This is a genomic window from Nocardioides sp. SRI_004 (genome assembly GCF_057586415.1).
Map to the genome: position 1 here is coordinate 54,685 of NZ_JBYCZV010000012.1, position 57,671 is coordinate 112,355.

Annotated in this window: 44 protein-coding genes and 1 tRNA gene (2 of these 45 only partly in view); 19 read left to right on the forward strand and 26 right to left on the reverse strand. The window is 72.3% G+C overall.

What is annotated here, in order from left to right; all coding sequences use genetic code 11:
• The 4 genes from AC2YHB_RS17025 to AC2YHB_RS17040 form a co-directional block, all read right to left on the reverse strand.
• Positions 1 to 615, reverse strand: the 5' portion of a protein-coding gene (locus tag AC2YHB_RS17025; RefSeq protein ID WP_179650505.1) for a type II secretion system F family protein. The gene continues 591 nt to the left of window position 1, outside the view; 615 of the gene's 1,206 nt are visible here — the first part of the coding sequence; it begins with the start codon at positions 613 to 615; its stop codon lies beyond the left edge, outside the window.
• A gap of 2 nt (positions 616 to 617) precedes the next feature.
• Positions 618 to 2,351, reverse strand: coding sequence for a GspE/PulE family protein (locus AC2YHB_RS17030; protein WP_487354331.1), 1,734 nt, complete (start codon positions 2,349 to 2,351; stop codon positions 618 to 620).
• Between the two features lie 13 nt (positions 2,352 to 2,364).
• On the reverse strand, positions 2,365 to 3,477 hold the full coding sequence (locus AC2YHB_RS17035) for a type IV pilus twitching motility protein PilT (protein ID WP_487354332.1): 1,113 nt from the start codon (positions 3,475 to 3,477) through the stop codon (positions 2,365 to 2,367).
• Positions 3,478 to 3,567: 90 nt separating this feature from the next.
• A complete protein-coding gene (locus tag AC2YHB_RS17040) occupies positions 3,568 to 3,921 on the reverse strand; it encodes a prepilin-type N-terminal cleavage/methylation domain-containing protein (RefSeq protein WP_179650502.1) in 354 nt (117 codons plus the stop codon).
• A gap of 406 nt (positions 3,922 to 4,327) precedes the next feature.
• Between AC2YHB_RS17040 and AC2YHB_RS17045 the strand changes: the two genes are divergently transcribed.
• Positions 4,328 to 5,404, forward strand: a complete 1,077-nt coding sequence (locus AC2YHB_RS17045; protein WP_487354333.1) for an alpha/beta fold hydrolase — start codon at positions 4,328 to 4,330, stop codon at positions 5,402 to 5,404.
• A 3-nt stretch (positions 5,405 to 5,407) separates the two neighbouring features.
• Here AC2YHB_RS17045 and AC2YHB_RS17050 read toward each other — a convergent pair whose 3' ends face one another.
• The 3 genes from AC2YHB_RS17050 to AC2YHB_RS17060 form a co-directional block, all read right to left on the reverse strand.
• Entirely contained in the window at positions 5,408 to 6,187 is a 780-nt protein-coding gene (locus AC2YHB_RS17050) for an SDR family oxidoreductase (RefSeq protein WP_179650499.1), read from the reverse strand.
• A 5-nt stretch (positions 6,188 to 6,192) separates the two neighbouring features.
• Positions 6,193 to 7,005, reverse strand: a complete 813-nt coding sequence (locus tag AC2YHB_RS17055; RefSeq protein WP_179650497.1) for an SDR family NAD(P)-dependent oxidoreductase — start codon at positions 7,003 to 7,005, stop codon at positions 6,193 to 6,195.
• 134 nt (positions 7,006 to 7,139) lie between these two features.
• The gene (locus tag AC2YHB_RS17060; protein ID WP_487354334.1) at positions 7,140 to 7,571 is read right to left on the reverse strand and encodes an Lrp/AsnC family transcriptional regulator; all 432 of its coding nucleotides are present in this window, start codon (positions 7,569 to 7,571) and stop codon (positions 7,140 to 7,142) included.
• A gap of 89 nt (positions 7,572 to 7,660) precedes the next feature.
• On the opposite strand from AC2YHB_RS17060, the gene AC2YHB_RS17065 reads away from it, so the two are divergent.
• On the forward strand, positions 7,661 to 8,557 hold the full coding sequence (locus tag AC2YHB_RS17065) for a phenylalanine 4-monooxygenase (RefSeq protein WP_487354335.1): 897 nt from the start codon (positions 7,661 to 7,663) through the stop codon (positions 8,555 to 8,557).
• A 111-nt stretch (positions 8,558 to 8,668) separates the two neighbouring features.
• A complete protein-coding gene (locus AC2YHB_RS17070) occupies positions 8,669 to 11,779 on the forward strand; it encodes a M14 family metallopeptidase (protein WP_487354336.1) in 3,111 nt (1,036 codons plus the stop codon).
• 133 nt (positions 11,780 to 11,912) lie between these two features.
• On the opposite strand, the gene AC2YHB_RS17075 is transcribed toward AC2YHB_RS17070, so the two are convergent.
• On the reverse strand, positions 11,913 to 12,830 hold the full coding sequence (locus tag AC2YHB_RS17075) for a LysR family transcriptional regulator (protein WP_036542933.1): 918 nt from the start codon (positions 12,828 to 12,830) through the stop codon (positions 11,913 to 11,915).
• 76 nt (positions 12,831 to 12,906) lie between these two features.
• Here AC2YHB_RS17075 and AC2YHB_RS17080 point away from each other — a divergent pair, with 76 nt between their 5' ends.
• Positions 12,907 to 14,241 carry an FAD-dependent oxidoreductase gene (locus AC2YHB_RS17080; protein WP_179650495.1) on the forward strand — a complete coding sequence of 445 codons (1,335 nt, stop codon included), beginning with the start codon at positions 12,907 to 12,909 and terminating at the stop codon, positions 14,239 to 14,241.
• Positions 14,242 to 14,387: 146 nt separating this feature from the next.
• Entirely contained in the window at positions 14,388 to 15,350 is a 963-nt protein-coding gene (locus AC2YHB_RS17085) for a 2-hydroxyacid dehydrogenase (RefSeq protein ID WP_487354337.1), read from the forward strand.
• On the opposite strand, the gene AC2YHB_RS17090 is transcribed toward AC2YHB_RS17085, so the two are convergent.
• The 3 genes from AC2YHB_RS17090 to AC2YHB_RS17100 form a co-directional block, all read right to left on the reverse strand.
• Complete coding sequence (locus AC2YHB_RS17090) at positions 15,340 to 15,705, reverse strand: DsrE family protein (RefSeq protein WP_036541926.1); 366 nt, start codon at positions 15,703 to 15,705, stop codon at positions 15,340 to 15,342. The genes AC2YHB_RS17085 and AC2YHB_RS17090 overlap by 11 nt on opposite strands.
• Positions 15,706 to 16,004: 299 nt before the next feature.
• Positions 16,005 to 16,364 (reverse strand): GIY-YIG nuclease family protein, encoded by a 360-nt coding sequence (locus AC2YHB_RS17095; protein WP_179650491.1) that lies wholly within the window; start codon positions 16,362 to 16,364, stop codon positions 16,005 to 16,007.
• Positions 16,365 to 16,640: 276 nt separating this feature from the next.
• Positions 16,641 to 17,690 (reverse strand): alpha/beta fold hydrolase, encoded by a 1,050-nt coding sequence (locus AC2YHB_RS17100; RefSeq protein WP_218864745.1) that lies wholly within the window; start codon positions 17,688 to 17,690, stop codon positions 16,641 to 16,643.
• A gap of 103 nt (positions 17,691 to 17,793) precedes the next feature.
• Here AC2YHB_RS17100 and AC2YHB_RS17105 point away from each other — a divergent pair, with 103 nt between their 5' ends.
• Together AC2YHB_RS17105 and AC2YHB_RS17110 are read left to right on the forward strand one after the other, a co-directional pair.
• Positions 17,794 to 19,008: a S1C family serine protease gene (locus AC2YHB_RS17105; RefSeq protein WP_179650489.1), complete on the forward strand. Its 1,215-nt coding sequence runs from the start codon at positions 17,794 to 17,796 to the stop codon at positions 19,006 to 19,008.
• Between the two features lie 43 nt (positions 19,009 to 19,051).
• Entirely contained in the window at positions 19,052 to 20,212 is a 1,161-nt protein-coding gene (locus AC2YHB_RS17110) for a glycoside hydrolase family 6 protein (RefSeq protein ID WP_179650488.1), read from the forward strand.
• Between the two features lie 78 nt (positions 20,213 to 20,290).
• Here AC2YHB_RS17110 and pruA read toward each other — a convergent pair whose 3' ends face one another.
• On the reverse strand, positions 20,291 to 21,928 hold the full coding sequence (gene pruA / locus AC2YHB_RS17115; RefSeq protein WP_179650486.1) for an L-glutamate gamma-semialdehyde dehydrogenase: 1,638 nt from the start codon (positions 21,926 to 21,928) through the stop codon (positions 20,291 to 20,293).
• A 38-nt stretch (positions 21,929 to 21,966) separates the two neighbouring features.
• Positions 21,967 to 22,890: a proline dehydrogenase family protein gene (locus AC2YHB_RS17120; protein WP_179650484.1), complete on the reverse strand. Its 924-nt coding sequence runs from the start codon at positions 22,888 to 22,890 to the stop codon at positions 21,967 to 21,969.
• A gap of 82 nt (positions 22,891 to 22,972) precedes the next feature.
• Between AC2YHB_RS17120 and AC2YHB_RS17125 the strand changes: the two genes are divergently transcribed.
• Positions 22,973 to 24,190 (forward strand): PucR family transcriptional regulator, encoded by a 1,218-nt coding sequence (locus AC2YHB_RS17125; RefSeq protein ID WP_179650482.1) that lies wholly within the window; start codon positions 22,973 to 22,975, stop codon positions 24,188 to 24,190.
• Here AC2YHB_RS17125 and AC2YHB_RS17130 read toward each other — a convergent pair.
• Complete coding sequence (locus AC2YHB_RS17130; protein ID WP_179650480.1) at positions 24,153 to 24,623, reverse strand: hypothetical protein; 471 nt, start codon at positions 24,621 to 24,623, stop codon at positions 24,153 to 24,155. The two genes, AC2YHB_RS17125 and AC2YHB_RS17130, sit on opposite strands and share 38 nt — an antisense overlap.
• A gap of 192 nt (positions 24,624 to 24,815) precedes the next feature.
• On the opposite strand from AC2YHB_RS17130, the gene AC2YHB_RS17135 reads away from it, so the two are divergent.
• Both AC2YHB_RS17135 and AC2YHB_RS17140 read left to right on the forward strand, forming a co-directional pair.
• Positions 24,816 to 25,259: an HNH endonuclease gene (locus tag AC2YHB_RS17135; RefSeq protein WP_179650478.1), complete on the forward strand. Its 444-nt coding sequence runs from the start codon at positions 24,816 to 24,818 to the stop codon at positions 25,257 to 25,259.
• 22 nt (positions 25,260 to 25,281) lie between these two features.
• Complete coding sequence (locus AC2YHB_RS17140; protein WP_179650476.1) at positions 25,282 to 25,965, forward strand: lysoplasmalogenase; 684 nt, start codon at positions 25,282 to 25,284, stop codon at positions 25,963 to 25,965.
• A gap of 3 nt (positions 25,966 to 25,968) precedes the next feature.
• Here the strand turns inward: AC2YHB_RS17140 and AC2YHB_RS17145 are convergent, their stop codons facing one another.
• Positions 25,969 to 26,976, reverse strand: a complete 1,008-nt coding sequence (locus AC2YHB_RS17145) for an AraC family transcriptional regulator (protein ID WP_179650474.1) — start codon at positions 26,974 to 26,976, stop codon at positions 25,969 to 25,971.
• Positions 26,977 to 27,077: 101 nt separating this feature from the next.
• Here AC2YHB_RS17145 and AC2YHB_RS17150 point away from each other — a divergent pair, with 101 nt between their 5' ends.
• The gene (locus tag AC2YHB_RS17150) at positions 27,078 to 27,668 is read left to right on the forward strand and encodes a hypothetical protein (RefSeq protein ID WP_179650472.1); all 591 of its coding nucleotides are present in this window, start codon (positions 27,078 to 27,080) and stop codon (positions 27,666 to 27,668) included.
• A gap of 52 nt (positions 27,669 to 27,720) precedes the next feature.
• Here AC2YHB_RS17150 and AC2YHB_RS17155 read toward each other — a convergent pair whose 3' ends face one another.
• Positions 27,721 to 28,182, reverse strand: coding sequence for a DUF4383 domain-containing protein (locus AC2YHB_RS17155; RefSeq protein ID WP_179650471.1), 462 nt, complete (start codon positions 28,180 to 28,182; stop codon positions 27,721 to 27,723).
• Between the two features lie 123 nt (positions 28,183 to 28,305).
• Here AC2YHB_RS17155 and AC2YHB_RS17160 point away from each other — a divergent pair, with 123 nt between their 5' ends.
• Positions 28,306 to 29,934, forward strand: a complete 1,629-nt coding sequence (locus AC2YHB_RS17160; RefSeq protein WP_179650469.1) for a GMC oxidoreductase — start codon at positions 28,306 to 28,308, stop codon at positions 29,932 to 29,934.
• Positions 29,935 to 30,294: 360 nt separating this feature from the next.
• Here the strand turns inward: AC2YHB_RS17160 and AC2YHB_RS17165 are convergent, their stop codons facing one another.
• A complete protein-coding gene (locus AC2YHB_RS17165) occupies positions 30,295 to 31,854 on the reverse strand; it encodes a TROVE domain-containing protein (protein WP_179650467.1) in 1,560 nt (519 codons plus the stop codon).
• A gap of 240 nt (positions 31,855 to 32,094) precedes the next feature.
• A tRNA-Thr gene (locus AC2YHB_RS17170) sits at positions 32,095 to 32,178 on the reverse strand.
• A 227-nt stretch (positions 32,179 to 32,405) separates the two neighbouring features.
• Between AC2YHB_RS17170 and AC2YHB_RS17175 the strand changes: the two genes are divergently transcribed.
• From AC2YHB_RS17175 to AC2YHB_RS17195, 5 genes are all read left to right on the forward strand, one after another.
• Positions 32,406 to 32,972: a hypothetical protein gene (locus tag AC2YHB_RS17175; protein ID WP_179650465.1), complete on the forward strand. Its 567-nt coding sequence runs from the start codon at positions 32,406 to 32,408 to the stop codon at positions 32,970 to 32,972.
• Positions 32,973 to 33,116: 144 nt separating this feature from the next.
• The gene (locus AC2YHB_RS17180) at positions 33,117 to 34,277 is read left to right on the forward strand and encodes a M15 family metallopeptidase (protein ID WP_179650463.1); all 1,161 of its coding nucleotides are present in this window, start codon (positions 33,117 to 33,119) and stop codon (positions 34,275 to 34,277) included.
• Positions 34,278 to 34,474: 197 nt separating this feature from the next.
• Complete coding sequence (locus tag AC2YHB_RS17185) at positions 34,475 to 40,054, forward strand: peroxidase family protein (RefSeq protein ID WP_487354338.1); 5,580 nt, start codon at positions 34,475 to 34,477, stop codon at positions 40,052 to 40,054.
• Between the two features lie 118 nt (positions 40,055 to 40,172).
• Positions 40,173 to 40,769, forward strand: coding sequence for a hypothetical protein (locus AC2YHB_RS17190; protein ID WP_179650461.1), 597 nt, complete (start codon positions 40,173 to 40,175; stop codon positions 40,767 to 40,769).
• Positions 40,770 to 40,787: 18 nt separating this feature from the next.
• Positions 40,788 to 45,413, forward strand: coding sequence for a multicopper oxidase domain-containing protein (locus AC2YHB_RS17195; RefSeq protein WP_179650459.1), 4,626 nt, complete (start codon positions 40,788 to 40,790; stop codon positions 45,411 to 45,413).
• A 172-nt stretch (positions 45,414 to 45,585) separates the two neighbouring features.
• On the opposite strand, the gene AC2YHB_RS17200 is transcribed toward AC2YHB_RS17195, so the two are convergent.
• Positions 45,586 to 46,884, reverse strand: coding sequence for a lytic murein transglycosylase (locus AC2YHB_RS17200; RefSeq protein WP_306457129.1), 1,299 nt, complete (start codon positions 46,882 to 46,884; stop codon positions 45,586 to 45,588).
• Positions 46,885 to 46,966: 82 nt separating this feature from the next.
• Here AC2YHB_RS17200 and AC2YHB_RS17205 point away from each other — a divergent pair, with 82 nt between their 5' ends.
• Positions 46,967 to 47,566: a hypothetical protein gene (locus AC2YHB_RS17205; protein WP_179650457.1), complete on the forward strand. Its 600-nt coding sequence runs from the start codon at positions 46,967 to 46,969 to the stop codon at positions 47,564 to 47,566.
• Here AC2YHB_RS17205 and AC2YHB_RS17210 read toward each other — a convergent pair.
• The 7 genes from AC2YHB_RS17210 to AC2YHB_RS17240 all read right to left on the reverse strand — a co-directional run bounded on the left by AC2YHB_RS17210 (position 47,484) and on the right by AC2YHB_RS17240 (position 55,454).
• Positions 47,484 to 47,975 carry a response regulator gene (locus AC2YHB_RS17210; RefSeq protein ID WP_179650455.1) on the reverse strand — a complete coding sequence of 164 codons (492 nt, stop codon included), beginning with the start codon at positions 47,973 to 47,975 and terminating at the stop codon, positions 47,484 to 47,486. The two genes, AC2YHB_RS17205 and AC2YHB_RS17210, sit on opposite strands and share 83 nt — an antisense overlap.
• Positions 47,976 to 48,057: 82 nt before the next feature.
• Complete coding sequence (locus AC2YHB_RS17215; RefSeq protein WP_179650453.1) at positions 48,058 to 49,407, reverse strand: sensor histidine kinase; 1,350 nt, start codon at positions 49,405 to 49,407, stop codon at positions 48,058 to 48,060.
• Positions 49,394 to 50,080, reverse strand: coding sequence for a response regulator (locus AC2YHB_RS17220; RefSeq protein WP_179650452.1), 687 nt, complete (start codon positions 50,078 to 50,080; stop codon positions 49,394 to 49,396). Before AC2YHB_RS17220 ends, AC2YHB_RS17215 begins: the two co-directional genes overlap by 14 nt.
• A 61-nt stretch (positions 50,081 to 50,141) precedes the next feature.
• A complete protein-coding gene (locus AC2YHB_RS17225) occupies positions 50,142 to 51,029 on the reverse strand; it encodes an AfsR/SARP family transcriptional regulator (protein ID WP_036541899.1) in 888 nt (295 codons plus the stop codon).
• A 167-nt stretch (positions 51,030 to 51,196) separates the two neighbouring features.
• Entirely contained in the window at positions 51,197 to 51,994 is a 798-nt protein-coding gene (locus AC2YHB_RS17230) for a hypothetical protein (RefSeq protein ID WP_179650451.1), read from the reverse strand.
• A 257-nt stretch (positions 51,995 to 52,251) separates the two neighbouring features.
• Positions 52,252 to 53,235, reverse strand: coding sequence for an NAD(P)-dependent alcohol dehydrogenase (locus tag AC2YHB_RS17235; RefSeq protein ID WP_179650450.1), 984 nt, complete (start codon positions 53,233 to 53,235; stop codon positions 52,252 to 52,254).
• A gap of 80 nt (positions 53,236 to 53,315) precedes the next feature.
• Positions 53,316 to 55,454 (reverse strand): thiamine pyrophosphate-dependent enzyme, encoded by a 2,139-nt coding sequence (locus AC2YHB_RS17240; protein WP_179650449.1) that lies wholly within the window; start codon positions 55,452 to 55,454, stop codon positions 53,316 to 53,318.
• Positions 55,455 to 55,726: 272 nt separating this feature from the next.
• Between AC2YHB_RS17240 and AC2YHB_RS17245 the strand changes: the two genes are divergently transcribed.
• Positions 55,727 to 57,671, forward strand: partial view of a family 43 glycosylhydrolase gene (locus tag AC2YHB_RS17245; protein WP_179650448.1) — the 5' portion only. The gene runs 845 nt beyond the window's last position; the window shows 1,945 of its 2,790 coding nt (coding positions 1-1,945); it begins with the start codon at positions 55,727 to 55,729; the stop codon falls past the right edge of the window.

Consider the following 57,671-nt stretch of genomic DNA (forward strand, 5'->3'; position numbering starts at 1 on the left):
GGGCAGCGGGAGCTCGGCGTCCAGCGAGTCGAAGAAGTCGACGAACTTCGGCAGCACGTAGAGCGCGAGCACGAGCACCGTCGCCACCGACATGATCGCGACGGCGATCGGATAGATCATGGCCGACTTGATCTTGCGCCGCGCCTCGAGGTCGCGCTCGATGTAGACCGCGAGGCGGGACAGGACCGTGTCCAGCTCGCCGGTCAGCTCGGCCGAGCGCACGATGCCGCGGTAGAACTCCGGGAACACCCTCGGGTAGCGCTCCAGGGTGTCCGAGAAGCGCTCGCCGGTGCGCAGCCCGTCCTCGATGTCGTGCATCATCCGCCGCACCGAGGAGTTCTCGCTCTCGGCACCGATCGAGTGCACCGCATCCAGGATCGGCAGGCCCGCGCGCAGGAACGCCGCGATCTGGCGGGACAGGTGCATCACGTGCTCGCGCTTGATCCGCGGTCCCGAGATCTCGTACTGCAGGATGCTCGTCTTCTCATGCACCCGCAGGTCGCGCAGCTCCTGCTCGTAGAGCGCGACCTCGGCGTCGCCGCGGTTGGCGGCCTTCTGGGTCCCCTTGACGCTCTGGCCCTGCGGGTCCACTCCGACATAGGCGAACTTCGGCATGCTCAGACTCCTGCCACGTAGATGGAGCGCATGACCTCGGCGGCCGTGGTCGTGCCGTGGGTGACCAGCTGTGCCGCCTGCTCCTGCAGGGTGCGCATCCCCTGGCTGCGGGCGAGCTTGCGCATCTGGTCGTGGGGGGCGCGATCGACGATCAGCTCGCGCACCTCGTCGGTCACCACGAGCATCTCGTAGACACCGATCCGCTCGAGGTAGCCGGTGTGGGCGCAGAAGTGGCAGCCGGTGCCGTGCTGGAAGCCGCCGATCGGCTCCTGCCCGCCGTACTGCTGGAGGAAGGCGAGCTCGTCGGGCGACGGCTGGTAGGGCTCGAGACACGACGTACAGCTGCGGCGAACCAGGCGCTGGGCCACGACAGCCGTCACCGACGAGGCGATGAGGAAGGCCTCGATGCCCATGTCGAGGAGTCGGTAGAGGGCCGAGACCGCCTCGGTCGCGTGCAGCGACGAGAGCACGAAGTGACCGGTGAGCGCCGACTGCACGGCGATCCGGGCGGTGTCGACGTCACGGATCTCGCCGACGAGGATCACGTCCGGGTCCTGGCGCAGGATGGACTTGAGGCCACCGGCGAAGGTGATGCCGGCCGCCTCGTTGATCTGGATCTGGTTGATCGAGTCGAAGGTGTACTCGACCGGGTCCTCGATCGTCATCAGGTTCTTCTCGGGGCTGTTCAGCTCGCCGAGCGACGCGTAGAGCGTGGTGGTCTTGCCACCACCGGTGGGGCCGGCACAGATCACCATGCCGAACGGGTTGTGGATCAGCGCGGAGTAGCGCTCCGCCGTGTCGGCCGGCATGCCGAGCTGCTCCAGCTCGAAGAGCGGCCGGCTCTTGTCGAGCACCCGCATGACGATCTTCTCGCCGCCGACGACCGCGGTCGTCGAGACCCGGATGTCGACCTCGCGACCCTCGATGACCATCGAGATCTGACCGTCCTGCGGCCGGCGTCGCTCGACGATGTTCATGTCGGCGAGGATCTTGACGCGGCTGACGATGGCCGGCCCGATGGAGCCGGGCAGGTCGAGCACCTCGGTCAGGGCGCCGTCGATCCGGTAGCGCACGCGGACCCGCTCACCCGTCGGCTCGACGTGGATGTCTGAGGCCCGGTCGCGCATGGCCTGGGTGATGATCGACTGGACGACCCGCACGACCGGCGCGTCCTCGTTGACGTTGACGCCGTCCAGGTCGAAGGTGTCCTTGCGCAGCGCGTCGCGCGCCTCGAAGGCCGTGATCTGGCCGCCGACCTCGTGGGTGGCCCGGTACGAGGTGGCAAGGCCCCGCTCGAGGTCACGCGCCGTGGCGACCGCCGCCCGGACCGGTCGTTCGAGCACCGATGCCACGGCGGCGATCCGCTCCGGAGCCGGGTCGAGCACAGCGACCGTGACTGCGTCGTCGTCCACGGCGACCGGCAGCACCTGCAGGGTGGTGGCCTGCTCCCGGGTCAGCAAGGCGATGGCTTCCTCAGCCGGTGTGATGGTGCGGAAGTCCGCCAACGGCACCTGGTGGTGCTCGGAGAGCGCCCGCGCCAGCGCATCATCGGTGATGGCGCCGCTCGCGATGAGCTTCGTCGCGAGTGCTCCCTCCTGCCCTCGAACGGCGTCGAGCTGGTAGGGCTGCACCCGGCCTGCGCTGACCAGGATCCGACCGAGCCGCTCGTCGTCCTCGTCGGTTCGGGGTGCCGCGATCGGCGCCTCGACCTTGCTGTGGCGTCCCTTGAGCCTCATCGTCCGTCCTCGTTCAGCGGGAGCCCATTGCGGCGGGGACCGTCGAGTAGCGCGGACGCGCTTCGATGTCCTTCGGGTAGAGGCTGCGCGCGGCCGCCTCCTCCTCGGTCACGATGCCGTCCTGGACGAGGCGCGACAGCGACTGCTCAAGAGTCATCATCCCGTCCTGGGCACCGGTCACCAGGCAGTTGCGCAGCTGGTGGGTCTTGCCCTCCTTGATCAGGTTGCGGACGGCCGGCGTGGCGACGAGCACCTCGTAGGCCGCGGTCATCCCGCCACCGATCTTGGGGATCAGCCGCTGGTAGACGACGCAGCTCAGTGCGGCGGCGAGCTGGACCCGGATCTGGGCCTGCTGCTCCGCCGGGAAGACGTCGATCATCCGGCCCAGCGACTGGGCGGTGTCGTTGGTGTGCAGCGTCGCGAACACGAGGTGGCCGGTCTCGGCGACGGTGAGCGCGAACTGGATCGACTCCAGGTCGCGCATCTCACCGACGAGCAGGACGTCGGGGTCCTCGCGGAGCACGGAGCGCAGCGCGTCGCGGAAGCTCGCGGTGTCGGTGCCGACCTCACGCTGGTTGACCGCCGCCATCTTGTGGTCGTGGACGTACTCGATCGGGTCCTCGACGGTGATGATGTGGCAGCCGCGGTTCGAGTTGATCAGGTCGATCAGCGAGGCGAGGGTGGTCGACTTGCCGGAGCCGGTGGGCCCGGTCATCAGGATCAGGCCCTGGTGGCGCATGGAGAGCTCGCGCAGCGCCACCGGAAGGCCGAGCTCGTCGACGGTCGGGACATGGCGCGGGATCATCCGCAGGGCGACGGCGGTCAGGTTGCGCTGCGTGAAGGCATTGCCGCGGATCCGAGCGTGCTCGCGCCAGGAGAAGGAGAAGTCGTACTCGTGCTGGGCGCTCCACGCCGTCGCCTGTTCCGGCGTCAGCACCTCGGCCAGCAGGTCATCGGTGTCCTCGGCGCTGAGCGCCGGCTGGCCCGGGATCGGACGGAGCGATCCGTCGACGCGGAGCATGGGCGGCATCCCGACAGTTAGCATCAGGTCGGTGCCCTGTACCTCCCACAGGGCGCCGAGCAGCTGGTCAATGCGATCACCGATCCGGTGCAGGTGGTGGTACACGTGGAGCCCCTCAGGTCTGGTCGTGCCGGGACGGATGCCGAAGGAGGGCCGCCGCCAGAGCGACGGCCCTCCTGTTGCGAGCTGGAATCGTCAGCAGGCAGCCGGCGCCGGGTTCAGGGCACCCGTGGCCGTGATGGCGGTGGCGCCGGTGATCGAGGACACGGTGCCGTCCGGCGCCGCGCGCAGGAAGCCCTGCGTCACGAGGGCTCCGACAGTGCCCGGGTAGCTGCCGTTCTCGGCGTATGCGGCCTCGACGGCAGTCTCAACCGTGCGGATCTCGGTCTTGCACGCCGCCTCCTCGCCGTTGTCCGAGATGCCCCGGACGGAGAAGACGACGACCGCGGCGAGGATGCCGAGGATGATGATGACGATCAGGAGCTCGATGAGCGTGAAGCCGCGGTCCTCGCGGCGGGCCGCCTGGAGGCGGTCGATGGTTCGGCGCATGGCGTTACCTCTTCGGAAGAGAGAGTTGAACGGGAGAGGATGTGAGCCCGAGCCACTGCGTTGATGAAACGACCTCTCGCGACGCCGCGTCATGGCAATGCGTTTTTCTTTACTTTTCATCTGCTTGTACCCCGACTAAGGTCCGCCCAGCACCTATCGGATCCGATGGTTCGCCTGCGAAACGGCCCGCAGGTGCGCATAATCTGCCGCCGCCCCTGAGGCTTCGCAGATCGGAGAATTGCGCGAAGGTTTGGCACTTTCGGCGTCTCGCGACGTTGGTGCGCAACCTCCTCGACCACCCGGTCGCCCGGGGCTTTCGAGGCTCCTCGCTAGCGCTCGTCGCACCTCAACCACCGGGCCGTGGAACGTCCCGACGGATCCGGGTGACGTGGGCCACACTGTGCCCGTGGCCACCCCTTCCGCTCCCAAGGCGCCCAGCAAGCAGTCCGTCGTCAACCTGTGGGACTTCCTGGTCAAGGGCGGCATCGCCGACCTGACCCGCACCCCCTCGGAGATCATCGACACCGGACGGACCCGCGAGCTCCATCGGTACGACAAGGCGAAGGGCGTGCGCAGCAAGGGCATCCCGGTGCTGCTGGTCCCGCCGCTCGGCTCGCAGGCGTCCTGCTTCGACCTGCGGCAGGGGCTATCGCTGGCCCAGGACTTCGTCGACCGAGGCCGGCCGACGTACCTCGTCGACTACGGGCCGCTCAAGGGCGAGGACCGCAAGGTCGGCATCGAGCACTTCATCAACGACGTGCTGCCGCCGGCCATCCGCAAGGTCTCCGAGGACGCCGGCGGGCGCGACGTGCACCTGGTCGGCTGGTGCATGGGGGGCCTGCTCTCGCTCGGCACCGTCGCCGTCCACCAGGACCTGCCGGTCCGGTCCGTCGCAATGGTGGCGAGCCCGTTCGACCTGTCCAAGCAGCCGCTCCTCAAGCCGGTGCAGGCCGTGGCGAAGGTGACCCGCGGACGGCTGGTCGGCTCAGCGCTCAAGGCTGCGGGCTCCGTGCCCGCGCCGGTGGTCAGCATCGGGTTCAAGGCGACCGCCCTGCCGACGTACCTGAAGAAGCCCCGCACCCTCTGGAACAGGCGCGAGGACAGGGAGTTCCTCGGTCAGGTGCAGGCCGTCGACCACATCATGAACAACATGCTGGCCTACCCCGGGCGGGCGACGCTGCAGGTCTACCAGCGGATGGCGCTGCGCAACGAGCTCGCCACCGGCAAGGTGCAGGGCCCCAACGCGCTCGTCGACCTCGCGACCGTGAAGGTCCCGGTGATGAACGTCGCCGGCAAGACCGACGTGCTCGTCCCGGCCGCGGCCGCGCACCATGTCGGCGACCTGGTCACCGGCTCCCCCGACGTCCGGCTCCCCCTCGCCCCCGGCGGCCACCTCGGCGTGCTCACCGGCACGAAGGCGCCGGAGACCACGTGGGCCTACATCCACGAGTTCCTCGAGGTGCACGACCGCAAGCGGCGCTGAGGCTCAGGGCCGCCGCAGCGCCCGGTCCACCACGGCCGGCAGGTGCCGGATGGCGACCGCGGCGAGCCGGCTGTCGCGCCCCGGTACGACGAGGAAGCCGCGCCGCCGACCGAGCGCGCCCATCAGCGCCTCGGCCACCTCGTCGGGCGTCAGCGTCTTGACGCTCTCCTCGGCGGCGAGGACCTCGGCCGGCTTGTGGCGGTTCTCCTCGTCGAAGCCGGGGGTCAGCGTGTTGGGCGGGCAGAGCACGAGCACCCGGACGCCGTACGGGCGGACCTCGCGGCGCAACGCCTCCGAGAAGCCGACCACGCCGAACTTGGTCGCGCTGTAGACCGTGTAGCCGAAGACCCCCGCCAGTCCGGCCATCGACGACGTCGTCACGACCGTCCCGCCGCCGGCCCGGCGCAGGTGCGGGAGCACCGCGCGGGCGACGTTGATGGTGCCGACCAGGTTGGTCGCGACCATCCCGGCCACGTCCTCGGCCGGCAGCTCCTCCAGCCACCCCGGCCGCGCGTAGCCGGCGGTGGTCACCACGAGGTCCGGTACGCCGACCTCCGCCACCAGCGCGTCCACGACGCCCTGCACCGCCTCGGCGTCGGTCACGTCGACCGCGCGGGCGAGGGCGTCGTCGCCGAGCTGCGCGAGCGCCGCCCCGAGCTTGGCCTCCGAGCGGGACAGGATCACCACCTCGGTGCCGGCCGCGGCCAGCCGTCCGGCGACGGCGAGGCCGATCCCCTCGGAGCCGCCGAAGACGAACGCGCGCTGGTGCAGGGGCCCGGTCATCGTCATCAGTGTCCCGACAACCGGCTCGTCACGCGGCCGATCAGCCGGGTCCGGCCGGGTGCGACCCGTGAGGCCAGGTCGATCACCCGCGCGTCCGGGCCGACCACCGCGCGCGGCTGGTCCCTCTCGATCGCCTTGACGATGCGGCGCGCGACGAACGACGGTGGCGGCATCAGCACCGAGAGCGGGCCCTGGGACACCTTCGCGATCCGGGCCCCGTCGGCGCCGCGGGCCGTCGCGGCGATGCCGGTGCGGTGGGTGCCGGGGAAGACGACGGAGACGCCGACCGTCGTACCGGCGAGCTCGCCGCGCAGCGCCTCGGAGAACGCCTTCACGGCGCCCTTGGTCAGCGCGTACGTGGCCGTGTGCGGCAGGCCCATCAGCCCGGCCATGCTGGAGACGTTGACGATGTGCGCCTCGTCCTGCTGCCGCAACACCGGCAGGAAGGCCCGGCAACCGTGGACCACGCCCCACACGTTGACGTCGACGAGCATCCGCATGTCCTCGAGCGCCTCGTCGGCGAACGCACCGACGGAGGTGATGCCGGCGTTGTTCACGAGGACGTGGACGACGTCGTGCCGCTCCCGGACCTCGTCGGGCAGGGCCGCCATCCGCTCGGCGTCGGCGACATCGGCCAGGTGGGTCGTCGCGCGGCGACCGTGCGCCTCGACCAGGCGGGCGGTCTCCGCCAGGCCCTCCGCGCGCAGGTCGACCAGCGCCAGGTGGCAGCCTCGCGCGGCGAGGCGCTGCGCCGTCACCCGTCCGATTCCGCTGCCGGCACCCGTCACCACGGCCACCCGGCCCTCGAAGCTCTGCACGAGAACAGGTTATAGAGGAGAGGAGGGCGTCTCGTGACGGTCGCTGCGCGACCTCCTCGACGACCGGCTGCGTCGCTGCGCGACCTCCTCGACGACCGGCTGCGTCGCTGCGCGACCTCCTCGACGACCGGGTGTCAGGACGGGCCGACGTGCTCCTCGAACACCAGCACCGTCTGGGTGGCGACCACCTCGGGGAGCGCCTGGATCCGCTCCAGCACCAGCTCGCGCAGGTGGTCGGCGTCGCGGGCGCGGACCAGGATCACGCAGTCGAAGTCGCCGGTGACCAGCGCGACGTGCGCCGCCTCCTCCAGCTCCCAGACCTTCTTGCGGAAGGACTTCCACGAGTTCTGCTTCGTCCGGACGTGGACGTACGCCGACAGGCCGAGCCCGATCGCGACGTGGTCCACGTCGACGGTGAACTTCCGGATGACCTTGGTGTCGACCATCCGCTTCACCCGCGCGTAGGCGTTGGCGCGGCTGATCCCGACCCGGGTCGCGACGTCGCGGATCGACGTCCGCGAATCGTCCCGCAACACGTCCAGAATCGCGCGGTCGACGGCGTCCATGCGAGACATGTTGCCACATTTCGACGTACCTGATGACCAAACGTCCGACGGCACTGGCAATTCCGTGGATCGGGTCACACACTGCAGCCATGTTCGAGGAAGGCCAGTACTTCGCGCCCGTGACCGCCAACGAGGACGGAGCGCTCGAGGTCCATCTCGGCGCCGACCACCCGGGGTTCGCCGACCCCGAGTACCGCGCCCGCCGTGACGCGCTCGCGACCCTCGCCAACAACTGGCGGCCGGGCACCCCCGCGCCCATCGCGCCGTACACCGACGACGAGCACCACGTGTGGCAGGTCGTCAGCGAGGCGCTGGTGACCAAGCACCGCAGCTACGCCTGCCGCGAGTTCCTCGACGGCAAGGAGTCGCTCGGACTCCCGATCGACCACATCCCCCAGCTCGCCGAGGTCAGCGAGTGGCTCGCGCCCCTGACCGGCTACCGCTACCAGCCGGCCGCCGGCCTGGTGCCGCTGCGCGAGTTCTACGGCTCGCTCGCCGACAAGGCGTTCTGGTCCACGCAGTACGTCCGCCACCACTCGGTGCCGCTCTACACGCCGGAGCCCGACGTGCTGCACGAGGTCGTCGGCCACGGCAACACGCTCGCCAACCCGCGCTTCACCGCCCTCTACGAGCTCGCCGGCCAGGCCTCGCGTCGGGTGCAGAGCGCGGACGCGCTCGAGTTCGTCAGCAAGGTCTTCTGGTTCACCCTCGAGTTCGGCGTGCTCTGGGAGGCCGGCGAGCTCAAGGCCTACGGCGCGGGCATCCTCTCCTCCCCCGGCGAGATCGAGGCGTTCCGCGGCATGAACATCCGCCCGCTCGACGTCGCCACCATGGGCACGCAGGTCTACGACATCACCGACTACCAGGACGTCCTCTACGTCGCCGAGTCGTTCGCCCAGGTCGAGGACGTCGTCGGCGGCTTCTGGGCCGACTGCACCGACGACTCCATCGCCGCGATCCTGGCCCGCACGCCCGCCCACGCGTAGGACCTCCTCCCGGCGACGAGTTTCGCCCAGCTTCTTGACGGTGACCCAGATCACAGCGAATGTGTGCAGCGCGGACCATCCCCTTCCACCCATGAAGCAGAGGTCGATCTCGTGCGCCACCTACCTGCAGCGCTTGCCCTCACCGCCCTGACCGCCGGCCTCCTCACCGCCGGTCCTCCCGCCAGCACCAGCCCCAGCCGCGACGACCGCGGCAGCGGCGGCGGCCTCGAGGTGTACGTCGTCGAGGCGGCCCCGGGCCAGCTCGACGCCCTCGAGGACGTCGGCGTCGACACCCACCACGTCACCCAGGAGGACGCCGGCCAGGGCAACGTCCGCCTCGACGCCGTCATCACCGGCAGGCAGGCCGCGCAGCTGCGCAAGGACGGCCTCAAGGTCACCGTCAAGCGGGTCAACGGCCGCAAGGCCTCCGAGGAGGCGCGTCGGCAGAACCTCGCCGGCTACGACGCCTACCGCTCGTACAGCGAGGCCGACGGCATCGCCGACGAGCTCCGCGAGACCGCGGCGGCCAACCCCTCGATCGCCAAGCTCGTCAGCATCGGCAAGACCGTCAACGGCAAGGACATCCTCGCGCTCAAGGTGACGAAGAACGCCCGGCAGCTCAAGGACGGCAAGCGCCCCGCGGTACTGTACGGCGGCGCGCAGCACGCCCGCGAGTGGATCACCCCCGAGATGGTGCGCCGGTTGATGCACCATTTCCTCGACAGCTACGGCTCGGACCCCGAGATCACGTCGCTGGTCGACACCACCGAGCTGTGGTTCCTGCCGGTCTCGAACCCCGACGGCTACGACTTCACGTTCACCCCCGACAACCGCCTGTGGCGCAAGAACCTGCGCGACAACAACGGCGACGGGACGATCACGCCCGGTGACGGCGTGGACCCCAACCGCAACTTCGCGGTCAAGTGGGGCTGGGACAACGAGGGCTCCTCGCCAGAGCCGGCCAGTGAGACCTATCGCGGCCCGGGCCCGAACTCCGAGCCGGAGACCAAGGCGCTCGACGCCCTCATGGCCCGGGTCGGGTTCGAGTTCTACATCAACTACCACTCGGCCGCCGAGCTCCTGCTCTACGGCATCGGTTGGCAGGTCGGCACGCCGTCGCCGGACGACGTGATCTCGGAGGCGATGGTGGGTGACGACGCCAACCCGGCGGTCCCCGGCTACGACCCGGACATCTCCGCCGAGCTCTACACCACCAACGGCGACACCGACACGCACGCCCAGGTCGAGTACGGCACGCTCGGCTTCACGCCGGAGATGACCACCTGCGAGACGGCGTCGAACTCCGACCCCGACGACGAGTGGGAGGCCGACGACTGCCTCTCCGGCTTCAACTTCCCCGACGACGAGGGCCTGATCCAGGCCGAGTTCGAGAAGAACATCCCGTTCGCCCTCTCGGTCGCGAAGTCGGCGACGGACCCCGACGACCCGGTGTCTGTCGTCAAGGACGACGGCAAGGCGCGGACGGCCGCCGACATGGTCTCCGACCCGTTCTCGGTGTCGCACGGCACCACCCAGCCGGTCGCGGTGACGGCCAAGAAGGCGATCAAGGACCTGAAGCTCAACTACTCCGTCAACGGCGGTCCGACGAGGACGGCCAAGACGGCGCTGTGGAAGGGCGGCGAGCGCTACGGCGACACCCACCACGACTACTACGGCGAGTTCCGCGGCACGGTCACCGGCACGGCGTCCGGTGACTCGGTCAAGGTCTGGTTCACCGGCGTCAAGCCCGGCAAGGGCCCGGTCAGGAGCGAGCCGTTCACCTACGAGGTGGCCGACGACATCGGCGGCGACGTGCTGATCCTCGCCGCCGAGGACGTCACCGGCGCCAGCCCCGTCCAGGGCGTGACGACCGCCAAGTACGCCGACGACTACGCCGCGGCGCTCACGGCCGCCGGCTACACCTCCGACGTGTACGACGTCGACGCCAACGACCGCCGGGCCCCGCACCACCTCGGCGTCCTGTCCCACTACGACGCCATCGTCTGGGAGTCGGGCGACGACATCATCACCCGCGCGGTCGGCCAGCCGGGGGGCACGGCGGCCAAGCTGTCCAACGACCTCGAGACCGCCGTCCGCGACTACCTCAACGAGGGCGGCAAGGCGCTGGTCACCGGCCAGTACAACCTCTTCGCCCAGGCCACCGGCGCGACGTACTACTTCTCGCCGACGGCGCCGCCGGAGTGCACGGTCCGGGCCAACCCCTGCCTGACGTTGGAGAACGACTTCCTCCAGTACTGGCTCGGCGCCTACAACTACGTCAGCGACGGCGGCACGGACCCCGACTCGGGCAACCCCTACCCGGTCCGCGGCGACGACGGGACGTTCGACGGCTTCGCCGGCACCTTCAACGGTGGCGACGGCGCCGACAACCAGGGCCACACGGCGTCGCTGCTGACCACGTCGAGCTTCCTGCCCCCGGCCGAGTTCCCGCAGTTCGCGAGCTCGGAGCCGATCGAGTGGGACCGCCCCGGTGGCGCGCCCTTCGACCCGCACACCGGCGACTGGTACATGTTCAGCCAGACCGCCGACCAGGGCTGGAAGCGGCTCAGCCGCACGGTCGACCTGACCGGGAAGACGTCGGGAGCGCTGAAGTTCCAGATGTCGCACGACACCGAGGCGGACTGGGACTTCGTGATCGTCGAGGCCCACGAGGTGGGCAGCGACGAGTGGACCACGCTGCCCGACGCCAACGGCCACACCGCGCAGGTCACCGGTGAGTCCTGTGCGTCCGGCTGGGACGCCATCCACCCGTTCGTCGCCCACTACCAGGGCGCGGACTGCTCGCCGACCGGCACCACCGGCGCCTGGAACGCCGCGACCGGCAGCAGCGGCGGGTGGCAGGAGTGGAACGTCGACCTGACGGCGTACGCCGGCAAGCAGGTCGAGGTGTCGATCTCCTATCTCACCGACTGGGGCACCCAGGGCCTCGGCGTGTTCGTCGACGACACGCAGGTCATCGTCGACGGAGCGCCGACCGCGACGACCTCCTTCGAGGACGGCCTCGGCGGCTGGACGCCGTCGGCGGCGCCGGCTGGCTCGCGGACGACGAACAACTGGGAGCGCAGCCAGACCGCCTTCCAGGAGGGCGCGGGCACCGTCACCGAGGACACGGTGTTCACCGGCTTCGGCGTCGAGGGCCTCACCACGACGGCGATGCGCAACGACTTCATCGCCGCGGCGATGGAGCACCTGCTGGACTGACGGCCTCAGGAGCGACGACCCAGGAGTGACGACAGCAGGCCCCCGGCACCACGCCGGGGGCCTGCTCGTCTCCCGGTCGTCGAGGAGCTTGCGCAGCAAGCGTCACGAGACGCCCGGGCGCACCTCTCGGGTGTCAGCGGCGCGACGCCCAGGCGACCAGCTCGCGGGCCGGGCCCTCGGGCGGGTGCGGACCGCCCTTCCAGACCGCGTGCAGGCGGCGGGTGAGGTCGAGGCCGGTCACCGTCACCCGGACCAGCCGCCCGGTGGCCAGGTCGTCGCGGACGGCATGCGCGCCGACCGCCGCGGGACCGGCGCCGGCGGCGACGGCGGCCCGCACGGACGCCGTACTCGAGAGCTCGAGGACGGGCGCCGCCATCGGCAGGTCCGCGAGGGCGCGCTCGAGGACGGTGCGGGTGCCCGACCCGACCTCGCGTACGACGAGGGGCGTGGCCGCGAGCGTCGCCGCCGTGACCCGGCGGCGGGACCGCAGCGCCCACGGGTGCGCGGGCCCGACGACCACGACGAGCTCGTCGGTGCCGACGAGGCGGTGCCGCAGGCCCCGCGGGGCGTCGGGACCCTCGACGAAGCCGAGGGTCACCTCGTCGGCCGTGACCAGCTCGACCACCCGCTGGGTGTTGGTGGCGGTCATCGTGATGTCGGTCGGCTGCTGGCCGCGCTGCACCTGCTGGGCGCGCAGGCCGACCAGCCAACCGGGCAGCAGGTGCTCGGCGATGGTGAGGCTTGCGGCGATGTCGAGGTGGCCGCGGCGGTCGGCGCGCAGGGCGCCGATGCCGGCGTCCAGCTCCTGCGCGGCGTCGAGCACGCGGTCGGCCCACTGCACGACCAGCTCCCCCGTGGGGGTGAGCTCGGAGCCGCGCTTGCTGCGTGTGACGAGGGGCTCGCCGACCAGTGACTCCATGGTGCGGACCCGCGAGGAGGCGGCCTGCTGGGTGATGCCGAGCTCGGCCGCGGCGGCCCCCAGCGACCCCGTGCGGGAGACGACGACGAGCAGCTCCAGCGCCCGGAGATCCGGGACGTGCGGCCCCAACATGGTCACAAGCCTACCTTGTGACCACCCAACCACAACCTCGTTCTGTGAGCGGTCGCGGATCAGCAGACTCATCAGCATGACTCTTCGTGTGGCCATCGTGGGCGGCGGACCGGCCGGCATCTACGCCGCCGACATCCTGACCAGGTCGGAGACCCCCGTCTCGGTCGACATCATCGAGCGGCTGCCCGCGCCCTTCGGACTGGTCCGGTACGGCGTCGCGCCCGACCACCCGCGCATCAAGGAGATCATCAAGGCGCTCCAGCGGGTGCTGGCCAAGCCGGAGGTCCGCTTCCTCGGCAACGTCGAGTACGGCGTGGACGTGAAGCTCGAGGACCTGCGCGAGTTCTACGACGCCGTCGTCATCGCCACCGGGGCCATGGCCGACCGCGACCTCGGCATCCCCGGCGAGGAGCACAGCCTCGGCGCCGCCGACTTCGTGAGCTGGTACGACGCCCACCCCGACGTCCCGCAGACCTGGCCGCTCGAGGCGACGAGCGTCGCCGTGCTGGGCGTCGGCAATGTCGCCCTCGACGTGGCCCGCGTGCTCGCGAAGACCGGCGACGAGATGCTCGTGACCGACATCCCCGCCCACGTCCACGCCGGCCTGAAGGCCAAGACCATCACCGACGTGCACGTCTTCGCGCGCCGCGGCCCGGCGTACGCGAAGTTCTCGCCGCTCGAGCTGCGCGAGCTCAACCACTCGCCCAACGTCGAGGTGATCGTCCACCCCGAGGGCTTCGACGTCGACGCCCACGGCATGGAGCACATCGCCCAGCACAAGTCGCAGAAGATGGTGCTCAACACCCTCACCAGCTGGGTCGGCGCGGACCCGGTCGGCAAGCCGCACCGGATCCACCTGCACTTCGCCGAGGCGCCGGTCGAGATCGTCACCGACGCCGACGGCCGGGTGACCACGCTGCGCACCGAGCGCACCCACTCGCCGAACGAGGACGGCACCGTCGAGGGCACCGGCGAGGTGACCGACTGGGACGTCCAGCAGGTCTACCGCGCGATCGGCTACCGCAGCACCGCGCTGCCGGGCCTGCCCTTCGACGACCGCGCCGCCGTGATCCCGAACGACGGAGGACGGGTCCTGGACCTCGACGGCAACCCGATCCCGGGCACCTTCGTCACCGGCTGGATCAAGCGCGGTCCCGTCGGCCTGATCGGCCACACCAAGAGCGACGCCGCCGAGACCGTCGCCCACCTGCTCGAGACGACGGTGGAGACCGCCACGGCCCGCCGCCCCGAGGACGTCGACGCCTACTTCGCCGAGCGCGACGTCGACGTCGCCACCCACACCTCGTGGGAGCTCCTCGACGCGCACGAGGTCGCCCTGGGCGAGGCCGAGGGCCGCGCCCGGGTCAAGGTCGCCACCCGCGAGGAGATGTTGCGGGCCGGTCGCGCCTGAGCACCACCCCGGTGGTCGAGGAGGTCGCGCAGCGACCTCCACCCCGGTGGTCGAGGAGGTCGCGCAGCGACCTCCACCCCGGTGGTCGAGGAGGTCGCGCAGCGACCGTCTCGAGACCCCCGCACCCGACCTCGTAGGTTGGTCCGGTGACACGATCCGGCGCCGTCCTGCGGGTCCCCCCGCTGAGCAAGCTGCTGCACGAGTCCCTCGCGGCGTCGTACGACGTCCTCGACCTGCCCTCCGAGGGGCGGGCCGCGTTCCTCGCGGAGCACGCCGGTGACGTGGTCGCGATCGCGTGCACCAACAGCGGCCGGGTCGACGCCGAGCTGATCGGCGCGCTGCCGCGACTGCAGGTGGTCGTCAACCAGGGTGTCGGCTACGAGAACGTCGACGTCGACGCCTGCCTCGAGCGCGGCATCCTGGTCAGCCACACCCCCGACGTCCTCGACGACGCGGTCGCCGAGACCACGCTGGGCCTGCTGATCGCGACCCGCCGTCGGCTGGTCGAGGCCGATGCGTTCGTCCGCGAGGGCCGGTGGGCCGACGGCCAGTTCCCGCTCACCGGGCAGGTCAGCGGCAGCCGCGTCGGCATCCTCGGCCTGGGCCGGATCGGGCGCCGGATCGCCGACGTCCTCGAGGCGCTCGGCTGCAAGATCAGCTACCACAACCGCCGCCGCGTCCCCGGCGTCCCCTACACCTACGCCGGCTCCCCCACAGAGCTCGCGGCGGCGGTCGACAACCTGGTCGTCGTCGTGCCGGGCGGGTCCGCGACGGCCGCCCTCGTCGACCGGGACGTGCTCGACGCCCTGGGTCCGGACGGCGTGCTGGTCAACGTGGCGCGGGGATCCGTCGTCGACGAGCCCGCCCTCGTCGCCGCGCTGCAGGAGGGACGGCTCGGCGCCGCCGGCCTCGATGTGTACGCCGAGGAGCCCCACGTCCCGGAGGCGCTGCGAGCACTCGGGAACGTGGTGCTCCTCCCCCACGTCGGCTCGGCGACCGTGCGGACGCGGACCGCGATGGCGGACCTCACGCTCGCCAACCTCGCGCTCTGGTGGGAGTCCGGTCGCCTGCAGACCCCGGTCCCGGAGATGGCCGCGCTCAGTAGCTGAAGCTGGTCGCGCCCTCGTCGCCGATCCACTGCCACATCGGCACGGTGCCGCCGATCTCGGCGCCGGCGATGAGGTTCTCGGGGTCGAGGGCCTTGGCGTTGAAGCAGAGCGGACAGACGAGGTACCTGCCGCCGGCCGCCTCGTAGCGGGCCAGCAGCTCCGGCAGCGACGGGCATCCCTCGCAGGCCCGGCCGACGGCCGTCCCGGGCACCGCGAGGCGCACGGCCTCCTTGGTCAGGAACATCAGCGTCGGGCGCCCGTGCTCGGCAGCACCCAGCGCGACGAGGAACGCGACGGTGACCTTCTCGGGGTCCTCGAGTCCGGTGGCGAGGCTGACGACGGCCTTGTTCGACATGACGATCTCCTTCGGGTCCTGGGCGGTGTCTCCGCCGATGCCCGAAGCCTCCGCCCGGGAGGGGGTCCACCGGATCCGCGCCGACGCGCAACCCGCGGCGGGTGCGTGGCGGCCGACGCGTACGCGTCACCGGTGGTCGAGGAGGTCGCGCAGCGACGCTCACCCGGTGGTCGAGGAGGTCGCGCAGCGACCGTCACGAGACCCCCGCAACCCGTGCTGCCAACTCATCCCACCGAGCCGGACCGCAGACCGGCTCACCAGGTCTCGAGACGGTTGCTGCGCAACCTCCTCGACCACCGTCACGGGACGTCCGCAGGAGGCTCCCAACGGTCCGGAGCGCCGCTCGTCTGCGCATCCTGGCGCGCCGCCCTACCCGAGTAGCCGCGACTGCCGAGCTCCACCAGCGCGTCGATCCGACCCTCGATCAGTGCGATCCGCTTCGCGCGTCCCCAGCCCTGGATCTGCTTCTCGAAGAGGAAGGCGAGGTCGATCCGGTCGAACCAGTGCGACCACACGAGCACGACCGGGCGACGGCGGGGCCTGCGGGTGTACGCGGATCCGAGGCCCAGGTTGTGCTCGTCGATCCGGCGCTGGAGGTCGACGGTGCTGCCGACGTAGAAGGTTCCGTCGGCGCAACGAAGGATGTAGGTGTACGGCATGACGCGGACCCTCGTCCGCGCCGCAGCAGTCCGCAACGGGGACCCGGTCAGCCTGTGGAAACGAGCCTGACGAAGCGCACCGGTGGTCGAGGAGGACCGTCACCCGGTGGTCGAGGAGGTCGCGCAGCGACCGTCTCGAGACCCCCGCAACCCGTGCTACCAACTCATCCCATTGAGCCGGACCGCGGACCGGCTCACCAGGTCTCGAGACGGTTGCTAGCGCAACCTCCTCGACCACCGGGGTGTGCTGCGCAACCTCCTCGACCGACGGGAGGGTCAGGTGAGGACGCGCGCGACCGCAGCGGCACGGGCCGTGCGGCCGGAGAGCCCGAGCTTGAGGTAGACGTTCTGGAAGTGCCGCTCGACGGTGCGGACGCTGAGGGTCAGGCGGTCGGCGATGGCGGTGTTGTCGAGGCCCTCGGCGGCGAGCAGGAGGATCTCGCGCTCGCGGTCCGTCAGGTGCGACACCGGTACGACGGCCCGGTCCTCACCCACGAACGCCGCGACCTCACGCAGGAACGCCGGCCAGGCGGGCTCGTCCGCCAGCAGCACGTGGTTGCGGGACTCCAGCATCACCAGGCGGGCGTCCGGGATGTCGGCGGCCAGCCGGGGACCCCAGCCGGGCGCCACGCGGTCGCCCTCCGCGTGCAGGACCAGGGTCGGCGTGGTGATCTCCGGCAGCAGCGCCCGGACGTCGGTCGCGTGCCGGGCCACCCGGCTGCAGACGGCGTTCTCGGTGTTCGTCGAGGTGCGCTGCAGCTCGTCCATCCACTCCATCTGCTGCTCGGTCGCGTCGGGGATGAACGAGTTGGTGAAGACCCGGCGGAAGAGCGGGTCCGGCCGCGCCCAGCCCGCGCGGATCATCGCGAGGAAGGCCTCCTCGGCCGCCTCGTCGGCCTGCTGCAGCCCACCCCCGGCCATGCCGCCGTAGAGCACCAGCCGCGACACCCGGTCCGGGTGGGCGTGCGCGTAGGCCAGCGCGACGGGCGCGCCGCCGGACATGCCCATCACCGCGAACCGGTCGAGCCCGGCCGCCTCGACCAGCGCCTCCAGGTCGGCGAGCCGGCGCGCGAGGGAGAAGTCGGTGACCTCCCACTCGGAGAGCCCGAAGCCGCGCTCGTCGTACCGGACCACCGTGGCGAGGTCGCCGAGGTCGTCGAGGAAGTGCCGCCACACCGGGCTCTGCCAGTCGTGCTGCAGGTGGCTGAGCCAGCAGGACACGATGAGCAGCGGCGGACCGGAGCCGTGCCGGGCCCACGCGATCCGCACCCCGTCGTCGGCGCGGCAGAAGCGCACCTGCTGGTTCGGGACCTGAGCGGCGACCACGGGCGTCAATGTACGCCGCTCCCAGCCCCGGCGGCCGGGCTTCGTGGCGACTCCTTGGCCTCCCCACATCGAACCCACAGATTCGCGACGCACGCTCGATGACATGACCAGCCCGACTCCCCCGCCGCCGTACCTGCCGCCCCCGCCGCCGCCCCCGTTCGGGCCGGCCGGCCACGCCCGTCGGCGGAGCGGCCGCGGCCTGGTCGCCGCCGGTGTCGCGGGCGGCGTGCTGCTGGTCGGCACCGGGGCCGCGACGACCGCCGTCGCGCTGCAGGTCCTCGACCGCGACGGCGCCGCGAGCGCCGGCACCAGCCTGGTCCCGTCGACGACCGCCCAGGACGGGACGGGCAGCCGGCCGGACACGGGAACGCTGCCCGAGCTGACGCCGTACGGCGGCGGGCAGGACGCCGGCAGCGAGACCGCGTCCGACGCGAGCGCGGAGCAGTCGACGGGCATCGTGCAGATCACCTCGACGCTCACCAACGGCACCGGGGCGGGCACCGGGCTGGTCCTCGACGCCGACGGCACCATCGTCACCAACCACCACGTGGTCGACGGCGCGACGAGGATCGAGGTCACCGTCGTGTCGACGGGCCAGACCTACCGCGCGACGTACCTCGGCGGCGACGCGGTCACCGACGTCGCGGTCCTGCAGCTGGAGGGCGCCAGCGGGCTCACCCCGGTCGACCTGTCCGACGACGCCGCGCAGGTCGGCGACCAGATCACCGCGGTCGGCGACGCCGGCGGCGACGGTGGCTCGCTGACGGCCGCGCCGGGCACGGTCTCCGCGCTGGGCCAGGACATCACCGTCCAGGAGACCGACGGCTCCTCCACGAAGCTGACCGACCTGATCCGGATGGACGCCTACGTGGTGCCCGGCGACTCCGGGGGCGCCGTCCTCGACGACCAGGGCGACGTGGTGGGCATGAACGTCGCCGCCTCCAGCGGCAGCCGCAATGTGACCGGCTACGCGATCCCGATCGCCACCGTGGAGTCCGTCGTCGACCGGATCGAGGCCGGCGACGAGAGCGGCGACATCGAGCTCGGCTACAGCGGCTACCTCGGCGTCGGCCTCGACCCGTCGGCGTCCTCCGCCCTCATCGCCCAGGTCATCGACGACACCGCGGCCGAGGAGGCCGGACTCGCGGTCGGCGACACGATCACCGCCGTCGACGGTGACACCATCGGCACGGCCGACGCCCTCCGCTCCGCGATCGCCGCCCACGACCCGGGCGACCGCGTCACGATCACCTGGACGACCTCCGGCGGAAGCACGCGGTCGGCCACGGTCACCCTCGGCGAGGGTCCCGTGTCCTGAGCCTTTCGCTCAGGATCGCGGCGGCGGCGCCGACGAGGAGAGGATGCGCCGCCTCATCGTCCTCGGCACCCTGCTGGTCGCGCTGGCACTGGCCGCGTGGCCGGCGGGGGCCGACCCACTCAACCCCGCCAACCCGCTGCAGGACGGCCGTCCCTGGCAGTGGTCCGCCATCACCACGCGCGCCAACCCGGAGCTGCTGAACCACCGCGTCGAGACCGATCCTGCGCGCAAGGCACAGCTCGCGCGGATCGCGCTCACCCCGCGCGTGCGGTGGTTCGCGAACTGCGGCTCCTGCAATGTGGACCGCGTGCGGCAGTCGGTGGCGTCGTACGTCGCCGACGCTCGCCGCAACCACCCCGACGGCGTCGCCCAGCTGGCGATCTTCGGGCTCTGGCCCGACGGCGAGGTGGTCAACGGCCGGCGACCGGCGATGTCGTGGTCGATGACCCGCTACCAAGCGTGGATCCGCCAGATCGCCCTCGGCATCGGCGACGCCCGCGCCATCATCGTCCTCGAGCCCGACCTCGCCATCTCCGCCAACCACGGCGCCGACGGCCGGACCATGCCCGACCCCTCACCGGGCACCCGGATGCGGATGGCCGCGTGGGCGGCGCGCTACCTCGCGACCACTCTGCGCAACGAGACCCTGTACCTCGACGCCGGCTCCGCCGACTGGCTGTACGTCGACGAGGCGGTCCGGCTGCTGCGCGCGAGCGGCGTGCAGTACGCCCGCGGCTTCGCCCTCGGCGCCACGCACTACGACTCCGTCGCCGCCAATGTCGCCTTCGCGGCGAAGGTCTCCCAGGCGCTCGGCCGCGTCGGCATCAGCGGGAAGCGCGCGATCATCGACACCGCCGACAACGGCACGCCCTTCACCTGGGCGCAGTGGAACGCCCGCTGGGGCGACCGCTTCCGCTCGACCGGCAACGAGTACTACCAGTTCGACAACACCCCGACCTGCGGCTCCCCGACCGAGCAGGTCTGCCAGACGATCGGCCACCGCCCGAGCCGCAGCCCGCTCGACGCCGAGGCCGCCAAGCTCGGCCTCGGCACCGACCACCCGACCCTGCGCCGCCAGGCCCGCGTGTACGTCGACGGGTACCTCTGGTTCGGGCGCGGCTGGCGCTGGATGCAGCAGGGTGGCAACGACAGCCGCACCCCGGGGCGGATGGTGCGGATGGCGGCGTACACCCGGTTCCGCTGAGCAGCCCGTCGTACCGGACCCAGTGGCTGCGTCTCCCGCGAGATCACGACCACTGGGTCCGGTACGACGCAGGACCGATCAGCCCATGTGCGGGTAGCCGTGGTCGGTCGGCGGGACCAGCGTCTCCTTGATCGAGCGCGGCGAGGTCCAGCGCAGCAGGTTGAGCGCCGAGCCGGCCTTGTCGTTGGTGCCCGAGGCGCGGCCGCCGCCGAACGGCTGCTGGCCGACGACCGCACCGGTCGGCTTGTCGTTGACGTAGAAGTTGCCCGCCGCGAACCGGAGCTCCTCGCTCGCCCAGTCGATCACCCGGCGATCGGTGGCGAGGATCGAGCCGGTCAGCGCGTACGGCGCCGCCGACTCCGCCTGCTTCACGACCGCCTCGAACGCGCCGGGCCGGCTGTCGTCGTACACGTGGACGACGAGGATCGGGCCGAAGTACTCCGTCGAGAACATCTCGTCGGCGGGGTCCTCGGCGACCACGATCGTGGGCCGGACGAACCAGCCGACGCTGTCGTCGACGGTGCCGCCGGCGACGACCTGGAGGCCCTCGGTCGCGTGGGCGCGCTCGATGGCGGCCTTGTGCTTGGCGAAGGCGCGGGCGTCGATGACGGCACCGGTGAAGTTCGAGAAGTCGGTCGGGTCGCCGACGGCGAGCGCGTCGGTCTGCGCGGCCAGGTCGTCACCCATCCGCGCCCACAGGGAGGCCGGGACGTAGGCGCGCGAGGCGGCGGAGCACTTCTGGCCGCTGAACTCGAAGGCACCGCGGATCAGCGCCGTGCGCAGCACGTCCGGGTCGGCGGAGGGGTGCGCGATGACGAAGTCCTTGCCGCCGGTCTCGCCGACGAGCCGCGGGTAGGAGCGGTACGACGTCAGGTTGTCGCCCACCGTGCGCCACAGGTGCTGGAAGGTCGGCGTCGAGCCGGTGAAGTGGATGCCGGCCAGGTCGGGGTGCGCCAGCGCGACCTCGGAGACCGCGAGCCCGTCGCCCGGGAGCATGTTGATCACGCCCGGCGGCAGGCCGGCCTCCTCGAGCAGCTGCATCGTCAGCGACGCGGCGAGCTGCTGGGTCGGGGACGGCTTCCAGATCACGGTGTTGCCCATCAGCGCCGGCGCGGTCGGCAGGTTGCCGGCGATGGCGGTGAAGTTGAACGGGGTGATCGCGTAGACGAAGCCCTCGAGCGGGCGGTGGTCGGTGCGGTTCCAGATGCCGGGGCTGTTGGCGATCGGCTGCTCGGCGAGGACCTGCCGGGCGAAGTGGACGTTGAAGCGCCAGAAGTCGATCAGCTCGCAGGCGGCGTCGATCTCGGCCTGGAAGGCGGTCTTCGACTGGCCGAGCACGGTCGCGGCGTTGAGCCGCTGGCGCCAGGGGCCGGCGAGCAGCTCGGCGGCGCGCAGCAGCACCGCGGCGCGCTCGTCGAAGGGCAGCGCGCGCCACTCCGGCGCGGCCTCGTGGGCGGCCGCGATCGCGGACTTGGCGTCGTCGGCGGTGCTGTTGCGCAGCACGCCCAGCACCTTCTGGTGCGCGTGCGGCTGGACGACGGCGATCTCCTCGCCGCCACCGGTGACGCTCTCGCCACCGATGCGGGCGTCGAGCTGGTGGGTGGTCGACGTGAGCCGGGTGATCTCGGCGGCCAGCGCCTCGCGCTCGGGGTTGCCGGGCGCGTAGGTCAGGTTGGGCTCGTTGACGGGAGCCGGCGGGGTGGTGATGGCGTCCATGTCAGGTCCTCTCGTGGGGGCTTCGGGGATCAGGCGGATCAGCGGTGCGCGAGGGCGCGGAGGAAGAAGGCGACGTTGGCGGGACGCTCGGCCAGGCGTCGCATGAAGTACCCGTACCAGTCGGTGCCGAACGGGAGGTAGACCCGCATCCGGTGGCCGCCGTCGACCATCCGCTGCTCGAGGTCGGGCCGCACGCCGTACAGCATCTGCGCCTCCCACCGGTCGTCGCCGCGGCCGGCCGCGACGGCCTTCTCGATCGCGCGGTCGAGCATCGCCGGGTCGTGGGTGGCGATCATCGGGTAGCAGTCGGAGGTCATCAGGGCGTCGATCGCGGCCTCGTAGGCGCGGTCCACGTCGTCCTTGCGCAGCAGCGCCACGGTCGCCGGCTCCCGGTAGGCGCCCTTGACCAGGCGGATCCGCGCGCCCGTGCCGTCGAGCGCCGCGATGTCGCCGGGGGTACGACGGAGGTTGGTCTGGAGCACGTTGCCGATCCACGGGTACGACGCCCGCAGTTCGGCGCCGATCGCGAGCGTGGAGTCGACCGTCGTGTGGTCCTCCATGTCGAGCGTGACGGTGCAGCCCAGGCCGGCAGCGGCGTCGCAGATCTCGGCCGCGTGGTCGGTCGCGATCGTCGTACCGTCGGGAAGGGCCTGGCCGAGGGCGGACAGCTTGAGGGAGACGTCCGCGCCGTCGGCGCAGCCGGCCTCGGCGAGGGCGACCAGCAGGGCGCGGTAGGCGTCGCGGGTGGCGCGGGCGCCGCCGATGTCGAGGACGTCCTCGCCCAGCACGTCGATGGTGACGCTGCGTCCGGTGGCGATGAGCGCGGCGCTCGCCTCGACGGCGTCGGCGGTGGTCTCGCCGGGCACGAAGCGGTCGACGACCTTGCGGGTCACCGGGAAGGACTCGACGGCCCGGCGCGCGCGGGTGCTGCGCGAGGCGCGGTTGAGGGTCTGGCTCAGCATGCTTCCACGCTACGAGTGGCCCGGGCCACAGCAAACCGACATCTGTCACGTCCTTCGGCGAGGTTCGTGAGACATTTGTCCAGTGACGACGCTGGACGACCTGACCGAGGAGATGGCGCGGCTGACGGACGCCCCGTGCACCCTCGAGGACCCGGAGTTCCGCCTGATCGCGTTCTCCGACCACCGCACCGACGACGCCGTCGACAGCATCCGCCAGCGCTCGATCCTGCAGCGCCACTCGAGCGAGGACGTGCGGGCGTGGTTCCGCGGCCAGGGCATCGAGGACAGCGAGGGCCCGCTGCGCACGCCGGCGGACACCGAGCTCGGGATCGTCGCCCGGCTCTGCGTGCCGGCACGCCACCTGGGTCGCGTCCAGGGCTACTTCTGGCTGCTCGACCCCGACGGACGGATCGACCCGGCGACGTGGCCCGAGGCCGGCCGGATCGCCGAGTCGGCGGCCCACCTCCTCAATGTGGCCGAGCGGCGGCAGGCCCGACGTGACGCGCTCTTCCGTGAGCTCGTCGAGGGCGGGCGCCTGGCCGCGCGGGAGTCCGCCGCCGACCTCGCCGACGCGGCCGGCCTCGACCTGCGCGAGCCGCTGGCCTGCGTGCTGGTCGACCGGCCCGAGCTCGCCGACCAGGTGGCCAGCCGGCCGGCCCGGTCCGGCGTGGTGTGGGCGCGGACCGGCGACGCCGTCGCGGCCGTGGTCCGCGCGCGCCTGGTGGCCGACAGCAGCGGCGGGGCGGGCAGTGGCGGGGCGACCGGGACCGACGCCCTGCTGACGGCGCTCGGGATCGGTCGGCGCCTCGACAGCCTCGACTCCGTCACGCGCGCGGCCGTCGGGCCCGTCGTACCGGACATCGACAGCCTGGCCACCACCTTCCGCGGCGCCCGGGTCGGGCTCCGGGTGGCTCGCACCCGCCCGCCGGGCGAGGTCGTCACGTGGTCCTCGCTCGGCCCCCTCGCCCTGCTCGGAGTCGCCCGCGACGACGACCTGGCGGCGGCCGTGGTCGAGCCCGCGGTGCAACGGTTCCTCGCGACGGCGACGTCCGACGTGGTCACCACATTGCAGGTCTGGCTGGACGAGGCCGGCAGTGCGTCACGCACCGCCGAGCGGCTGTCGGTGCACCGGCAGACCGTCTACCACCGGCTCGCGCAGGTGGAGCAGGCCACCGGCCACGACCTCAGCCGCGGGCGCGACCGGCTCCGGCTGCACCTGGCCGTCGAGCTGGCGCCCTTCCTGGCGGAGCCCGCGCCGGGGCTCACACCACCAGGTCGAGGCGCTGCTCCACGCCGTTGACGGTGAACGTCTCCCCCGCCCGCTTGCCCGCGATCGCCGCGGCGACGGGGGAATCGGCAGCGATGCCCTCGATCCGCACACCATCGACGTCGAGCTCACCGGCCACGACGCCGACGAGGTAGTGGTCGCCGCCGAATGCGACGACGGCACCGGGCCCGGCGGCCTCGCGCACGGAGAGGTCCAGCTCGTCGATCTGCGCCAGCAGCCGCTCCTGGCGGGCGACCGCGTCGTCCTGCAACCCGGAGAGCTCACCGGCCTCGTCGGACTGCGAGAGGGCGTCGGCGTCGTACGACGCGTCCTCGTCGAGCCGGGCCGCCGACGCCTGCGCGGCGGCGGCCTGCCGCGAGGCCTGCAGGTCCTGCTCCGCCCGGTCCCGCAGCGCGGCCCGGATCCTCTGCTTGCGGTCCTCGGTCCAGTCCGTCGATGCGTCCATGTCCGCCATCATCACACCGTTCCGGGAAAGTCGCGGGCCATCACGCCGGCAGCGGCGTACCGTCGAGGCAGGGCCGCGCCCAGTGGTCTTCTGCATTTCACGCACTCGTGGCCCTCCGGAAACACCGGAGGACGACGGGGCACCCACGATCGGTCAGGAGCGCGCGACCCGGGTCCGTGGAAGGAGGCTGCCATGACGACCGTCATGCTGCTCAACGCCTCCTACGAGCCGCTCGGGACGGTGACCTTCCAGCACGCGGTGCGGATGCTCTTCCGCGAGGTGGCCACCGTCGAGGAGGCCCACGAGGACCGGATGATCGGGCCGCACCCGTGGCCGCGAGTCATCCGGCTGGTCCGCTACATCGCGGCGAAGTGGATGTACCGCCCGGCGGCGTACTCCCGCTCCGGCGTGCTCAAGCGCGACCGCCACCGCTGCGCCTACTGCGGCCGCCACGCCGCCACCGTCGACCACCTCCTCCCCCAGAGCCGCGGCGGGACCTGGACCTGGCTCAACACCGTCGCCGCGTGCAGCCCCTGCAACGGGCGCAAGGCCAACCGCACGCCACTCGAGGCCGGGATGCGACTCCTGGTCCAGCCCTACGCCCCGACCCGGGCCCAGCTCGCCGCCACCCGCTGACCAGGGGCGCTAGATTGCGCCCGTGCGTACGACGACGCGGCTCAGGCTCGCCTACGGTGCCCTCGCGATCACCGACACCCTGCTGGCCGGGTCCGGCAGCCACTGGGCGCACCGCGCCCGCTTCGTCACCAAGCCGCTGCTGATGCCGGTGCTCGGCGCCTCGCTGGCGACCGATCCACGCGCCCAGGGATCGCCGTTGCGCGCCAGCACGCTGGCGGGACAGGCGGCGGGCTGGGCCGGCGACGTCCTGCTGCTCGGCGAGGGCCCGAAGGCCTTCGCCGCAGGCGCCGGGTCGTTCGGCGTCGGGCACCTCGCCTACATCAGCGGCCTGGCCCGCCACCGCGACCGGTCCACGCCGCTGCGTGGCAACCGCGCGGCACGGGCGATCGCGGCCACCTGGGCGGTGAGCGGACCGGTGATGGCGATCGCCGCGGCCCGCAAGGAGCGCGCCCTCGGCCCGACCGTGCTCGGCTACTCCGCGCTGCTGAGCTCGATGACCGCCTCGGCCCAGCACCTGTCCCCCGCGCTGCCGCGCGACGCGCGCGTGCTCACCGCCGTCGGGGCGGGCTTGTTCCTGCTCTCGGACTCCGTCCTCGGCTCACGGACCTTCGTGCTGACGGACCCGCCGGAGCGACTCGAGTCGCTCGTGATGGCGACGTACACGGCCGGGCAGCTGCTGATCAGCGAGGGGGCCGCGCGGGCCTGACGCTCACCGGTCCGCCCGGCTCGAGCGCCGTACCTCCCGCGGCGACATCCCGAACCACCGCTGGCAGGCGCGCGAGAGCACGCTCTGCTCGCTGAAGCCCAGGTTGCCGGACAGCTGCCCGAACGGCATGTCCGTGTCGCGCAGGTAGCGCTCGGCCTCGTCGCGGCGCACCCCGTCGACGATCTCGGCGAAGGTGGTTCCCTGGGCAGCCAGGTGGCGCTGCAGGGTGCGCGGGTGCTGCGCGAGCTGCTCGGCGACGAGCTCGAGGCCGAGGCCCCCGGTCGGCAGCATCCGGCGCACCAGCCGGACGACGGCGTCGGTGGTGCCGCCGCCGGTCCGGACCGCGATCGTGTCGAGGTAGTCGCGCACGACGGCGTGCACCGCGTGGTCGGCGTCCAGCCGGCGCTCCAGGACCTCGGCGCGGAACCGGAAGCCGTAGCGGTCCTCCCCTGCGTCGACGCGGCAGCCGAGGTCGCGGCGGTAGTCCGCCTCCGGGGTGAGCAGGGGGTGCCGCAGCTGCACCGAGGTCGGCCGGAAGTCCGGTCCGGCGAGGAGCCGGAAGACCTGCAGGGAGACGCCGAGAGCGAGCTCGGCCGCCTGCCGGTGCACCGGCGGACGGGGCTCGACGAGGCGCCACTCGAACTGGGCGAGGCCGTCGCGTCCGGGTGGGTGGACGGTGACCGCGATCGCCGGGCTGTAGAAGCCCATGAACTGCTCGATCGCCTGCAGCGCGGCCCCCACCGTGGGTGCGGTGCGCGCGGCCACGCCGAGCGGGCCCAGGATCTCCAGGCCCTGGCGGGCCCCGAGCCGCCGCCCGAAGTCACCGCGCCCGGTGACCGCGGCGGTCGACTCCAGCAGGGCGGTCACGCTGCGATAGCTGATGAAGCTGTCGTGGTCACCGACGACGGCGGGCGTGAGGTGCACCGCGGCGAGGAGCGCGACGGGATCGGCGCCGAGCTCGGTCGCCAGCGTGGTGAACCCCTGGAGCGAGGTGCCCCGGATCAGGGTCATGTCGCACAGGGTCAAGAACGAGTCGCGTGCTGTCAAGCACTGCGGTCCGCCGGTTGCGACCGTGATGGCCGGACAGATCCACCCCGAACCCTGGAGAACCGATGAGTCGCTTCGACATCACCCGCACCAACCTCGCCGTCGAGCGCCTGCTCGAGACGACCGAGAACCCGCGCCACCGCTACCTGCTGCACGCCTACAACCGGCACCGCTACCTGGAGATGGCCGGTCGATGGAAGGAGATCTTCGCGCCGGAGATGACCGTCGAGCACCCGATCTACCACTTCAACGTCTTCGGCATCAACACCGTCCTCGAGGGCGCCGAGGCCGTCCAGGCGGTCTACGCGGAGTGGTCCGAGACCGCCCAGTGCGTCTTCTACACCGACGACGAGGTGCTCGCCGTCGGCGACAACATGATCTGCTCGACCGCGACGATCTACCAGCAGACCCCGGGCGCGGTCCTCGCCGCCGCCGGCGCACCGGTCGACCCCGAGGCGCACTACCTGGTGGCCAACGTCGAGCACATGATCTGGCCGTACGACGACCAGGGCCGCCTGATCGGCGAGGACGTCTGGGAGATCGACGAGTCCAAGCGCCAGGTCATCGCGCTGGACCCCTCCGAGGTGCTCACCGTCGAGCGGGCGGGCGAGCTGCTGGAGCCGCTCATCAAGCCGCTGCCGGAGCGGCCCTTCTGACCTGATCCCACGCCCGTTCCTCGACCGGGCGCGACCTCCACGGAGCTCGGGATCAGCCCGGCAGCGGGCGGTTGCGCTCGGCCATCGACCGCCCGAGGGCCAGCCCCAGCCCGACCATGCCCACCCCGAGGACCAGGTGCAGCCAGTTGTCGGCCTGGTCGAGCGGTACGAAGTTCGCGTCGTCGTGGCGGTCGACCAGGAAGCCGTACACGGTCAACACGAGGTAGACCACGCCGCCGCCGACGAGGAAGGCGCGCGCGCCGCCGAAGGAGCGGGCCAGGGCCAGGCCGGCGACGCCGAAGGCGAGGTGCACGAGGTTGTGCAGCACCGAGACGCCGAAGAGGCCGAGCAGCTGGGCGCCGGAGTGGTGGCCGGCGAAGGTCATGTCGTCGTAGTCGGTCGTCACGCCCGGGACGAACCCCAGGATGCCGACCAGGAGGAAGGTCAGGGTGACCACGGCCGCCGCCTTCTGGAGCAGCGAGCTCCGGGAGAGTCGCGTCGTCATCGTGTCCATGGGGCGGCGGTACCCGCCGGCCCGACCGCGAGTCCCACGGAGTTACTTCCCGGTAAGTAGTGACGAACCCTCACCAGAACCGATAGAACACGTTCTTGTTCTTTCCTTTGTGATGGAGGTCACATGCCGAACACCACCCCCCACCAGGCCCGCTTCACCCGTCGCGGGTTCCTCACCACGACGGGAGCGGCCGCGGGCGCCGCCGCGTTCGCCGGGCCCCTGCTCCGCGCCGCACCCGCGCGCGCCGCCGCGATCAGCAACGGTGCGTCCGTCCCGGCGCTCGTCATCGGGACCGGGTACGGCGGCGCCGTCGCCGCGCTCCGGCTCGCCCAGGCCGGCGTACCCGTCGAGATGGTCGAGATGGGGATGTCGTGGGACACCCCCGGCGCCGACGGGAAGATCTTCCCGAAGGTCACCTCGCCCGACCAGCGTGCGTACTGGCTGCGCACCAAGACCAAGGCGCCGGTCAGCAACTTCTTCGGCTTCCCGATCGACTCGAACATCACGAAGTACACCGGTGTCCTCGACGCCGAGGAGTTCGCGGGCATCACCGTCTACCAGGGCCGCGGCGTCGGCGGCGGCTCGCTCGTCAACGGCGGCATGGCGGTCACGCCGAAGCGTGAGCGCTTCGCCGGGATCCTGCCGTCGGTCGACGCCAACGAGATGTACGACGTCTACTACCCCCGCGCCAACGCCGGCCTCGGCGTCGGGCAGATCGACCCGGTGTGGTTCGAGAGCGCTGCCTGCTACCAGTACGCGCGGGTCGGGCGGAAGCACGCGCAGCGGTCGGGCTTCGCCTGGACCTTCGTCCCCGACGTCTACGACTGGAACTACATGAAGGCCGAGCAGGCCGGCACCGTCACCCGCTCCGCCCTCGACGGCCAGGTCATGTACGGCAACGACCACGGCAAGAAGTCGCTGGTCCAGACCTACCTGGCACAGGCCTTCGCCACCGGCCGGGTCAACGTGTCGACGCTGCACCGGGTCACCAACGTGACCCCCGCCGCCGGCGGCGGCTACACGGTCGCGATGGAGCAGATCGACACCTCCGGCAATGTCGTCGCCACGAAGACGGTCACCGCGACGAAGGTGTTCTTCGCCGCGGGCAGCGTCGGCACCAGCAAGCTCCTCGTGAAGATGAAGGCCACCGGCGCGCTGCCCGGCCTCAACAACGAGGTCGGCAAGGGCTGGGGCGACAACGGCAACGTGATGTGCGGTCGCGCCAACCACATGTGGGACGCCACCGGCACGCTGCAGTCCACGATCCCCTGCTCGGGCATCGACAACTGGGACGCCGGCGGCGCCTTCGCCGAGGTCGCTCCACTGCCGACCGGGATCGAGACCTACGCCTCGCTCTACCTGTCGATCACGAAGACGACCCGGCGCGCGGAGTTCAGCTGGAACGCCGCCGCCAACAGGGTCGACCTGTCCTGGCAGACCGCCTGGAAGCAGGACTCGATCACCATGGCCAAGACGATCTTCGACAAGATCAACAGCAAGGAGGGGACGATCTACCGGACCGACCTCTTCGGCGGCTACAAGATCTGGCAGGACGGCCTCACCTACCACCCGCTCGGCGGCGCGGTCCTGAACAAGGCCACCGACAACTACGGGCGCCTGCACGGCCATCCGGGGCTCTACGTCATCGACGGCGCGCTGATCCCCGGCAACACCACCGTCAACCCGTTCGTCACGATCACGGCGCTGGCGGAGCGCAACATCGAGAGGATCGTGGCGGACGACCTGCTCTGAGGGAGATCGTCGGGGCGCCAGCTTCACCGGCCGGCCGGTGAAACTGGCGAGCCTGGACGACGAAACTCACGCCTGGACGATGAAACTTCGTCGTCCAAGCGTGAGTTTCACCGGCCGGCCGGTGAAACTCCCAGACCCTCCGGCACCGCCCACTGCCCCACCCGTGCATCGCATCCGACTATTCAGCGGACCGTCACCGCAGCCCTACCGTCGAGGGGCCAGCAGTCCGACGAGGAGGGGTCGTCGCGACGATGCGAACGGGCCGCCCGCCACCATGGGGAGCGAGCGCCCCGGTGCTTCCGGCCGGCCCACGGCGGGAGACCGCGGGCCGGCCGGCCACGTCCGACCCGGAGCCGGGCGTCAGAACGGCCAGTCGGCGTCACGTCCCGCCTCCAGGAGCGGGATCGCGGCGAAGCCCTGGTCGCTCAGGCCGCCGAAGGTGTGCCGGTTGGCCGAGCCCGAGGGGCCGTGGCCGTACCGGTAGCCGGCCAGGTTGAAGGTGTAAACCGGCACCGTCGCCGGCACCGCCGACGTCGGGTCCTGGCCGCGCCAGCCCGCCCACGCCTGCTCGTCGGTGACGATGACGACGCGGTCGTGTCGGCGGAAGTGGCGGCGTACGGCGGCGGCGGTGTTGGTGCCGCCGAGGTTGCCCATCCGGCCGGCGAGCGCCAGCACGGACTCCCCGCGCCGCGCGGCCACCGTCCGGCTGTCCGTGCCGAACTCGACCAGGTCGGCTCGTGCCGACCGGACCGCCAGCGCCGCGCCGAAGACCGCTGCCGCGTCGGCGCGGGTGACGGTCGAGCGGCCCGAGAGCCGCGAGAACATCGAGCCCGAGCGGTCCACCAGCACCAGCGTGCGGCCCGGCAGCTCCGGGACGTTGGCCAGGCTGGCCTGCAGGGCCTGCTCCAGCGGCCAGGCCCAGCGCAGCGAGGGCGCTGCCCGGTACGCCGACAGGAAGCGCAGCGGCAGCTGGCGCGACCGAGCGACCTCACCGGCGTCGGCCAGCTTGGCAGCCACCGTTGCGGCCACGTCGTCGGCGACACCCGCCCGGTCGAAGTTGCGCAGGTTGCGCAGCAGCGCCATGTAGCCCATCGACGGGACCAGGGCCTCCCACGCGGCCGCGTCCAGGGGACCCTGCAGCCAGCCGGCGACCTGCTCCCAGGTCATCCCGGCACGGCGCAGCCCCTCGGGGTCGCCGACGAGGGTCGCGCGCCGCTCGGCGACGGGTACGGCGAGCAGCCGCTCCCGCGCCGCGAGGACGGCGAGCTCGTCCGGGACGGCGTCCGCCCGGTCGTGCCGGCGGTCCAGGGCGTGCCGGAACAGCGCCGACTGCCGCGCGTCGCGGGGACGCGCGTGGGTCAGCTCGAGCACGTCCGCGAACCGGTAGTCGCGGCCCCGGGCGTCGTACTTGAGCAGCGAACGCTCGGTGTAGAGACGCTCGGCTGCCGTCGCGACGCCGCGCTTGACCGGCTTGGGGAAGGCGCGGCCGTGCCGCAAGGCCCAGTAGGCCAGCATCTCGCCCGGCTCGTCCGCACGGTCGAGGGCGGCCTCGACCAGCGCGCGGTTGTCGCCGGCGATGCCCGCCTCCAGGCGGGCCTTGACGGCCTCGGCGGCGACGACGAGCGCGACCGTGCGCAGGTGCGCCCCCGTGCGGAGCCAGCGGACCAGGCGCAGGGTCCAGTCGACGTCCTCGAGCGCGACCGTCGCGGCGAGTGCCCGCAGTCGCTCGTCGCGCTCGGCTGCTGCCTCGTAGAAGGTGTCCTCCGCGACGAAGGAGGTGACGGCGAGCAGGAACAGCTCGCCCTTGGCGTCGCGGGCGTGGCCGCGCGCCCCCTCGTGGGTGCGGCCGGTCGCGTGGTCCGCCGTGCGGACGGCGCTCGTGCCGGTGCGGCGCAGGCCGCTCAGGTTGAACTTGCTCATGTGGTGTCCCTCCTTCCGAGGGCGGGGTCGTTCGTCGGCCTGCCCGGCGGGACGCCGGGCAGGCAGGGGTGGCGCCCGAGGACCGTGCGGCGACGGTGTTTTCCCGTTGTCAGCGGGACCGTTGGAGACGAAGTAGCCGTGGCCTTCGCACCGGGCACCCTCCGACGGGACGCGCCGAGGACCAGGTCGACCGAGGTGTCGACAGCTGCTCTGCCGTTTGAGCTACACGACGGTCGCCCGTCGCGGCGGGACTCGAACCCGCAACCCGCTCATTACCAGTGAAGTAACCCCGGTCTCCGCACCGGCGCGTACCGGTGGAGTGCGTCAAGGGTGGGGCCCGGCCCGCCGATCGGCCAAACGCTTTTCCCGGGCTCGCGCAGCGCCCGCACTCCCGGGGCTCGCCAGTCGCGCTCCGGAGCTCGTGGACCGACGACGCCCTCCCCCACCTTTCTGGGACCGCGAATTCCCCGCACCTACGGGATGTTCCAGGTGGGTAGGACGACCGGATGCTTCTCGCACCGCAACCAACCGAGCGAGAGCGAGTCCTGACCATGAACCCCACCACCCGAGCCCGCCACGCCCGACGTGCCCGCCGGCGTCGTACCGCCGCGGTCGTCCTGGGCGGCCTGCTGGCCCCGTTGCCCGCCGTGGCCTCGACCCTGGCGCCGACCGGTGCGCAGGCCGCACCGGAGCCCAAGCCCGGCACCCTCGCCACGGTGCGGGCGGTGACGGCGAAGTACCACGACGTCGCGGCGGCAGAGGCCGACGGCTACGTCCCCGTGTCCGACTGTGTCGAGAGCCCGGCCGGAGCGATGGGTGTCCACTACATGAACCCGGCGCGCGCAGCAGCGTCGATCGACCTCCGCAAGCCGGCGTTCCTGCTCTACCTGCCCGTCGAGGGCGAGCTGCGGCTCGTGGGCGTGGAGTACTTCCAGGCCGACCGCGACCAGGACCTGGCGACCGATGACGACCGCCCGTCGCTGCTCGGCCACGAGTTCGACGGGCCGATGCCCGGCCACGGCACTGGCGCGCCCGTGCACTACGACCTCCACGTCTGGACGTGGGCGCACAACCCGGACGGGATGTTCGCCGAGTTCAACCCCGCCCTGGCCTGCTGACCGCACGCGGACGGGCGACCCGTTCCGGGCGCTGCTGGGCAGCGCGCAGGAGCTGCCGGAGATCAGCTGACGGTTCCCTCGCCGAAGGCGGAGTAGCATCGCTGGACCAGGTGTCCGGGGGGTCCATTGGCCGGAAAGCGACGCGTGCTCTCGGTCGCTCTCGCCTGCATCGTGCTCTGCTCGGGCTGCGCCGGCTCGCCGGCGCCGACGGCCGGCCCGACGTCCCCGGCGACGGCCTCCGCCGCCCCGAGCGACCAGGACGTCGCGATGGCCCGGCCCGGGCCCTTCGAGTCGACCGGCGACTCCCCCGACATCCTCGTCCAGAGCCCGCGCCCCATCGACGCCGACCTGGTCGCCCGCGCCGCTGCGACCCAGGGCGTGGCCCGGCTCGAGCAGTTCTCGCTCGCCACCTTCTACCGGGAGGGCGAGGCGATCACGTACGCCGCCGTCGACCCGGCGACCTTCCGTCAGTTCACCCCCGGCCCGACCGCCGTCCTCGACGCGCTGTGGGACCGGGTCGCCGACGGGGAGATCGGCTTGCGGCCCGACCTCCGCACCGCGCTCGCGGGCCCGGGCGACTTCGTGACCCTCGGCAACGACGACAACGCCCAGCGCGCGCACGTCGCGGCGTACGCACCCCTGGTCCCCCACTCGGCGATCGGGGCGCTGCTCAACGAGCGGTGGGCCGACCGGCTGCACCTGCCGAAGGGCAATGCCCTCGTCGTGTCGACCCGGTTCGCCGCGCCCGGGCCCGTGGTCCGCCGGCTGCGGCGGGTGCTCGGCACGAGGGCGTCGGTCAGCCTGCTCGCCCCGAACGTCGTACCGGACCAGGCGCTGAGCGCCGTGCTCACGGGCGGCTCGGTCGCCGCCGCGGTCGGGTCGTTCAGCTACACCCCCAACCCGGACGGCACGGTCGACCCCGAGGCCCGGTGGGTGCGCACCCACATCCGCACCGAGCGGGTGCCGGTCCTCGGCGCGGTCACCTGCAACCGCGCGATGCTGCCCGCGCTGCGCCGGGCGCTGACCCGGGTCGTGGAGGCCGGCCTCGCCGCGGAGGTCCACGCCGACGAGTACGGCGGCTGCTACGTCCCGCGCTTCATCGGCCACGACCCCTCGCGCGGGCTGTCGTTCCACACCTTCGGCACCGCGATCGACCTCAACGTCCCCGGCAACCGGCGCGGCACCGCCGGCACGATCGACCGGCGGGTGGTGGCGATCCTCGTCCGGTGCGGCTTCGCCTGGGGCGGGACGTGGCGCTACACCGATCCCATGCACTTCGAGCTGGCCGCGATCAGGTCCTGCTGAGCGTCCCGGGAGCCCGCAAGGTTTTCCCAAGGACGCCTGCCGATGGTGGATCAGTCCATCACCGATACGAGGCAGGTACGACCATGCACGCAACGCGCCCTGCACACGCGACACACCCCTCGGCGTCGAGCGCCGGCTCGGGTCGGAGGTCCGTACGACGCCGCCACGCGGCCAGACGGGCCAGGACCCGGCTCCGCGTGCTCCTCCGCATCCGCCGGCGCGAGGTCGCGGGCGCGACCGCCTTCGCGGTGTCGCTGGCGCTCGGACTCCAGATGGTCGCCCCGGCCGTCGAGGCCGACCCCGGCCCCGTGGGCAGCGGCTTCACGGTGACGACGGGCGACCTCGCGTTCATCCTCAAGCAGATCAAGATCGCCGAGCGGCACTCCCTGACCCGCACCCCGGCGCACCCCTGCAGCACGCTGCTCAACCAGCCCGGTGACGGCATCCCCGACTCCGAGCAGGTGCCGGACATCCTGACCACCTACGGCCTGCGCACGGTGGACGGCAGCTGCAACAACCTCAAGACGGGCGAGGAGTACTTCGCCGCCGCCGACCAGCCGTTCCCGCGGTTGACCACCCCCCGGTTCCGCGACGCGGAGAACGTCCCGACCGGCTTCGGCCCGCCGGGGCCGTCGTCGTACGCCCAGAAGAAGGGCAACGTCTTCGACTCCCAGCCGCGCGTGATCAGCAACCTGATCGTCGACCAGACCTCGACGAACCCGGCCGCGATCGCCGCCGCCGGCTACCCGGTGCGCAGCCAGGGCAACCCCGGGCTGTTCCCCTGCACCACGGACCCCGAACCGACGGCGGACCCGCCGGTCGAGGGCGTCCCTGCCGGCTGCGTGCCGAGCCACCACACGCTGTTCATCCCGAACGTGACGACCGACGTGGGCCTCTCGCCGCCGTACAACAGCCTGTTCACGTTCTTCGGGCAGTTCTTCGACCACGGCGTCGACCAGACCGTGAAGAGCGGCGGCAACGTGTTCGTCCCGCTCAAGGCGGACGACCCGCTGCGCGTCCTCGGCCCGGACGGCAAGGCCGGCACGGGTGACGAGGTGCCCGCCTCACAGGCCTTCATGGTGATCACCCGCGCCCAGAACCAGCCCGGTCCCGACGGCGTCCTCGGCGACGACCCGAGCACGCCCGCGGACGAGAGCGCGGACGACATCCAGAACGCCAACAACACCGACACGCCCTGGGTGGACCAGAGCCAGACCTACACCTCGCACGCCTCGCACCAGGTCTTCCTGCGCGCGTACGCCGCGAGCAGCCGGTCCGGCCCCTACGGCGCGGACAACCCGGCCTCGGTCGCGACGGGCAAGTTCCTCGAGGGACTCCCGGCCGGCGAGACCTACGCCGGATCGCCCGACGGCGCCGGCGGGATCGGCACGTGGGCAGCGGTGAAGAAGCAGGCGGCGGAGAAGCTCGGCCTGCGACTCGTCGACATGGACGCGCTCAACGTCCCGATGCTGGCGACCGACCCCTACGGCAAGTTCATCCCCGGTCCGGCACGGGGTCTGCCGCAGTACGTGACCAAGACCGGTCTCGTCGAGGGCAACCTCGACTCGCCGGTGGCGGTCCCCGCGAACGTCCTGCACTTCGACACGCCCTTCCTGACCGACATCGCGCACAACGCGGACCCGAGCCCGCAGGACACCGACCACAACCCGGGCACTCCCCCGGTTCCGCCGGTGCCGGACGCGAACGACACCCCGTCCGCCGACTTCGCGAGCCAACCGGCCGGGACGTACGACGACGAGATGCTCGACGCGCACTTCGCCTGTGGTGACGGCCGGTGCAACGAGAACATCGCACTGTCGACCATCCACCAGGTGTTCCACTCCGAGCACAACAGGCTGGTGGACGAGATCGACCAGATCCTGACGAACGACACGACCCCCAGCGGGGTGGCGGCGCTGGCCAACTGGAAGGCGATCGGCGTCAGCGGCTACGACTACGGCGAGCGGCTCTTCCAGGCGGCCCGCTTCATCACCGAGATGCAGTACCAGCACCTCGTCTTCGAGGAGTTCGCGCGCAAGGTGCAGCCGGCGATCCGGCCGTTCCACGTCTACAGCCCCGACATCAACCCGGCGGTCGAGGCGGAGTTCGCCCACGCGGTCTACCGGTTCGGCCACTCGATGCTCGACGACGACGTCGCCCGGACCAACGGTGACGGCTCGGACAACTCGCTGCCACTGTTGACGGCCTTCCTCAACCCACCCGCCTACTTCGACGGTGGGTCGGCAGGCACGCTCAACGCCAAGCAGGCTGCGGGCAGCATCGTCATGGGCTCCTCCGACCAGGTGGGCAACGAGCTCGACGAGTTCGTCACGGAGACCCTGCGCAACAACCTGCTGGGCCTCCCGCTCGACCTGCCGGCGATCAACATGACGCGTGCCCGTGAGGCCGGCATCCCGCCGCTCAACGACGTGCGTCGGCAGATCTTCGCCGAGACGAACGACGGCCAGCTGGCGCCGTACACGAGCTGGAGCGACTTCGGGCAGCACCTGAAGCACCCCGAGTCGCTGATCAACTTCGTCGCGGCGTACGGCAAGCACCCGAGCATCACCGGCGCGACGACCCTGGTCGCCAAGCGGGACGCTGCCCGGGCGATCGTCAACCCGCAGGGCAGCGACGTCCCGCCGGCCGACGCGTCGGACTTCATGTTCAGCACCGGTGACTGGTCCAGCAACGCCAACGGCGTGACCACCACCGGCCTGGACGACGTCGACCTCTGGGTGGGCGGCCTGGCCGAGATCACCAACCTCTTCGGCGGACTGCTGGGCAGCACGTTCAACTACGTGTTCCAGACCCAGCTGGAGAAGCTGCAGGACGGTGACCGGTTCTACTACCTGGCCCGCACGCCCGGCCTGAACCTGCGCACCCAGCTCGAGGGCAACTCGTTCTCCGAGCTGATCCAGCGCAACACCGACAACACCAACACCCTCAAGGCGGACGCCTTCGCGACGGCCGACTGCAAGTTCCAGCTCGCCCACCTCGCGGGGACTCCCGCCGGGTTCACGCAGTTCGGCTCGACGGTCGCGGACGACCCGTCGACGCCCGACTGCGACGAGTCGCTGCTGCTGCTCCGCAAGCCGGACGGCACCATCCAGTACCGCCAGTTCAACTCGGTCGATCCGTCGGGCATCAACGGCCAGGCGGTCTACCAGGGAACGGACGGGGTCGACCGCGTCTTCGGCGGCAACGACAACGACACCTTCTGGGGCGGCAAGGGCCGTGACGTCATCGAGGGCAACGGCGGCGACGACGTGGCGCTCGGCGGCGAGGGCGACGACATCGTCACCGACCTCTCCGGTGCCGACACGCTGAAGGGTGGTCCCGGCAACGATGCGCTCGACGCGGGCATCGGGGACGACATCATGATGGGTGGCGACGGCAAGGACTTCATGAACGGTGGAGCCAACGACAACGAGGAGTTCGCCGGCCCCGGGGACGACTTCGTCATCCTCGGCCAGGGCGCTGACGCCGTCTTCGGCGACGGTGGCGACGACTGGCTGGAGGGCGGCTCGGGCCAGGACCTGATCCAGGGCGACCACGGAGCACCGTTCTTCGACGACCCCGGCGAGACGGCTCCCGGCAACGAGATCATGATCGGCCAGGTCGGTGAGAACGACTACGACGCCGAGGGCGGCGACGACCTGATGGCCGCGAACGCGGCCGTCGACCGCAACGCCGGTGCCGGCGGCTTCGACTGGGCCTTCCACCAGTACGACACGGTGGGCGCGGACGAGGACATGGCGATCAACAACAATCTGGTCGGCGTCCCGATCCAGGTGGTCGTCAACCGTGACCGGTGGCAGGAGGTCGAGGGCAACTCGGGATCGGCGTTCAACGACGTGCTCAAGGGCACCGACGATGTCCCGCTGGCCCAGGGCGGCGCGGGCTTCAGCGGCTGCGACGCGCTCGACCAGGCCGGTGTGGACCGGATCGTCGGGCTGGACGCCCTGGTGCCCCCGAGCATCAGGACGACGCCGGCGGCGTCCCTCAACGCCGACGCGGCAGCCGGCACCTGCCCGCTCAGCGGCAACGTCTGGGGTGACGGCGAGATCCTCATCGGTGGCGGCGGGAGCGACACGATCACCGGTCGTGGCGCCGACGACATCATCGACGGCGACCGCTCGCTCAACGTCCGGATCGACGTCCACGCCAACGTGGACGGCACCGGACCGGTCATCGGCAGCACCGACCTGATGGAGCACCCGTACCTCACGGGCAGCAACCACACGCTCCAGCAGGACGTGTTCGCCGGAGTCGTGGACCCGGGCCAGCTCGTGGCGGTCCGCTTCCTGATCCCGGCTCCTGCCGGGGACCACGACGCGGCCAGCTCGGGCGCCAACCCGGCCCCGGCCGTCGACACGGCGGTGTACCGCGGCCCGAGGTCGAGCTACACCATCACCTCGGAGGGCGACCACGTGATCGTGGAGCAGACCGGAGCGCGGGGTGCCGCGCAGAAGGTCCTCGACGGGAAGGACACGCTGCGCAACATCGAGCGCCTGCAGTTCACCAATGACGACGGCACCACGGAGATCGTGGTCCTGGCGGCACCCGACGCACCCACGATCGGGACCGCCACGGCCGGGCCTTCCTCCGCCGACGTCACCTGGACCGCTGCAGCCTCGGGCCAGCCGACCAGCTCGTTCGAGATCCAGGTGCTCAGCGGCGGCGTCCAGCAGGGAGCCCTGCGGACCGCGCCGTCGACCGACAGCAGCATCCACGTCACCGGCCTGACCAATGGCACCACCTACACCTTCCGGGTGCGGGCGGTGGGCGCCTTCGGCACCAGCCCCTTCTCGGCGGAGTCCAACGGGGTCACCCCCGCGAACACCGCTCCGGGGGCTCCGACGATCGGTACGGCGACCGCGGGGGTCGGCTCGGCCAGCGTCACCTGGTCCGGCCCGGCCGACGACGGAGGCTCGCCGGTCACCGGGTTCCGCGTGCAGGCGATCGACGCCGGCAACAACGTGGTCGGGACCACCACCGTGAACAACCCGAGCGCCACCAGCGCGACGGTCACGGGCCTGACCCCGGGCACCTCGGTCCGGCTGCGGGTGGCGGCCATCAACGCGGTCGGCACGGGCGCCAACAGCGCTCCGTCCAACGCGGTGACGGTCCTGGCCGACACGACGGCACCGACCGTCACGGCACGCACCCCGGGAGCGGGCGCCACGAACGTCCCGATCGGGACGACCGTGACGGCCACGTTCAGTGAGCCGGTCCAGGGTGTCAACGGCACCACGGTCCGACTGCGGAACACCGTGACCGGCGTCAACGTCCCGGCAACGGTGAACCTGGCAGGCAACACCGTGACCCTGACACCGAATGCCGCGCTGGCCAACAACACCCGGTACACGGTCACCCTGACCGGCGGTGCCACGGCGATCCGGGACCTGGCGGGCAACCCGCTGGCGACCACGTCGTGGAACTTCCGGACCGTCCCCGACCTGATCGCCCCGACCGTCTCCACGAGGTCGCCGGCGGCGGGAGCGACCGGGGTCGCCCTGGGCGCCAACACCGTGGTGACCTTCAGCGAGCCGGTGCTCAACGTGACACCCGTGACGTTCACCCTCACCAACACCGCGACCAACACCCGCGTGGCAGCGGTCGTGACGGTGAGCGCGGACGGCCGGACCGCCACGCTGAACCCGGTGCTGAACCTCCTGCCCGGCAGGACCTACCGGGTCAACCTGACCAACGCCATCCGTGACCTCGCGGGCAACCGCCTGGCCCCGGTGGCCTGGACCTTCAGGACGCAGTAGGAGGAACCGACCACCCCTTGGAGCGGATGCCCGTGGCCGACGGCCACGGGCATCCGTGCGCTCCCTGACGGGGCCGTCCTCCAAGATCCGTGCAAGGGCGGCGGAGAACGATCGGAGCATGCACACGACCGTGCGGCGACCCGCACCCGTCGGCGAGACGACCAGGTGGACCCTGCTGCTCGTGGTGCTGCTCTGCGCGGCCACCGTGTACGGCGGCCAGCGGGCCCTGTCGCTCCTGGACCCTGCCCACCACGCCGCGTCCCCGCACGGCCACGAGGCGCCACCCACGCTGAAGCTGGGCGACGCCCGGGTCGAGGTGGTCGCCGCGGAGGAGGTGGTCGGCGTCGCCGGCACCGACCTCATGGGCGGCATGGGCCACGACATCTCGGGCTGGGTCACCGCGGACCAGATGATGGTCCAGGTGTGGCTGCGGGTCTCGGCGGGCGACCGTGCCGCCGCCTACGACCCGTCGCAGCTGCGGGCGTTCGCCGCCGGCTCGACGAAGCCGATCGTGCCGGCGAGCGGCTCGCTCGGCACCGGCACGCTCACCCCCCACGCGATGGTCGAGGGCTCGGTGAGCTTCGTCGTACCGCGCACCGACGCCCGGCTGTCCCTCGGCACCGCCACCTCGGACCACTCGGTCGCCATCCCCGCCGTCCCGGGCTCCTCGGGACGCACCGCGCCCACTCCGGGCGACGACGAGCACCACCACTGACGCACCAGGAGGCCAGCCATGTCCCGTCAGTCAGCTCCCCGCACCACCGTCACCCGCACCGGTGCCACGATCGCCGCCGACCTGCTGGCCGGCCTGCTCTGCTGCGTGACCGGCTCGGCCTGGCTCGCGCTCCTCGAGCCGGCGAGACATGTCGAGCACGGCGCCGGCCCGGGCGGGTTCCTGCTCCAGCTCGGCGCGATGGTCGGCTTCGCGCTGGTGCCGACCGTGACCGCGGTCGTGGTGCTGCTCGCGGCGACGCGGGCCCGTGGCGGCCGCACCGAGCTCCTCCTGACCGCGCCGGCCGCGGCTCTGGCCGTCGCGGCCGGCGCCCAGCTGCACGCGTCCTCGGCCGGCGGCGACGTCGGTCCGGCGACGCTCCTGGCGGACGCCGCAACGGGGTTGGTGGTGCTGCTGCCGCTCCTCGCCCTCGTCCAGCAGGTACGACGGGCAGCCGGGGCGCTCTCGCCCCGGCGGGTCCGGGCCGGACTGGCCCTGGCCACCGGTGCCGTCACCCTGCTGACGACCTGCGCCCTCACCAGCGTGGCACCGGCAGCGAGCGCCGCCCCGGACTGCCTCGCCGGCGGGCCCACGGACACCTCCTTCGACGTCACCGCCATCGACGTCGACATCCCGGTCAACCGGTTCGGCGACCACGACCCCGACGGCGTGATGTACGCCCTGACGGACGCGATCCCCGCGATCCGGCAGCAGGAGCAGAGCCAGCAGGTCTCCATCGGGCTGCGCGACGACCCGATCCAGCCGCTGGTGATCCGGGCCAACGAGGGCGACTGCGTGGCGATCACCTTCACCAACCACGCCTCGCGCGGAGCGGTCGGCATGCACATCGACGGGCTGAAGTTCGCGGTGAGCTCCTCGGGCGACCAGGTCGGCGGCAACCCGTCGTCCGCGGCGGACCCCGGTGACACGGTGACCTACCGGTTCGCCGTGCCGGACGACCGTCGCGCAGAGGGCGGCCACCACATCCACCCCGGCCCGGGCATGCGCGCGGCGGTCGACCACGGCCTGTTCGGGTCGCTGGTGGTCGAGCCGCCCGGCTCGACGTACTGGAACACCAGCGTCGCGGGGCAACGCCTGGCCTCGGGGTGGGAGGCGATCATCAAGCCCGGCGGGGTGGACGTCCCGTGCCAGATGGACAGTCCCCAGCCGACCTGCGCCTTCCGCGAGGCGGCGATCCTGCACCACGAGATCGGCAACGACAACGAGCAGCTGACGGCGAAGGACGGCACCCCCGTGCCCCTCGTCGACAGGACGACCGGCTCCTACCGGCCGGGCAGCTTCGCGTTCAACTACCGCAGCGAGTCCTTCCGCAACCGGCTGCTGGCCTTCCCCCGGGAGAAGAGCCACGCCTACAGCTCCTACACCTTCGGCGAGCCGTCGACGCCGATGATGCGCGGCTACCTGGCCGACCCGACCAAGATCCGGCTGATGCACGCCGGGGCGGAGAAGTTCCACATCTTCCACCTGCACGGCGGCGGTGACCGCTGGCGCTTCAACCCGGTCTCCGACCCGTCGTACTACTACGCGGACACGGGCCTGCGGAAGGATCCCGCCACCGCCCTGTCGCCGTCGCAGCGGCTCGACTCGCAGTCGGTCGGCCCCGGCGAGTCCTACAACCTCGAGCTCGAGGGCGGCGCCGGCGGCGTGCAGCAGTCCGCCGGCGACTTCCTCTACCACTGCCACATCGCCAAGCACTACGTCTCGGGCATGTGGGCGCTGTGGCGGGTCTTCGACACCCTGCAGCCCGACCTCGTTCCCCTCGGCGACCGCCCGGCGCCGCCGACGGCCGTCGACTCCTCCGGCCTGATCGGACGCACGTTCGGCGGCACGAAGATCACCAGGAACAACCTCGACGCGTGGATCCGGCCGCAGCTGCCCCCGTCGGGCATCCCGGCGGACAACCAGGACGCGACCGTCATGGACTGGAAGGTCGCCGGTACCTCGGCCGCCCCGGTCTACCTCGGGGCACCGGCCGACCCGACCGACTTCGTCGAGTCGCCGAAGGTCGTCCCTGGCCAGCCCAACCTGCTCCTCGTCGACCAGGGCCACGTGGTCGGCGGGCGGCCGACGATCCTGTTCAACCCGCTGAACGGCCGGCCGGCGTACCCCCTGCTGCGCACGCACATCGGGGGCAGACCACCGTTCACGGGCAACGGGCACACGGGTGCGCCGTACCTCGGCGGCAACGCCGACGCCGCCCCCGCCGGCGCTCTGGGGACCGATCCGTGGGCCCGCAGGAAGGACGGCCTGTGCCCGGCCGGGCGGACCACCCGCACCTACAACGTGGTCGCCGTGGCCAAGCCGATCCGGCGCACGCCGACGGAGGTCGACCCGGACGGCAAGGTGTTCGTCCTGGCCAAGGACAAGAAGGCGCTGCTGGCCTCACCTGACGGCGGTGAGCCCCTGGCGATCCGCGCGAACCAGGGCGACTGCGTCGCGCTCACCCTCAACAGCGAGGTGCCCGACGCCGCGACCTTCGACGGCTTCTCCAAGGTCTCGATGCACATCCACCACGTGCAGTTCGACATCCAGGGCTCCGACGGCGTCAGCGCCGGCTTCGCCTACGAGCACAGCGTGCGGCCCTACACGCAGGTCGAGCCGACGCTGGCCCGCAACGTCCTCAAGGGCGCGACCAGCATCCCGCTCACCTCGGTCGCAGGGCTGTCCGGCGTCGACGCCAACGGCAAGGCGGCGACGAAGTGGATCGCGATCGGTCAGGGCACGGAGGGCATCGAGATCAGGCAGGTCCGCTCGGTCAACACGAGCACGCGGACCGTCAGCCTGACCACCGGCCTGGCCTCCGCGCACGCCGCCGGCGAGTACGCCGGCACGGAGTTCCTGCAGAGCAGGTGGTACCCCGACGCCCTGGTCGACAACGTCTTCTGGCACGACCACGTCGACGGCATCCACGGCTGGGGCCACGGCCTCGTCGGCCAGATCATCGTCGAGCCGAAGGGCTCGACCTGGACCGACCCGGTCACCGGGAAGCCCGTCGACTCCGGCACGCTCGTCGACATCCACACGACGAACCCGCTGGCCCCCGGCCTGGTCGACGGCAGCTTCCGCGAGCTCGCGCTGTGGACCATCAACGACAACGACCAGAGCGCCTTCTCGACGCTGAACCTTCGCGCCAACCCGCTGGCCGACCGGCCCGATAAGGCCCACCAGTTCAGCTCCTGGACGTACGGCGACCCGCTCACCCCGTTGCCGAGGCTGTACCCCGACGACCCACTCGTCGTCCGCACGATCAGCGTCTCCCCCACCCTGGACACGCTCCACTTCCTGGGCGCACGGACGCTGCTCGAGCCACGGCAGAGCGCCGACGGGCAGCCGAACGGGACCCTCATCGATGCGATCCACGGCGGGATCAGCGAGCGGTTCACGCTGGTCCTCAACGGGAAGCCGGACGCGATGCGGCTGCGGGCCGGCGACTACCTCTACGCCAACGGCATGGAGGCCCGCACCCAGCAGGGTGCCTGGGGCATCGTCCGGGTCCTGCCCGGGCTGGTCCCGGGGCTCCAGCCGCTGCCCGGCGTGACGAGCCCGACGGCGTCGTACACGGAGCCGACGAGCACGGGCGGCGCGCCACCCGACGCGCCACCGGGCAACCCGTGTCCCGCGGGCGCACCGGCCCGGTCCTTCGACCTGACCGCCGTCGACCGGTCCAACGTCTACAACGGGTCGCGGACGGCGTACGTCCCGACCGTCGACGTCAACGCGATCATCCAGCGCACCAAGCAGCCCGAGCCGCTGGTCATGCACGTCGTCGCGGGCGAGTGCGTCACGGTCACGCTGCGCAACCGGCTGCTGACGCCGGTCGGCTTCGGCATGGGCAAGCTCGACCGCGAGGCCGGGTCGGGCGGCGTGGACGTCGGGTTCGCGCCCGAGCAGGACGTCGCCCCCGGTGGCACCCGCACCTACCGCTACTACGTGCCCACCGACCGGATCGGGAGCGCCGCGATCGGCGACCTCGCCAACGCGACCAGCCTCAAGAACGGCCTGTACGGCGCCGTGGTGGTCGCACCCGCGTCCACGGTCGCCGGCCAGCCGACGATCTTCCGCGACCCGGTGACGGGCGCGCTGAAGGACCTGGGCAGCCAGGTGCTGGTCCGGGCTCCGGGCCAGGCGCACCCGAACTACCGCGACTTCACGGTGACCCTGGCCGACGACGACATCGCGATCGGGCGCGACCAGATGCCGTACCCGACGGACGCCGATGCCGGACGGACGCTCCTGGGCTACCGGGCCGCGCCCGCGGGCGACGGACCCGGTGCCTTCGCCGGCGCCGGCGACGTCCCGACGCTGACCGCCTATGCGGGCGAGCCGACGACGGTGCACGTCCTCCTGGCGCCCGGCAGCGAGAACAGCCACGTCTTCACCCTGGGCGGCCTGTACTGGCCGCAGGACCGGACCATCCGGTACTCCAACTGGATGTCCGCCCAGGGGCTCGGTGCGTGGGAGACCTTCGACCTCGACGTGGTCGGGGGCGCAGGTGGTGGCGAACCCGGCGACTACGTGTACGGCGACGCCCGGCGACCGTTCACCGCAGTTGGTGCCTGGGGTGTGCAGCACGTCCTACCTGCGGACAGCTGCTCGGTCCGGCGGGTCGACGCCACCACCTGTTGACGAGGGGGCGGCCCGTCGTCTGAGGACGGGCCGCCCACGCCGGTGGTGGCTACCTCTCTCCCCCCCCCCACCACCGGCACCTCGACCGGGCAGGACGGCAGGACGTGAGGCATGACAGGCCGCGGGCACAGACAGGCCCGGGGGGCGGACGGACCGGTTGGGGGCCGGTCCGTCAGCTCGCGTCCGGAGCCGAGCCGGGCACCGGGTCGTCGGCCGGCTCGCCGGCTGGTCCGTCGGCCGGTTCCTCGGTGACCTCCTCCGCCGGCTCCTCGGCTGGCTCCTCGACGGGCTCCCCCGCCGGGAGGCAGGACGAGGGCTCCGGGGTGGCCTCACCGCCGGGCTCGTCCACGGGCCCTTCAGCGGGCTCCTCGGCGGGCTCCTCGGCGGGCTGTCCCGCAGGCACCGCACCGGGCTCGGCCGTCGGGGGCTCGGCGGCCGGGACCGGGCATGCGCCGGGTGCGTCGACCGGGTTCTCGGTGGTCGGCTCGACGTCCCACGGGACGTCGCCGGGCGCGTCCGCCGGGTGTGCCGGGGCGGCGGCGGGCGACGAGGCGTCGGCCAGCACGTGCACGACGGCATGGGCGGCGTGCCGCACTGCCGGGTTCCGCGTCGCGGGGTGCCGGGTCCGTGCAGGGGTCGCGGCGGGCAGGGGGAACCCGACCGGCACCGGAGGCAGCGGGGTGACGACGAGGGTCGAGCCGAGCTGGGCGTCGATGTTCGCCTGCCAGCTCAGGACCAGGTGCACGTAGGACCGGGCGTTGCCGTACTCCAGGAGCGCGGCCGCCAGCTGGCCTCGGTCGGCGAGGTCGCGCTCGTGCCTGCACAGGTACGCCGCGGCGGTGGCCGCGGCGTCCTCGATGTCCTGGGGGTCGAGCCGGCCGTCCCCGTCACCGTCACGCCCGTGGCGGGCCCACGTGCCGGGCAGGAACTGCATCGGTCCGACCGCGCGGTCCCACCGCGAGTTCCCGTCGAGGTCTCCGTGGTCGGTGTCCGCGACGGCGGCATAGCCGTGCCCGTCCAGCACGGGGCCGAGGACGGCGGGCACCACGCGATGCGCCGCGTCCAGGGTGCGACCGGACAGCGAGCCCGACTCGACCTGGCCGATCGCTGCGAGGAGCGAGAGCGGCAGGTGGCAGTCGGTGGGCGCACCCTCGACCGCGCCGGCGTACGCGCGCCACAGCAGGACCATGGTGCGGTCGCCGCGGGCAGGGCTCCCGTCGACGACGAACGGCGCGTCGTACCCGGGTCCTCCGGAGACCGCGCGGACCGTGGAGGCCGGCACCGCGGTCGCCGGGGCGCGGTCGGGCACCGACCGCGGCGCGCCGGCCGGGGCCGCGCACACGACGCAGACCGCGCTGGCCGCGGTTCCGGCGAAGGCCGGCCAGAACAGGCCCGCCACCACCCGCTGCGGGCCGAGGCGCCGCGGGGCGAACGAGGTCCGGGAACGGCGGTGTCGATGCATCCGGCTCATGTGCCCAGCGTCGCGGCGCGACCTTGTGGAGACCTTGGGACCGCCCCAGCAATTCACAAGGTCCGCGCGCCATCGTGGGGACATGGCCAGAGTGCTGTCCCCTGTCCGCGCGGCCGGCCGTGCGTCGTACGTCGCCGATGTCCAGCTCGTCGCACGCGCGGTCGTCGCGAGCAGCCTGACCGGGAGCGCGATCATCCACGGGACCGTCGCGGGCGAGCACTTCGGCGAATGGGTGCCGGCGGGCTTCTTCTTCCTCGGCATCCAGCTCGCCGAGCTGGTGCTGGCCCTGCTCGCCGTCTACGCGTGGAGCAGCCGAGCGGCGGTCCTGGTGGTCGCGACCGGCCTGCTCACCGTCGCCGTGTGGTTGCTGTCGCGCACCCTCGGCACACCCATCGGGCCCGACGACTTCCGGGTGCCCGAGCCGGTCGGGGTCCCCGACACGGCGTGTGGACTGCTCGAGCTGATGTCCGTCGCCGCGGCGGCCGTCGCCCTCCGCCTCACGGGGGGCGAGCGGGTCCAGCCACGCCGGTGGTCGGAGGTCGGCCCCAGCCGGCGCGGCCTGGCGGTCGCGACGACCGCGGTGTGGGCGGCCGTCGTCCTCACGGCCTGGGGAGCTGCTCCCGCGGTGCTCGGCGCCGAAGGCCATGCCCACGGCGGGTCGACCGCCGGGTCCGGTCCCTGAGCTCGCCCGCCAGTGCGCCGGCCGCCTCCGGGCTCAACCACACCTCACCGCGGTGCACGGCCCGGACCGCCTCGACCAGCTGGCCGACGTCCGCGTCCTTGAACACGTAGCCGGTCGCACCGGCCGCGAACGCCGCCCGGATCAGCTCCGGGTCGGTGTGGCCGGTGAGGATCAGCGCCCGGACCGCATGGTCGGCGGCCACGATCTCGGCCGCGGCCGCGAGGCCGCCCGCCCCGGGCATCGTGAGGTCGAGCAGCACGACGTCCGGAGACTGCTCCTGGGCCTGGGCGACCGCGTCCTCCCCGGTCGCTGCGACGCCGCAGACGGAGATGTCCGGTTGCTCGCTCAGCACCGCCGTGATGCCGAGCCGGACGAGGTCGTGGTCGTCCGCGAGCACTACCCGGATCATGTCGTCCTCCCGCCCGAGCCTCCCGTTGGCCGCTCTGCGTCCAGTCTCGGTGGCGCAGCCTGCGTATTCCTTGGAGCCGCGGTCAGCGCTGCTCCTGCACGGGAAACGAACCGCGCAGCAGGGTCCCGCCGTCGACGGCCGGCCCGATCGTGAGCTCGCCGCCGTGGTCCGCGACCGCGTCGATCAGCAGGCGCAGCCCCAGGTGCCCGGACCGGGGGTCCGTGACCGTGACCGCGGCCGGCGCCGGGCCGTCGTCGCGCACCGCGACCTCGACCGTCGTGCCCGACGCCCACACGTCGACGCTGGCCCGGGTCGCGGCCGCGTGCTTGACGACGTTGAGCAGGCCCTCGCGCACGATCCGGTAGGCGAGCCGGTTGCTCGTCTCGTCCAGCGGCCGGTCGGTGTGGACCGCCACCGTCACCTCGAGGCCCGACCGCTCGGCCGTGGCGGCGAGCTCCTCGATCGCGGTCGCCAGCTCGCCCCTGCCCAGGGAGGGCGGGTAGATGTCGACGAGGAGGGTACGGAGCGCGACCAGGTCGCGTCGGACCAGGTCGGTGGCGTGGTCGATGATCTCGCGCGCGTCCGCCAGGCCCGGCTCGTGCTCGAGCCGCGATGCGGCGGAGGGCAGGGCGTAGCCGACGCCGGCGAGGTCCTGGATCACGCCGTCGTGGAGCAGCTGGGCGATCCGGGCGCGTTCGAGGTCCACCGCGACCAGGGCGTGCTTGAGGACGCGGTTGCGCTCACGCACGTGCTGGCTGGTGTTGCGCGCGAGGTTGAACGCGAGGGGCAGCAGCAGGAGCAGCAGCAGGCCCATCGACCCCAGCGACAGCGGTGCCAGGGTCCAGAACACCCGGCGCTCGTCGCTGTGGATCCGGTCGGCCGACCAGTAGGTCTCGAAGATCATCGGCCTCCCGTCGGCGTCCCGCGTGCCGACGTACACCTCGAGGAGCTGTCCGGTGTCCGGGTCGAGCTCGTTCTCCAGCTCGTTCTCCGGCTCGTCGAGGCTGGAGAGCTCCGCGTGCGCGAACGAGGTCCCGGCCTGCCGGCGGACCGACTCCTCGAGCTCGTAGGTGTGGCCGATCAAGCCGGTCTCGTCGGACCACAGCACCGTGCCGTCGGTGGCCCACAGCTTCATGTGCACGATCGCTCCGGCGGTGAGCCGGTTCTGCATCACCCGGTCGAAGTCGGCGATCGCCTCCGGGTCGCCGTCACGGACCCCCATGGTGACCAGCGGCGCCGCGACACCGTTGGTGAACGCCTCCCCGCGCGCCTGGGCGTCACGGATGGCGATCCGCTCGGACATGGTCTGCGCCACCAGCAGGGTGGCGACGCTGACAGCGGTGGCCGACAGCAGCGCACAGAGCACGAACTCGACGAGCGCTCGCCGCCCGAGACCACCGACGGGTGCCTGTCTCCGCTCACGGCGCGACATCACCGACGCCGACGAGGCCCGTTCGCAGGGCGAACACGACCGCTTCGAGCTGGGAGTGCGCACCCAGCTTGGTCAACAGGGTCTTCACGTAGCCACGGCAGGTGTTGACGGAGATGCCCAGCTCGCGGGCGATGACCGAGGCATCCAGGCCGGCCGCCAGGAACTGCAGGACGGCGTGCTCGCGCTCCGTCAGCGGCGGGTGCAGCGGCTGGGCGTCGCGCGACTGTGCGACGAGGCTGCGCAGCAGCTGCGGCTGGACGACGAAGGTGCCCGCACGCGCCCGGCGTACGGCGCTGAGGATCTCCTCCAGGTCACCGTCCTTCGGGTGCAGGGCGCAGGCGCCCGCCTCCGCCGCCCGGCGCATCAGGGCGGTGTCGATGAAGCCGCTGAGCACGGCCACGCGCAGGCCGGGGTTGGTGGCGACCAGCTCGGCCGTCGCGGCGACCCCGTCGCCGTCCTGGAGGCGGGCGTCCATCAGCACGAGGTCGGGCCGGAGCGCCGTCACCATGCTGAGCGCGGTCGCGACGTCGTTGGCGATCCCGACGCACTCCATGTCGGGCTGGTCGCCCAGCGTGATCGCCAGCAGCTGGGCGAACATCCGGTGGTCGTCGACGACCACGATCCGCATCTTCTCGACCGGTCCCGCCGGCCGGACCTCCGTCTGGACCGTCACGACCGCACCGCCTTCGCGTCCCGGTCCTGCCCGTCGCCCGGCAGGCTCCCGTCGCGCGCGCTCACGGCTGGGTCGCGATCACTCGAACCGCGGCCGCGGACAACGCCGAGTCGAGCGCGGGCAGGACCGCGCCCGGGGTCGCGGCGAGCGACTGGCGCAGCAGGACCAGCAGGGTCTGCAGCTCGCGACCGGCGAGCCGCCGCCGATCACCCTGGTCCGACGAGTCCTGGAGCACCGCGAGATAGAGGTCGCGACTCTCCGGTCCCGGCTCGTCGCCGAGCTCCTCGAGCATCAGGGCGCGCAGGTCGGCGTACGCGCGCAACGCCTCGCCGTGCCGGCCCGCCAGCCAGTACGACCGGACCAGCTGCTGCCACGCGACCTCGCAGAGCCGGTCGAGGCGCACCGCCTCGCGCGCCAGGACGCTCGCGCAGTCGAAGCGCCGGGTCGCGTTGGCCAGTCCCGCCGTGCGCACGTACGCCGTCACCGCTTCGCGCGCGAACACCTCCCGCATCCGTTCCGCCCAGCCCGCGTAGGGCTCGCTCTCGAGCAGGTCGCCCGTCGTGAGCCGGACCGCAGCGAGCGCCCGGTCCACCGCGATGTCGGCCGGCCCCATCGACGCCTCGATGTGCTCGCGGACCTCGGTGAGGTCCACCCGCAGCGAGGGCCCCGCGAGCTGGTAGCCGCCCGCCGCCGTGGCCAGCACGGAGCCTCGCCCGCTGCGGACCCCGAGGCAGTGGCGCAGGTTGCAGATGTAGCTCTCGAGGGTGCCGAGGTGGGACGCCGGCGGATCGCCGTTCCAGACGAGGTCGGAGAGTCTCTCCTTGGCCACCGGGGCTCCGGCGGCGCTGGCCAGGATCTCGAGGATCTGCCGCGGCCGGCCCCGCAGGGCCCCCGTCGGCTCACCATCGACCTCGACGGATGTCGGACCGAACAGCCTGACGCGGATCATCCCGGTGCCCCCCTTGGCTTCCGCCCGAGATGACGCTGGTGCTGTCCCGATTGTTACTCCGGGCCACGGCCGAAGTGAACCCTCGAATGCGGTATCGCGCGCCCCCCAAAATTGAGTAGTCCACGAGGAGCGGACACCGGGGTGGACGGGACCGACAATGCCGCGCGTCAGTACGGCTGGCCCAGCGCGGCGGAGCCCGCACGGCGTGCCTCTGCCATCGAGACCCGTGTGACCGACAGGAGTTCCTCGCGACCACCGGCCTCCTTGTCCACCGTCAGGACGAGCCCCACCCCGGAGGCGTAGTACTTGTGCTCGAGGACGTCGGGCTCGAGCGGCGTGGTGTCGGCGGTCTGGAGGAGGTCGTCGTACTTCCCCGCCGGGACCTGCACCGCCTGCCCGACCGCGATCACCTCGCCGTGGTCCTCGGCCTCGCCCTCGTAGTACTCCTGCCGGTAGTCCATGCCGACCGCAGGCGCCGCCGGCATGATGATGCCGGCCTCCGCGCCGTCGACGCCGGCCTCGAAGGAGCCCTCGCGGCTGCTGACCTCGCCGTCCTCGAACTCCGCGGTGTCCTCACCGAGGTACCAGACGGTGCCGTCCTCGTCCTGCGCGTACCAGTCGAGGGTGTCCTCGACGACCTCACCCGCGAGGCTCACCGTGTCGCGGACGACCCGTGCCGTGACGCCGTTGGCGATCCGGCGGGTGATCGTCGTCGCGGTGACGACCACCTGCTGCTGCTCGCCCTCCTCGGTCGTCTCGCGGTAGGTCCACCGGGTGCCCGGTGCCAACGGGTACCAGCGATTGGTCACGTCGGCGGTGAAGGTCGACGGGTCGAGCGTGCTGGCCTCGTCCGAGCGCGGCAGGTCGGGCGGTGGCGTCGCGCCCGGCCGGGACGGCTCGTCCGACCCGCAGCCGACGAGCAGCGCGAGGAGGCTCCCGACGCAGATCGCCGCGATGGTGCGCACCTCGATCACCCCGATCCGGTCGCGCGCCGGCTGCAGGGCGCCGGCGCAGGGCGCCCGACCAACGCTACGCCCGCACAACGCGCACAGCCACCCTGACCGGGGCTTACCCGGCGGGTGGCTGTGCGGTGCTGCTCACTGGTCCGCCAGCCGCCTCTCGGCGGACGGCCGCTCGTGGCGGCGAAAGGTGAGGCCCGGGGGCTTGGGTCGAACCAGCTGACGGGCACAACGGGTGCACCCGGGCCGGTATTCCCGTCCGCTCAGACCGTGACGACGACCTTGCCGCGCGCGTGCTCGACCTCCAGGTGCCGGATCGCCGCGGCGGCGTCGGCGAGGGGGAAGGTCCGCTCGATGACGGGACGCAGCTCGCCCGCCGCCGCCATCACCGCGAGCTCGCCCAGCCGCGCGGCGTCCGGCTTAGCGAGCGGGATCTGCACGCGCAGCCCGAGCAGCCGGCCGAAGAGGCCGCCCTTCGCCATCAGCCCGACCGGGCCGAGGATGCGGCCCTCACCGGGATTGCCGCCGCCGGAGAGCACGAGGGTGCCGCCCTTCGCCACGACCCGGCGCAGGTCGCGCAACCGCCGGTTGCCGACGAGATCGACCACCACGTCGTACGACGCCCCGGTGCGGGTGAAGTCCTGCTCGGTGTAGTCGACGACCGCACTCGCGCCGAGCGAGGTCACCAGCTCGACGTTGCGGGTGCTGCAGACGCCGGTGACGGTGGCGCCCGACGCCACCGCGAGCTGGACGGCGAACGTGCCCACCCCGCCCGAGGCCCCGACCACGAGCACCCGCTGGCCGGCCCGGACGGCGCCGGCCGTCAGGCACAGGTCGGCGGTGACCGCGGCGAGCGGGAGCGCCGCGGCCTCCTCGACGCTCAGGCCCGCCGGTCTGCGCGCCAGGCTCGCGGCGGGAACGGCGGCGTACTCGGCCAGGGTCGCCTCGTCCTCCCCCAGCACCTCGTCACCGACCTTCCAGCCCACCACGCCGGGGCCGACGGCCTCGATCGTGCCTGCGAGGTCACGCCCGCGGATCGGTTGGCGCGGTCCCCGGCGCCCGAAGATCGTGCGGTCCATCAGCCGCGCGACCCGCGGCTCCCCGCGCATGATGTGCCAGTCGGCCGCGTTGACCGATGCCGCGGCGATCCGCACGAGCACTTCGTCCTCACCGGGCACCGGGTCCGCCACGTCCTCGAGCCGGAGCACGTCGGACGTGCCGTAGATGTCCTGCACCAGCGCCTTCATGGCGGCCCCTCGAGCTTCGGCCGGCGGTTCCGGCGCTTGCCGTCGACGCTAGGGAGTCACGGGTGTGGCGACCATCGGGATCAGCCCTGAGCCGACCCCGAGGTCGCCAGACGCCGTCCCGCCTCGACGACCTCGTCGACCTGGAGCAGCACCGTCGCCGCCGCCGGACCGAGCGGCACGTAGCTGTCGGCGCTCGTCACCCGCGCCAGCGGTACGTCGACGCCGGCATCGACGAGCGCCGTGACGACCCCCTCGCTGACACCGCCGGACGCACGGGTCTCGTCGACGACGAGGACCGCGCCGGCACCGCGCGCGGCAGCGACCAGGGCCTCGACCGGCAGCGGCGCCAGCCAGACCAGGTCGAGCACGGTGGTGGCGATGCCCTCGGCCTCCAGCGCCAGCGCGGCCGTCCGCCCGAGGTGGACGCCGTTGCCGAAGGTGACCAGCAGCAGGTCGGTGCCGCTGCCGTGGACGGCGACGTCGCCCAGCCCGACGGTGCCCGACGGCTCGAAGCCGGCGAGCCACTCCTCGTCGCCGTCCACGAGGTCACGCGTGTGGTAGCGGGCGATCGGCTCGAGGAACACCACGACCCGCCCCTCGCGCGCCAGCTCGAGGCAGCCGCGCAGGAGGGCGGGAGCCAGCGCGGGATGGCTCGGCACCGCGAGCACCAGCCCCGGGATGTCGCGCAGCACCGCCACGGAGTTGTCGTTGTGGAAGTGGCCGCCGAAGCCCTTCTGGTAGGCCAGGCCCGCGATCCGCACCACCATGCCGTTGTCGTGCTGCCCGGCGGAGAAGAAGCGCAGCGACGCGGCCTCGCCGCGCAGCTGGTCCTCGGCGTTGTGCAGGTAGGCGAGGTACTGGATCTCCGGCACGGGCGTGTAGCCGGCGAGCGCCGCGCCGAGGGCGGTGCCGAGCACCGTCTGCTCGTCCAGGAGGGTGTCGAAGACGCGGCCCGCGCCGAAGGTCGCCGCCAGGCCGCGGGTCACCCCGTAGACACCGCCCTTCGCGCCCACGTCCTCCCCGAGGACGAGGACGCCGGGGTCCGCGGCGAGCTCGGCGGCGAGGGTCTGGTTGATCGCCTGCGCGAGGGTGATCCCGCCCGGCGCGGCCGCCGGGCGGTGCACCACCGGGCGCCGCTCGGGGAGCGCCAGCGGCGCGATGACCTGGGACCGGGTCCGGAGCGGCTCCTCGGCCCGCACCTCGACCGTGCGGCTCGCGACATCGGCGCGGAGGGCGTCGTACTCGTCGAGGAGGTGGGACGGCGTGCGGACGCCCCGCTCGACGAGCAACCGGGCGGTCGCGAGCAGCGGGTCGCGCTCCAGGTCCGCGGCGATCGCGCGCGGCGACCGGTAGGCGATCTCGACGTCGGAGCCGGCGTGGCCGAGGAAGCGCACCGTGTGCAGGTGCAGGATCGCGGGGCGACGCGTCTCCCGCACCTGCGCGAGTGCGTGGCGCGCGACACCGAGGAGGGCGATCGGGGCGTCCCCGTCGACCTCGAAGTACGGCACCCCGGGCACCGACTGCAGCGCCGCGCCCACCCAGCCGCGCGGCGACGGGGTGCTGATGCCGAGTCCGTTGTCCTCGCAGACGAGGAGCACCGGGCAGTCCTTGTGCCGGTGCGCGAGATAGGCGGCCGCGTTGAGGGCACCGGCGGCCGTCGAGTGGTTGAGCGAGGCGTCCCCGAAGCTGGCCACGACGACGGCGTCCTCGGCCCAGCCGGTCTCCCGGCCCGAGGCAGCGGCGAGCCCGAGCGCGAAGCCGAGGCCCACGGCACGTGGCAGGTGCGAGGCGATGGTCGAGGTCTGGGGGACGATGCCGAGGTCGGGGTGGCCGATCACCTTGTGCCGACCGCCCGACGCGGGGTCCAGCGCCGAGCAGGTCAGGCCACGAAGGGTCTCCCGCACCGGGTCGACCGTGCCCGACGCGAGCGCACGGGCCGCGTAGAAGGCGCCCGAGCGGTAGTGGAGCAGCGCCGGGTCGCCGGGGCCGGAGAGCATGCCGAGCGCGGCATTCGACTCGTGGCCGGCCGACCCGATCGTGTAGTAGCCGGCTCCCGCGCGCTGCAGCTCGCGCGCCGCGAGGTCGAGGAGGCGGCTGGTCGCCTGCGCGCGGAAGAGCGCCAGCAGGTCCCCGTCGAGGGGCGTCGACGTCGCGCTCGGCTCGGGCGGGACCGGCAGCCGTCGTACGACGTCCAGGAAGTGCTCCTCCACGGGCTCCATGCGCCGACGATGCCAGACCAGCCATGCGCACGCTCACACCGACGCCGCGATCCGTGAGACCCGTCCTTGACCGGCCCGGATGTTAGCGCTAACAATCTGTGGTGACGGGCGTCACACCGCTCCCGGATCCCCATCGGCCCGCCCGTCGCCGACGCGTCCGGGGCGCCGGCACCCCACGAGCTCCGACGCACACGCCCTCGGGCGATGCCGCGCGCCCCCGGAACGGTCCTGCCGTCCCGGCTCGACGCATCCCCGTCCCCAGAAGAGGAACGATGAACCGAACACGAAGCAGGCGGGCGACCGCGTCGCTCGCCGCGCTCGCGGTGGGCTGCTCGCTCGCCATGGCAGTCGCCGCGCCGCAGGGCGCCCGGGCGGACGAGGCCGTCCGCGCGGGCGCCGCCCTCGACACCGCGCCGGCGGAGCTGGTCACCAACGGTGACATCGAGGCAGGCACCGCCGGATGGACGGCCGTCGGGTCCGCGACCCTGAGCCTGGGCTACTCCACCCGGCACGGCGGCGCCATGTCGCTCAAGGTCAACGGCCGCACGGCCCACACCGACGGGGCGTCCCGGGCGATCGAAGGACTCATCGCCGGTACGACGTACGACGTCTCCGCGTGGGTGCACTACCGCGACCTCGGTGACGCCTCCACCGACTTCGCCGTCGTGCTGAGCGACGCGGGCGGCTCCTCCCGGGTCATGGCCCAGTCGGCCGTCGAGAAGGGCTCGTCCACGGCGACGACCACGTTCGGCCACGTCTCCGGCTCCTTCACGGTCCCGACCACCGGCCTCGACCTCTCGACGGCGAAGGTGTCGATCCAGTCGGTCGGCCCCGCCACCGTGCCGGACATCTTCTTCGTCGACGACATCTCCGTGTACGGCGAGCGCGAGGTCCCGCCGCCCCCGCCCGACCCGCTGGAGCGCAACGACAACACCGCGCCGGGCAGCTTCGGCGCCTTCGCGAAGACTCCGGGCACGGATGCGGCGAGCCGGCGCGGGAACCCGCTCGTGACCCAGAACTTCGGGGCCGACCCCTGGGCCATGGAGCACGACGGGCGCGTCTACGTCTACACGACGAACGACACCCAGGAGTGGGTCGACCACGTCGAGAACGGGGAGTCCAACAACTACGGCCGGATCAACGAGATCAACGTGTGGTCCAGCGCCGACCTGGTGAACTGGACGAACCACGGTCCGATCAACGCCGCCGGTGCGGACGGCATCACGCGAGCCGCGGCCAACCGTCCCGGCAACTCGTGGGCACCGGCCGCCGCGGCCAAGGACGTCGACGGCGATGGCGACGACGAGTTCTTCCTCTACTTCGCCAACAGCGCCGGCGGGATCTGGGTCCTCCAGGGCGAGTCGCCGCTGGGCCCCTTCACCTCGCCGTTGAACCGGTCCCTGATCGGCTTCGACACGCCGGGGGTGAACGACAACTCCGACCCGGAGGCGAACGACGTCGTCTGGCTGTTCGACCCCGCCGTGCTCGTCGACGACGACGGTGAGGCCTACATCTACTTCGGCGGCGGCGTCCCGACCGGGGAGGCCAACCACCCGAACACCGCGCGGATGGCCAAGCTGGGCGACGACATGGTCAGCCTCGCCGACGACAACGACGACGGGCAGGTCGACGAGGTCCAGATGATCGACGCGCCGGGGGTCTTCGAGGACTCCGGGATCCACAAGGTGGGCGACACGTACTACTACACGTACTGCACCAACTTCTCCCACACCCTCTCGGGCGTCGACTTCGGCCGTGGCGACATCGTCGTCATGGAATCGGACAGCCCGCTCGGTCCGTGGTCGGAGCCGAAGCTCGCGTTCGCCAACCAGGCGCAGTTCTTCGGCGCCGGGACGGGCGGCAACAACCACCACGCGTTCTTCGACTTCCAGGGCAGCTGGTATCTCACCTACCACGCCCAGACCCTGGACGTGGCGATCGAGGACGGCGCCTCCGCCGGCTACCGCAACGCCCACATCGACAAGGTCGACATGGGCGCGGACGGCACCATCGCGCCGGTGACCGGGACCTACGCCGGGCCGGGCCAGAAGGCCGCCTTCGACCCCTACGAGGGACCGGTGTCGGCAGAGACCATCGCCTGGCAGGCCGGCACGCGGCAGGGGTACGTCGGCACGAGCACCTGGGAAGGCCAGACGCCGACGCCGAAGCTCACCAGCATCGACGACGGCGACTGGACGTCCCTCGCGGGCGTGGACT

Coding starts and splice junctions, on each gene's coding strand:
- AC2YHB_RS17190 (WP_179650461.1), top strand. CDS start 40,173: ATGCACACGACCGTGCGGCGACCCGCACCCGTCGGCGAGACGACCAGG.
- AC2YHB_RS17030 (WP_487354331.1), bottom strand. CDS start 2,351: ATGAGGCTCAAGGGACGCCACAGCAAGGTCGAGGCGCCGATCGCGGCA.
- AC2YHB_RS17225 (WP_036541899.1), bottom strand. CDS start 51,029: ATGATCCGCGTCAGGCTGTTCGGTCCGACATCCGTCGAGGTCGATGGT.
- AC2YHB_RS17060 (WP_487354334.1), bottom strand. CDS start 7,571: ATGGACGCCGTCGACCGCGCGATTCTGGACGTGTTGCGGGACGATTCG.
- AC2YHB_RS17105 (WP_179650489.1), top strand. CDS start 17,794: ATGACCAGCCCGACTCCCCCGCCGCCGTACCTGCCGCCCCCGCCGCCG.
- AC2YHB_RS17200 (WP_306457129.1), bottom strand. CDS start 46,884: ATGAGCCGGATGCATCGACACCGCCGTTCCCGGACCTCGTTCGCCCCG.
- AC2YHB_RS17135 (WP_179650478.1), top strand. CDS start 24,816: ATGACGACCGTCATGCTGCTCAACGCCTCCTACGAGCCGCTCGGGACG.
- AC2YHB_RS17110 (WP_179650488.1), top strand. CDS start 19,052: ATGCGCCGCCTCATCGTCCTCGGCACCCTGCTGGTCGCGCTGGCACTG.
- AC2YHB_RS17205 (WP_179650457.1), top strand. CDS start 46,967: ATGGCCAGAGTGCTGTCCCCTGTCCGCGCGGCCGGCCGTGCGTCGTAC.
- AC2YHB_RS17065 (WP_487354335.1), top strand. CDS start 7,661: ATGTTCGAGGAAGGCCAGTACTTCGCGCCCGTGACCGCCAACGAGGAC.
- AC2YHB_RS17090 (WP_036541926.1), bottom strand. CDS start 15,705: ATGTCGAACAAGGCCGTCGTCAGCCTCGCCACCGGACTCGAGGACCCC.
- AC2YHB_RS17195 (WP_179650459.1), top strand. CDS start 40,788: ATGTCCCGTCAGTCAGCTCCCCGCACCACCGTCACCCGCACCGGTGCC.
- AC2YHB_RS17130 (WP_179650480.1), bottom strand. CDS start 24,623: ATGGACGCATCGACGGACTGGACCGAGGACCGCAAGCAGAGGATCCGG.
- AC2YHB_RS17235 (WP_179650450.1), bottom strand. CDS start 53,235: ATGAAGGCGCTGGTGCAGGACATCTACGGCACGTCCGACGTGCTCCGG.
- AC2YHB_RS17160 (WP_179650469.1), top strand. CDS start 28,306: ATGCCGAACACCACCCCCCACCAGGCCCGCTTCACCCGTCGCGGGTTC.
- AC2YHB_RS17145 (WP_179650474.1), bottom strand. CDS start 26,976: ATGACCCTGATCCGGGGCACCTCGCTCCAGGGGTTCACCACGCTGGCG.
- AC2YHB_RS17095 (WP_179650491.1), bottom strand. CDS start 16,364: ATGCCGTACACCTACATCCTTCGTTGCGCCGACGGAACCTTCTACGTC.
- AC2YHB_RS17240 (WP_179650449.1), bottom strand. CDS start 55,454: ATGGAGCCCGTGGAGGAGCACTTCCTGGACGTCGTACGACGGCTGCCG.
- AC2YHB_RS17040 (WP_179650502.1), bottom strand. CDS start 3,921: ATGCGCCGAACCATCGACCGCCTCCAGGCGGCCCGCCGCGAGGACCGC.
- AC2YHB_RS17120 (WP_179650484.1), bottom strand. CDS start 22,890: ATGCTGAGCCAGACCCTCAACCGCGCCTCGCGCAGCACCCGCGCGCGC.
- AC2YHB_RS17150 (WP_179650472.1), top strand. CDS start 27,078: ATGAGTCGCTTCGACATCACCCGCACCAACCTCGCCGTCGAGCGCCTG.
- AC2YHB_RS17155 (WP_179650471.1), bottom strand. CDS start 28,182: ATGGACACGATGACGACGCGACTCTCCCGGAGCTCGCTGCTCCAGAAG.
- AC2YHB_RS17080 (WP_179650495.1), top strand. CDS start 12,907: ATGACTCTTCGTGTGGCCATCGTGGGCGGCGGACCGGCCGGCATCTAC.
- AC2YHB_RS17210 (WP_179650455.1), bottom strand. CDS start 47,975: ATGATCCGGGTAGTGCTCGCGGACGACCACGACCTCGTCCGGCTCGGC.
- AC2YHB_RS17175 (WP_179650465.1), top strand. CDS start 32,406: ATGAACCCCACCACCCGAGCCCGCCACGCCCGACGTGCCCGCCGGCGT.
- pruA (WP_179650486.1), bottom strand. CDS start 21,928: ATGGACGCCATCACCACCCCGCCGGCTCCCGTCAACGAGCCCAACCTG.
- AC2YHB_RS17075 (WP_036542933.1), bottom strand. CDS start 12,830: ATGTTGGGGCCGCACGTCCCGGATCTCCGGGCGCTGGAGCTGCTCGTC.
- AC2YHB_RS17050 (WP_179650499.1), bottom strand. CDS start 6,187: ATGACCGGGCCCCTGCACCAGCGCGCGTTCGTCTTCGGCGGCTCCGAG.
- AC2YHB_RS17215 (WP_179650453.1), bottom strand. CDS start 49,407: ATGTCGCGCCGTGAGCGGAGACAGGCACCCGTCGGTGGTCTCGGGCGG.
- AC2YHB_RS17165 (WP_179650467.1), bottom strand. CDS start 31,854: ATGAGCAAGTTCAACCTGAGCGGCCTGCGCCGCACCGGCACGAGCGCC.